Origin of the sequence: Levilactobacillus humaensis (genome assembly GCF_024345185.1) — a bacterium.
Lineage (GTDB): Bacteria > Bacillota > Bacilli > Lactobacillales > Lactobacillaceae > Levilactobacillus > Levilactobacillus humaensis.
In genome coordinates, this window is sequence record NZ_BROB01000020.1 from 1 (window position 1) to 45,956 (window position 45,956).

Here is a 45,956-nt window from a genome sequence, read left to right on the forward strand (position 1 = left end):
TGGCGTACACCATTAGAGGTCTTCTGGGAACAGATGAGGTTCTAATAAGTGTTCGGATAATTCTTGCAATCTCCCGTATACTGGATAGCGGTAACAAATTACTTAATTCCAGAGGAGATATACACATGCAATCACGTTTAACCAAGTCATTGTTTCTTGGTTTAGCTGTATTGAGTTTAGGTGCCGTTTCAGCAACGACCGCTCAAGCTGCTTCCAAGACCAAGGTAACGTCTACGTCTAACCTGAGCTACTCAGGTTCAAAGCGTAACGTTCAAGCAAATGGTAAGAATGCTTTATACACCAAGCCAGGTGTTGTAAAGGGTGCCAAGAAGGTTCTTTCTAAGACTTCTATGAAGAAGTTCGGGACTTCCAAGAAGTCCAAGCAATACTTCCGCGCCTACAAGATGGCTAAGACCAACAAGGGCACTTACTACTACAAGGTTGTTTCCATGGACGGTAAGTACCGTGGTTACGTTTACGGCGGTAAGAAGAAGGGGACTTTCGCCGGCGGTATCAAGAAGTCTTACACGACGAAGACCGCTGACATGCCTTCAACGACGACGATGTATTTCGCTAAGCCAGGTACTAAGAATGTTACTTGGTCAGCTCCTCGTTACACCCAATACGGTGCTTCTGCTAAGGTTAGCGACACGACACCATACGCTACCGATGAATTAACGGTAACTAAGGCTGTTAAGAAGTCTCGTGAAGGAACACTTTACTACTACGTTAAGGACGCTAAGAACCCTTCAGTAGACGGTTACATCTATTACAAGGCTTTGACGGCTACTAAGCCAAGCACTGTCTTCAATGACAAGACTGACGTTAAGGTTAACTTCAAGACGATCGATGGTACTGACGTTAAGTCAACGACCTTGACTGGCTTGAAGGACGCTAAGGGTGTTGTTTCTACCGCTACTGGTACCGACGTTTCTACTGATGCTAAGTCAAAGATTACGCCAGATTTAGCCAAAGCTACTTTGGCGGGTACTGGTTACACGTACACTGCTACCGATACGATGAATGCTAATGCCTTAGCTGGTAGCATCAAGACTGGTGACACGGTTACCTTATATGTGGTTAAGAACCAAAACGCTGACACTAAGATCAACTTCTACGCATACAATGGCCAAGTTGACGGTTCTAAGAAATTAACTGCCTTTGCTGATGGGGATACTGCCACAGCAATGACTGTTGTTTTCCCAGCATTAGCTAACCACTTCACTGGTACCGCAGATACTGCCTTCACTGCTAGTGATGTTGAAGCTTACTTAACTACTAACAACTTGAAGACACTCTACACGCCTTCATACACTGTTAACAACAAGCAAACTTACACTCGATACGACCTTTACAATTCAGCTGATGGCTTCTACAGCACCACTGATAATGCTAAGGCATTTTACAAGGCAACGACTGTAACTGGTGAAAAGTCACCTGCTGACAAAGCAGATACTACTACCACCACTGCTACTACAACCACTCCAGTAAAAGACACTAGCTACGTTGGCTAATACTAACTAAATCTAGTCTCAAATACCCTCACCGAATTTTTCGGTGAGGGTATTTTGTACATATTCTGTTTTGTCTCGGAAGAGATATGACTTTAGAAAGCGGGATAGAAAGTTGTCAATTTTAGTCGGAAATCCATCAAAATATGAGCCTAATTATTTATTAATATATAAATAATCGGGACGCTAACCACCCAAAAACGATTTTAATCCCCTTAAAATCGTGTCTAAGCCTCTACGCTCGAGACGCTGGTAAGTTCTCCTGATAATCGGCTAACTGCTGGGAGATCGCCTGATAGAGGTCAGGAGCCATCAAGAAGGGGGTGAGGTCGTCCGTGTGCAGGCGTTCCTTGAGCTCGGTAATGACTTTGGTTGGTGTTGGTATCCGCGCGGCCTCAATTTGCCAGTAGATGATGGGGGCGACGCCATAGCGTTGGCTGGCGGCGGGGATCGACGCGCCGTCGAATGCTTTACGCAAGACCCGCAGAATATCGGCATAGCTATTGCGGTCAGCCTTATCGGTCATGCTGACGATCCCGTAGCTTTGGGAGAATGCCGTGGTGTCGGGCCAGTCGATCTCTTCGCCCAGGTCTGTGTTCCGAAGTTCCTTGTTTTTACGTAGGCCTTCTTTGAAGAGCGTGGTGGTCAGGTCTGGGTCCACCTGGTATTCGTCGAGCAGGTCAAGGGTGAGGCCGTAAGTCAATAGAATTAGCGCGAGGCGATTCAGGCCGGGCCGGGGGAGTTTATCGTCCTCGAGGGCTTGCAGGTACCATTCGGGGATGTCGAGGTTACGGGCGACAAAGAACACGGGAACCCCATCTCCGGGAATCAGACGAATCAAGGTCAACACTTTTCCTAGTGAATTCACGATGTCTTGTGGTTCTTGCATGATAGCCAATCCCTCCAGTTTTGCCGAGTATACCAGGAGAATGCGAGAGTTGGGTGAAGATTAGGTGAGAAAACGGATTTAAATTGTATAAAATAGATTATAGTTCGTGTATAACCCGCATAATAATTACCGGTAGACATCGTTTAGACCGCTTTGTGTCAGTTATTACGCTGATGTTTCTTTTTTATACAAGCTGAGTATATTTCTTGCTATCATTCGTGTTTCATGCCATTATGTACGTGGGTAGGGACCAACCCTGGTAAAGCATTTAAGAAGCCAAAATGACCATTGGAGCATGCTATTGAAGAGTTCAACTCTTAGTCACATCAAGGGTCTTCGGCCCGAGATGAAAGAACAGATTCAAGAAACTGGCGTCCTGGATTTTACCAAGTTAAGACTTGAAGATGTGGTTGATGAGTACCCCGGCACCAATAGTGATTTTGATTGGCCCAACATTGTCTTTATCAAGAACATGAGTACCACGCGGCAACAGCGCCAAGCCATCGTCTGGGTTAATGACCATATCTTTAGAACGGATATGAATCCAACCAAGGTGATTAACAAGGGACGCGCGGCTGCCGGGCATATGAAGCTTGATATGGCCATTGCGGCGAAGAAATACCACTTGACGCAACCCTACCCAGTCGTTGTCGGCCGTTTCCTAATGGTCCCAACCGACAAACCTCAAAAGGGGGGTCATCATAGCTGGATCAATGGCCACTTCGTTGACGAGATTAATTCATTTGGCGTCAAAGGGAAGGTCAAGATCCAGTTAAAGAATGGAATGGAGATGATTGTTTGCGATACCAAAGACAGACTGTGGACGCATATCAACGAGGCCCGGGACCTGTTCAAGGCCCAGTCACGCAGACAAGACTTCGCCGACAACCAGCATCATAACGACAAGCAGTTCGACTATGTCATGACTTCCGAGGAAGTCATAGCGGATCGCCTGGAAGAACATGTTGGGTTAGCCAAGGGTCTTTTGTCTAAGGTTGGCCTGGTTTTTCCAGACGAAGAGGTTGAAGAACTGGTGCGTCAAGTTCTCGATGGGGATACCCGCAGATACAGGTACGAGGATGAGCGCGACGTGGCGGAATAACAGGGTTCAGCGACACTGACAATGCCGGTCATATTAGTTTGGTAATAAAGAAATTTGGCTAAGATGTGATTTGTTTATAATATAGTCAGTTATCTATGGTAGGATGTTTAGGGGCGGTAACTTTAAGGGATTATGCTTTTTACCCATGAATCGCCAACTACCTATGACTATGTTAAGGACTACCGGTGCGGCATATCACCGGGTCACGAGGAGGAAGAGCATCATGATGGAAGCCAACAAGTTGGCCGTGGACGTCGACCGGATTCACCAATTGAATTCGCTTCTGCGTCCCTTTATCAAGCGACCGAGCAGTGGAGATGCAATTACGTTTGAACAGTACCGGATTTTACATGAACTCGCGACGGAAAAGATCAGCACCAGCGAACTTTCCCGGCGGTTGAACGTCGGCCAATCAATGGTTTCAATTCAGATTAGCCGGTTGTTAAATGGTGGGTTCATTCAGGATGAAACGTTGCCAACCGATCGCCGCTACCATGTTTTTCAAATCACGGCCAGAGGTCGGAAGGTTGAAGAACACGTTAGTGATGTGCTGGTCGAAGAACTCCCAGAGCTCATGCGACAGATCGCTGGCGTTATTGACGCCGAATAAACCACTCAAAAAATACTCTGTTCCGCGCAGAGGGAGGTGCCGTTGCTGACACCTCTTTTATTTTGGTCTTGAATATGGTCGCCTGCGGCTGACAGGGATTCCGCCTGCTGTGGGGACGCTTCAGCCCCTTGGGCTTCTCGCTCGATTTGAAGCCCCGCAAGGGGTGTGGGTCTTCAAAGTCGCCCATGCTGTAAGACCGGGAAAAACCTAGCGCCCGGCCTAACGCAATCGTCACGGCCGGCTCCATCCCTGTCCTCCTCCGGCTAAGATTGCTCGCGACCAAGACAAAGTGTAGGTGTCATCAAGCCACAGAAATGTCGGACACGTTGCGTGGTGTTATTGAAACGAGTGAAGTGAGTTGCCAGGCTGTGCTCACTATCAGCCGTGAGGGGACCGGCTAGGGGGCTCAGCGGTGTCGTTGTTGTTAGTGGGGGTGAATTTCCACCACTTACAACAAGGCCGGCTTGCGAGACCGCCCTTTGGCTCGGAAACGTGCCCACTGCGTTCCAGCCCCCTAGCTGGTCCCCGGTAAGGCGGAATCGGTGCGCATCGTTGGCAGTTTCCGTTCTAAGCCAAAAAGAGCATACGAAAAAGGGAACGTGGCCGACGTCACATTCCCTTGTCTAACGTGCTATTCTGCTGCTTCTAAAGGTTCGTCTTCCTCAGGTTCATCCATTGGATTACCCTCAGCGTCGACCAATTGAAGTTCTGCTTGGCGAATCACAACGAGATCACCGAAGGAGTCGATTTTGTCGGTTTCTTTCTTTGACAGTTGGTCTGGTTCAACCTTAACTATCGCAGAGTGTTCATACATCTTGGTAATGGTGCCGTAGAATGAATCTGAGAAGAGCTCGGTCTTTTCACAAAAGACGCGATCGTTTTCATGTAATGCCACAGCAATCGTCCCCCTTAAAAGTAATTTATAAAAGGATAAGGGTTACGGGACTAAAAGTCAAGACCTTTTGAAGAAAAAGTTTCAAAAACTGAATTATTTAGAGCCTTATTTAGTATGCTAATGATTGAGCAAGAGCCTAGTGCCGCAGTTGATCGATGCGTTCTTGCGTGGCCAAAGCATTCAATAGTTCGGTTTGTTTGGCAACCTGGGCGGTGAAGTCCGTTAGGAAGGACAATTCGAGGTCACCTAAGGGCCGCTGTTGTTGGGCGGCATCTAGCAAGGCGTCGACCTGGCTGTGAAGGGCCTGATTGGTTGCCAGAAGGTCTCTGAAGGCGCTGGTGCCACTGAGGCCCGCGGTAGCTGGTGCCACGGTCCGAGTGACCTGCTGGGGCGTCGTAGTGGGTCGCGAGGCCTTAGGCTGGCTCGTCGCGACCTTGACGACGGGGCTGACCGTTGGGGCTGGCGTGGTGTCGGGTTCGCCATCGAAATAGTAGAAGACCTGACGCGGCTTGCGGGCGGCCTTCTTGAGCCGAGGATCGACGGAAGGGGCCGCGGAGACGGCACCCATGACCGCGGAGTTGGCGTAGCCGAGGGCAACTAGTTTTTGTCGTAGACTGACCGCTCTAATCCCGCGAATCCCGGGGAACTTTTCCTGGGAGACGACTTCCGTTTCTGCTGGATCTTGAAGCCAGCTGATAATCTGTTGGCGAATCTTTGCCGCCTGACTGTTTTTCGTGTTTGCCATTGTAGGGCCTCCATGCGTGTATTTATTATAAATAGTATAGTCTTAATTGGGCGAATCTGCTGGCGGGCCGAGAGCCGTCGCCGAGCGCTATTCATTATTGAAACATGTTTGCCCCACGCAGACAAGGGCCAGCTAAAATGAGAGGGCGATTGGGATTTCGCTCCTGACTGATCTTTTCAGGGTAAGTATGGTACAATCGAAGTACATAGAGGAATTATCTGGTGATGCCAAGCGTGTTCGACGTTTGGTAGGGCTGGCATCACTGTGTACCCGGAGGTCGATCGAAGATTGCTGCTGGGCCGTGGTTGCCACCAGTCGCGCCACGGAGCTCCCCCACCGATTGACCACGTGTTGATAGCGGGAGGGGGTACCTGAGCACGACCCTTCCTTTTTTATTTTCTGCCAAAATCGGATAATTTCCAATCAATTTAGGAGTGAACAATTTTGCACATTTTTAGAGATGAAAACGGGATTCGTCTGGTCGTTTCCCATCAGACCGGTCACTACGCTGCCCACTTTGCGACTTACGCCCCTGAACAGGAATTTATTAATTACACTTTGGAACGGGATAAGCACGGCCGTTATCATCTGAGCATTGATAAAACCAATTTAGTTGAGCTCGACTCACCAGTCTTCAAGAAGGAACTGGTTTTCGGTGACTTGGGTGACAGCTTAACGCCACTTCAAGGCGTTACGTTAATGTTAATCTAAGCGGAAGCGCTACGGCTTTGGTCGCAGCGCTTTTTTTCATTCTGCGGGTCTGGTGGCTCCGGTCTTCCGGGTAGCTCCTGAGAGGGCTGGAACGCCATGGGCGCGTCCGGAAGCCGAAGAGCGGTCTACCGGACCGGCCTTATTGTAGGCTAGCAAAGGACGCCAGCCTACAATAACGACATGGCTGAGCCCTCTCAGAAGCTACCCTCCAGGCCTGCGCCGTACAGACGATCAAGAAAACCGCGTAATTGTGGTTGTTAATTCGCGTGATATAAAGAATTTTATACCACGGCGTCAATTGGGGCCGTGGCGGTTCGGCCATTTTGGTCAGGAAGCCTTGAAACGTCTGGCTTGCTTAATGTAACTACGAGTATTACAGTATAACCATAAACTAAAAAGAAACGAGGGTCTTCATATGACAAATGTCTTAATCTTAGGTGCCAACGGTCGCATTGCCCAGTTGGCTACCGAACAATTATTAGCCAATGATCGGAATCACTTAACGCTGTTCCTGCGTAACGCCAGCCGTTTGGCCGACGCCGCTGGTAGTCGGGTTAAGGTGGTTGATGGGGACGCCGACAACGAAGCCGACCTGAAGGCTGCCATGGCCGACACCGACATCGTTTACGCCAACTTAGCCGGCGACAACATCGAAGACCAAGCCAAGACAGTTGTGGCGGCGATGGATGCCACCAATGTTAAGCGCTTGATCTGGATCTCCACGCTGGGGATTTACGATGAAGTGCCTGGCAAGTATGGTGAGTTCAACCACAAGATGCTAGATGGCGGTTACCTCGAAACGTACAGTGCCGCTGCCAAGGTTATCGAAGGATCCGACCTGGACTACACGATTATCCGGCCAGCTTGGTTGAGCAACCGCGATGAGATTGACTACGAAACCACTCAGAAGGGCGAACCTTTCAAGGGTACCGAAGTTTCACGGAAGAGTATTGCGGCTCTGGTTACCCAGCTGGTGGCCGATCCAACGCAAGCCATTCACGCTTCTCTTGGGGTGAACAAGCCCAACACCGATGGCGACAAGCCTGTTTGGTACTAAACTAGTTAATTTAGAAGCTCGTCTTTTGACGGGCTTTTTGAATTAGTTAAAAAATAATTTCTTCCTATAAACACCTGTTTACCGGCGTTCGTTCGGCTAGAGCGGAAAAGATCGGGTCAAAAAGAGTGCAAAAGGCGTCAATTCGCGGTATAACTATGGTGTGCGCTGAGTATGGCGCACAAGCCAGAGACTTGTTTTTTACTTAACTTGGAATCAATTTACTAAGCTATTCTGTGAAACTTTTCCTCCAAACAAGAACCCATGGATTTGCCTGGAATTGATTCATATGTTGTGTAACACCGTTGGCGGTCATGACCCGCTGGCGGTGCTTTTTTGTACTCGGGTCTGCGGGCCTTCCGGGAGGATGTTGTGCGGGCTGGAACGTGGTGGACACGGTTTTGAGCCAAAGAGCGGTCTCAAAATCCGGTCTTAGTCTAACCGGAGAAAATCCCTCCGCTAAGACTAAGTTCACCACTGAGCCCGCACAACACCCTCCCTCCAGGCTGAGAAGACTAGTTCTGAAGCATCAGCGGGTGCGGGTCAGACAATCTTGATGGTCTAATAGGATTTTCCAAGCAGATTCATAAAAATTTTGCCATCTAAATTAACGGATCCAACCGGGGAATTTTGACGCCCACCTAAATTAAGATTGGGTAGCCAATTTCATACCTGGAGCGGTCCACTGAAATTGTCTTGTCAACAAGCTTCTAACGCCGGTATGACGGCGTTTGCAGGTGAGCAATAAACTTGACTTTTTGGGGCTAAACTTGGTCAAAAATAAATTTGAAATTTATTGTTATTTTTGTTGTAAACGCTTACAACACGTGATACTATAAAGGTGCGGAAAGGAATTAAGAGTTGTGAGATTCAGTTTTTCAGATTCAAATCTAGTTGGTAACTGCTTCAAGAAACCGATTTCCGTTTTGACGCGAGACAGGTTTTACGATTCAGGATCCCGCACCATTGAAAAAAAGTTTTTGACAACTCCGATAACCCTTCTAAAGAACTCTAGTAGCTTCAGGTACCAGGTTACAGTTTCATCAACAACTTAATATCTGCTTTAAGCTTAGCGCTTGACGTAAGCGTGGATGTTTCCAAAGATTAGACGACAGTTCCAGAGTTTCACTAGAGCTCCTATGTTACGGTGACAGAGGTCATGCAAGGATTTCAACAAGAATCGATATAGCGTGTTCTGTTAGGGTAATGAAGGCATTAAGAAAATTGATTCAAGCTGAGACGATAGCCAGAAATTAAATAATATGAGAACGGCTGTGACAGCTCAGTTGGAAAAATATAGTTATGAGGCGATTAAGAATTAAATTGATTACGAAACGGGAATTTAGTAGTAATCACAACCTCCTTTCCGTGAGTTAGCGGACTTCAAGTCATCTCCATTTCAAACTTGAAGTTCGTTTTTTTATGCACTTTTTTGGCTTTCTAAAATTTTGTTTTTCCGACGCCACGGCCCGTGTGATCCCTTAATGACGTGGGTTGGTCATCGTAAGGGTCGCAACAGTCCGCTCTATCCGTTGGTTATAGGAGGACCTATTCTTTAGACGATCCATTACCGGTGTGAATTGATTGGGAATTGGTATAAATAAGATTCCCACGACAGCGGGTGAAGCTCGGATAGCGCGGGGGAGAATCGGCTAGTAGGCCGTTTCACTTCGCTGGCCGGTAGCGAGCGAGGGAAGGTCCCAGCCCACCATCTATCTGGGTAATTGCGGCGTCCCTAGACCAATTGGAACCGCTTACCAATTGTATCAGTTTTGTTCGGCTATTCTTCAGCCAATTCTTATTGTTCAGTTATCCACCACCTGACCGGTTTATCGGTCGAAATTAACCCGATCCCGGCAGTTAGGTAAATGAAATCGCCATTATAAATGTATAAATGTAACGTAAACCGTTTAACGAAAAAGAAAACGTTTTCGCCAATATCTGTGATCTGCCGCGATTCTTAGAGTCGCAAGGATCGTTAAGGGGCGTAATGTTCGGAAATGGGTTTCTCAGAAATTATGCAATCAGCCATTTACAGGCGGCGATGGAAACGGTATATTATTACTAGACCGAAATTTTGCCAACGTCGTTTTTGACGGGGTGGTTACGAAGGAGTGAGCAACGGTGGCTTTTCATCGCATCTTTGTTATTGATTTTGCCGGCTTAGGCTTAGGCGAAGCCCCCGACGCTAACCGCTTTCAATCCGTTGGCGCAGATACAATTGGACATGTGGCGGCTAGTTGGTCGGGTAAACTAAATCTTCCAACATTACAGCGCTTGGGCCTCGGAAACATTCGGGTTGACCATCCGCTACCGGGCGTCCCACCTATCGAACATCCCGACGGCTTCTTTGGCCGCCTGCACATGGCCGCCAGTGATAACGGGCGGGCCACGGGCTTACGGGAGATGTGGGACTACACCGGGGAGACCCGGACCCGCAGCGTGTTCGATACATTACCGGTGGCAGGTTATCCCGTAACTGTTGCCGGCCCTTTCCTTAGCTACCTGCAAACGCAGGATACCGTTGAACGGTTCCAGATCGGCAGTAATCAGGATGCCTTCCGCGTCCTCTACGACCAGCTCTACCGACCAGCCTCTGGGGTGGCCACGGTGATGCTTCCGGAATTTCGTTTCGCGGGTGAGGAAGGGAACGTTGGGGAGTTTGGGAAGGCGTTGATGAACGCGGACCACTACCTGGCGCAGGTCATGAATGACATGGGGGCTAACGACCTCCTCATCCTGACCGCCACGCACGCCGGAGACCCGACCATGCCAGGTAAGCCGACTCGCGAGTACCTGCCATTGATGGCCTATTCGCCATCTCGGCCCAGCGCCCATGCCTTGGGTATTCGCCGGACCTTAGCGGATGTTGGGGCCACGGTGCTTGAGAACTTCGGCCTGGCGCGTAACGCCGCCGGACATAGCTTTATGAATGAATTAACGCAATAATAAAACGCAGCACGTTAAACTAGCACCATGAAAGGAGGTGAGGGGCACAGCATCGCAGGAACATTTTCGACCAACCAAGGGTCGTGTAGATCGTCAGAAGAAGATTCATCAATTATTCAAGTCCCTTCGCAGGGACCTATTCACCAATTCTCTGACGAATACGATCCGGGCGTCGACACCGCGATGAACGTTTCAACAACTGTGGTACATAGAGATTCTTAGGGACCACTTAACGGTTTGTTTAAAACTGACGGGTCGTCGGTTAAAAAATTCGGAAAGAGGTATTTCGACCAATGATTTTTATTAACATGTTAGGGGTACTTGTTTACCTCGCCATTGCGTTCTTGTTCTCGAAGAACAAGAAAAAGATCAACTGGAAGTCAACTGTTATTGTTTTGGTATTGAACCTTGTCTTAGCTTGGTTCTTCACTAGTTTCCAAATCGGACAAGACATCGTTAAGGGTGCCGCCGATGGTTTCAACTGGTTAGTCCAAGTTGCCTACCAAGGGATTGTCTTCGCCTTACCTAACTGGGTAACGCCACAATTCGGTGGGACTGCTAAGTCCATGAACTTCATTACCAGTTCACTCTTACCAATCCTGTTGGTTGTTCCAATGTTCGATATCTTGACTTACATCGGGGTATTACCTTGGATCATCAAGTGGGTCGGCCGTGGCTTATCCTTCATCACTGGCCAACCTAAGTTCGAATCATTCTTCTCTGTTGAAATGATGTTCTTAGGGAACACTGAAGCCCTCGCCGTTTCTCAATTACAATTAAAGACGATGCGTAAGGAACGTAACTTAACCCTTGCCATGATGTCCATGTCATGTATCACGGCTTCCATCTTGGGTGCATATACCCAAATGGTTCCAGGTCAATTCGTTTTGACGGCCGTTCCAATTAACATCTTGAACGCCATCATCGTCACGAACATCTTGAACCCTGTCGAAGTAACACCTGAAGAAGACACGATCGCTAAGATCGGTGGCTCCAGCGTTGCTGCTGAAGAGGGAGAAGTTGAAGACGACGGCAAGAAGGAACCATTCTTCTCATTCTTGGGTGACTCTATCATGGGTGCCGGCCGTCTGATCTTAATCATCGCTGGTAACGTTATTGCCTTCGTTGCCTTAGCTGCTTTGATTGACAAGTTACTTGGCTTGATTAGCCCAGTATTATCCCTGGAACACATCTTAGGGGTAATCATGTTCCCATTTGCATGGTTAATGGGTCTGGACGTTCACGATGCCTTCGGTTTTGCGCAATACATGGGGACGAAGTTAGTGACTAACGAATTCGTTGTCATGGGTAAGATTGCTGGTACTATCAACACGAACGCCTTCTCACCTCACTACCGTGCCATCTTGACTGTCTTCTTGACTTCATTCGCTAACTTCTCAACTACTGGGATGATTATCGGTTGTTTCAAGGGGATTGTTGACCGCGAAAACAACGAACTTATCTCCAGAAACGTTGGTTACATGCTTCTTTCCGGGATTCTGGTTTCCTTACTTTCAGCCGGTATGGTTGGATTATTCGTTTGGTAAACCCGATTCAAATAGCTTAACGTTTTAAAATTGATAGCCCAGGGCCATTGGCTTCTGGGCTATCTGTGTCAGCGAATCTAGGTTATACTAGAAGGACAGCGACAAAACGGGACTTTCCCGGGATGTCTGTCCGGGTGCCGACCTTCCATGCGGGAGTGAAACCCAGCCGAGTGGGTGAAAGCATTCGGTTGCAATGCCCGATAAAAGTACGTACGTCGGGTAATGACGTATTGAAAGATAGGAAATTAATCTAATGGATAAGCAACAAGCGCAAGCCGACTTAGCGAACGAGATGACGTTACGCGAAGCCTTGCGAAACAAGGATGTCGTCCGTAACGAAATAATCGCGGGGATCACGGGCTTCTTCGCCATCTCCTACATCATTATCGTTAATCCGCTGATTCTTAAGGATGCCGGGATCCCTACGGATCTCAGTGTCTTCGCGACCATCTTCTCCTCGGTGATTGGGTGTCTGGTCATGGCCTTCTGGGCCAATGCACCAATCATTCTGACACCGGGGATGGGGGTCAATGCCTTCTTTACCTACACCATCGTGGTGAACATGGGTCTGAGTTGGCAAGAAGCCCTCGGGATCGCGGCCGTTGCGAGTTTCGTCTACATGCTAATCGCCTTTACGAAGGTGGCGACGATTCTTTCGACGGCGATACCCGAATCGTTGAAGAGCGGGATTACCGCGGGGATTGGTCTGTTCCTAGTCGAGATTGGCTTGGAAAAGGCGGGTCTCATCGTGGCGGGTAAGTCGTCTCTGATTGTGTTGGGAGATCTCACCAAGCCCACACCACTCCTGGCCTTGTTCGGGTTGGTGTTGAGTCTGGTCCTCTACATCCGTAAGGTGAAGGGGAACTTCTTCATCGCAATCATTGCGACCAGCCTGTTAGCCTTCTTCTTCGGCGTTAAGGACAGTGACACGCCCAAGGTTGACTTGGCGCGGTTGGGTCAGTATCACGAGATTTTATTTAAAAATGACTTCTCGCACTGGCTCAGCACGCCGTTCATCCTGGCGGCCTTCTCGATGACCATGATTCTGGTCTTCGAGTCGATGGGGCTCTTACAGGGCCTCCTACCCAACCAAAAGAAGTTCAAGAAGACCTTCGAGGGTAGCGCTGTTACCACCTTCTTCTCCGGCTTCCTGGGCACTAGCCCAACCGTTGCCGCCGCAGAAAGTGCCTCGGGTATCGAGAGTGGGGGTCGAACCGGCCTGATGGCCTTAGTGGCCGCGGTCATGTTTGGCCTCTCACTCATCTTTGTTCCGCTGTTGGCCTATGTGCCTTCCGCGGCGATTGCGCCAGTGATTGTGATTACCGGTGCGATCATGATGGCTGCCATCGGGAACATTAAGATGACAGACTTCTCCGAATGGTTCCCAGCCTTTCTAATTATTGTGCTGATTCCATTTACCAATAGTATTTCAACCGGATTAGCCTTCGGGTTTGTGTGTTATCCGGTGATGAAGCTGGCGTTGGGTCAAGGCAAGAGCCTGACCTGGCCAGTGTACCTCTTGGGTGGGTTATTCCTACTCGACCTGGTATTTAGTGCCCTGTTGTAATGACAGGGTTTTACTCAAGGGTTAAACGTAAGCGGTTTCGGCCGCTGTTAAAAACCAAATTTTCATTGGGAGGAAATAATGATGACTACAAAGATTATTATGGATACTGACCCAGGAATTGATGATGCTGCTGCCTTAACGATGGCGATCAACGACCCAAGCATTGACTTGAAGCTGATCACGACTGTTGCAGGTAACGTCACTGTCGACAAGACCACCATCAACGCTCAAAAGATTGTGCGTTTCTTCAATGCGAACATCCCAGTTGCTGCCGGTGCCGAACAACCACTCTTCAAGGACTTTGAAGATGCTGCTCGGATTCACGGTGAATCAGGGATGCCTGGTTACGACTTCCCAACCGACCTGCCTAAGCCATTAGACAAGACGGCCGTCGAAGCTCTCCATGATGAAATCATGGCTAGTGACGAACCAATTACCTTGGTTCCAACTGGCTCATACACCAACATTGCTTTACTCTTCTCTGAATACCCAGAAGTTAAGAGCCACATCGAACGGATCGTGGCCATGGGTGGTGCCTTAGGTAAGGGTAACATGACGAGTGCTGCTGAATTCAACGTCTTCACCGACCCAGATGCAGCCGCTATCGTTTACAAGTCTGGTATTCCAATCGTTATGGTTGGCCTGGACATTACCATGAAGGCCCTCTTAACTCACGACAGCATCGAAGAATTACCAAAGATTAGTGAAACTGGTAAGATGTTGCATGACATTATCATCAATGATGGTGATAACAACAGCAACGGGATTGCGATGCACGATGTGAACACGATCTTCTACCTGCTTCACCCAGAAGCAATTACTACTGAAGACATGTGGATCGACGTGGTTACCACTGGCGCTGCCATTGGTGAAACTGTCGGTGACATCCGGGGTGCTTACCATGATGGCAAGACCAATGCCAAGGTTTCCGTTGACATTGATGCCGCTGCCTTCAACAAGTGGTTCCTCGAAGAAGTTCGCGCTATTAAGAACTAGTCTTCGTTACTTACAGAATTCTGAAGAGTCCGGGAGAAATCCTGGGCTCTTTTTCTGTGGGATGAAGGCTCGAGACACAAACTTTACGGAAACAGGTAGGCATTCTAAAGAGAAATAACACTTGCGTCCTGTAATATTAAGTTGTGTTTAGATATGGTAGCCTAGAATTCTTCTTTGAGGAGAATGCCATATCTAAAACATAGGCGCATTAGCTAGGCGCTGAAAGGCCAATTCATTTGCGAATTGGCCTTTTTTGAATTTCTTCGAAAAAGTGACACGAGACGTCTAAACTGACATCGTGTGACAGTCCAAATTGAGATAATAGCCTCAGTAAGTAACCCCGAGTGAGGGGAAATTAATAAAAAAGGGTGGTTATTATTATGGCAACAACGAAGGAAATTTGCGAAAAATTAATGGCAGTTAAGACAGGCTTCACGGCTCCTAGTGAATCGCATCCCGGTGAACTAAGAGACCTGACGTTAGCTGATATTGGTTCTTTTTTGACCTATAAGAATCGGCCCGATATGGCGACGATTGAAGCACGCATGGCAGCCGACCATACCGAACTTAAGCCGCGAGCAGTCACCGACGCGTTGAAGCTAGACTATAACTTCCCATCAGAAGCCTTTGCGGCAGAACCGGTCTTTAACCGGAATTATCTCTTCTTAGCCTTGAACATTTCACGGCGAGAAAAGAACATCTTCGAAGGTAAAGAATGGTATAACTTCCACGAAATCGATCCCAAAGGGTCAGCGCTGACCCACGTCTTCAACCTGGCTATGATGACAAATCATGACGTCTTCCGTGGCTGTTACGTGACTGATATTCTGAAGAACACGATTGAAACGGAAGCCTCTAAGGTTGTGAAGGCCTTTAACAAGCCACGGGATACCGAACACGAGGAAGCCTACCGCAAGAGTGCCGAACTCTTCATTCAAGAATGCGCTATCGTTCAGCCAAAGCATTTGGTTGTCATGGGTGGTGATGTCGCTTCTGTAGTAACTCAAATGAAGAATGATGGTCTGTTCGATCAAGCGCCAGATGTCGCCGCATTGGTAGAAAACTTAACGAAGGTTGACCATTATGCCAGTCGATCAAATTCCACTGACTACTACATCAACTTGTTTGATGAGGAAAGTAACCTGAACCTGCAAGAAAGCTAAGACTCTGTTTTCGTTACACAAATTTTACGTAAACGAGTGTCATTTCCATACGAAATCGATACATTGACCGCGTATGATAAAAGGTAAATCAAGGGGAAGAGGATGATCGTATGTCCGCTACGGAATTCGATACCTTAATCTTACTGATTATCACGTGGTTACCGATGCTTTGGTTTTCCCGACCACCAAAGCGTCACAACTAGCTAGTACATTTACGGATTGAATTCTGTGTGAATTCAGTCCGTTTTTTTGATCACTGACTGTGTTTCCGATATCCCTCCAAATATAAGCAACTTTGTGATCGATACTCACAAAGTAGGTCTGATTTGCAGTCAAAGAAACCAGGCAGAGCAGGCGCGTTTGCTCACTATCTGCGGAAACTTTACAAGATGTTGACGTGGACCACACGGTTAATTTACATAAGATCGCTATGCTAGACCTAACTTAGTGATTATCGGCGTTTAACCGTCACCGGGTGACCGATCCCCGGCGGCCATCATCTGTTTGGGGGGCAACGGGGACATGAATAAATTTACCATTATCCATTTATCAGATTCACAACTCACGGCGCCGGGGGTCGATCCGCAGTACCACCAACGTTTACTGCCGCAGGAGAAGCTTCAGCGGGTCTTCGACGACGTCCTGGAACACCAGCTTCAGCCAGACCTCGTCGTCTTGAGTGGCGATCTCTTGCAGGGTGGCACGGCCGGGGATTATGCCCGGTTTCACAGCTATCTGCGTGAACAATCGCAACGCCTGGCGGCACCGATTGAAGTGATTTTAGGGGACCAGGACGACCGTGAGGCCTTTAACAACGGCTACTTATCCCAACCTGATCTGCCGTACTACGCCTACAAACAGGTCCACCAGAACATGGACTTCTATTTTTTGGATTCCAAATGGGAAGAGAACAAGGAGGCGGGGTGGCTCGACCGCGAACAGCTGGACTGGCTGAACAAGAATCTCCACTTAGCGCCGCGCCGCCGGGCCTTCATTTTTCTCCATCATCCGTTAGACGCGCCGGCACTGCGTCCCATGCGCTACGCTTTACTGCAAAATAATCGCGAGCTCCTGGCGATTCTCCACGGCCACAATATCGGGGGCATCTTTACCGGCCATTTACACTTTGCGGCCAGCTACTTAGTTGAAAGTACCATTCCGGTCACGGCCGTCGGGTCGGCTTCAACCTACATCAATTGCCAGGACCCACACTATCACGAGGTCCACGACGCGGTGACCTATAACGTCATCACGATTCAGCGCGGGCTAGCCAGCATCACCAGTCACCCGCTCTATCTGGGCCAACCCATCATCGACACGGTCACGGTGAACAACACGGGTTTTGCCAAACACCGGCCTCGTCTGACCAGTTCACGGCGTATCGTCAATGGGCCGTTTATCTGATATTGTCGGGAGTTCGTCGCCTGCGGTGACCAGGGGTTCCGTCCTGTGGGGCACGCCCGAAGCCTGAGGAGCGGTCTTCGGACTCGCTTCCAGCCCCACACAACCCGTGGGTCTTGAAGACGTCCCAGTTTCTAAGACCGGCAGTTCACCGGCCTAAGAAACTCGACACAGGATTCCACCCCTGGTCAACTCCGGCTGAGGATAGTGGTTGTCATGACAATGTGGCACATGTTCATGCGTTATGGGGATGAGTCGCCGTTCACCAGTCAGAATAGGTGGTGAATTGGCGTAGCGCATTTCGGAACTTTCACCACCGTCACTCCCAGAAAAATCAGGTGTGATCGACGCAACAATGGCTAAGGGAAAGCCTGGAGGGTGGTTCTGAGGAGGCTCAGCCGTGTCGTTATTGTTGGTTGGCGTTCTTTGCCAACTTACAATAAGGCCGCTCGGGGAGACCGCGCTTTGGCTTCCCGACGTGCCCATGGCGTTCCAGCCTCCTCAGAACCACCCGGAAGGCCCCGCCGGGGCAATCCTCAGGACCTTGACCCTAGAACCAAGACAATATAAAAACAAATTTTGGAGGGGTGATTCCCAGTGGCAAGGCGGGAATCACCCCTCCGTTAGTTTTCCTCAGGAATAGGCGTTTCATGTGAGCCCAGTTTTCGGTATAATAGGTATCGACGTGTGAGCGAAACGCCGCGGAAAACCCCGCCAGTTCGTGGGGTCACGAGTTGCGTTTCGCCAGTAAGTAAGGTAAAGTATAACCAAACGTGAAACAATCTTGTTTCACAGAAGTGAACTGGGAGATTAACGTATGAATCCAGAAGAGTTTCGTGCCGCGTTAGCAGCGCAAGGCATTGATTTAACCGCAACACAGGAACAGCAATTTGCGACCTACTATGAGTTCTTAGTTGCGACCAACGAACACGTAAATTTAACCACGATTACCGCGGAGCCAGACGTCTACCTGAAACATTTTTACGACTCACTGACCCCGGCTTTTTACGTGGACGCGATGCGCACGGAACCGTTAACGGTCTGTGATGTTGGGGCGGGTGCCGGTTTTCCGTCACTACCTTTGAAGATCATGTTCCCACAGCTCCAGGTGACGATCGTGGACTCGTTGAACAAGCGAATCACGTTCTTAAATGAACTCGCCGCTAAGCTTAACCTAACCGGTGTGGCCTTTCATCATGCCCGTGCCGAAGAATTCGGGGGTAAGCGTGCCGCCAATCGCGAAGGTTTCGACCTCGTGTTGGCCCGCGCCGTGGCTCGGATGTCCGTGCTTAGCGAATTGTGTTTACCACTCGCCAAGGTTGGGGGCCAATTCGTGGCCTTGAAGGCGGCCCAGACCGAGGATGAACTCGCTGTGAGCCAGACGGCCATTGTGACTCTCGGTGGCAAGCTGGCGGCCGATGAGGCCTTCTCACTGCCTGTGAGTGGTGACCAACGCCACATCGTGGTCATCGACAAGGTTCGGCACACACCAAAGCGTTATCCGCGTAAGGCGGGGACGCCCAATAAGGAACCGTTAGAAGATTAATGGGATGGGGGTAAGATAATTGCCATTTTCATTATTTGGAAATAATCGGGAGAAGGCGGTTCAGCCGACGCATCCCGTGAAACAAAACGTGGTAATGATCCCGGTTGCCCAAATCATTCCCAACCGGTTTCAACCGCGGCAACGGTTCGACGCCACCGCGATTACCGAGTTAGCCCAAACGATCGAGGAACATGGACTCTTACAGCCCATTGTGATTCGCCAATTTGAGGCTGACCATTACGAGATCATCGCCGGTGAACGGCGGTTCAGAGCGATTAACCAACTGAAATGGGAGACCGTGCCCGCCATCGTCGAAGAGATGAGTGACGACGAGACGGCGTCCATGGCGCTGATTGAAAACCTCCAACGCGAGGAACTTTCCGCCATTGAAGAGGCCCACGCCTACCAACAGTTGATGGCGCTCAATCACATGACGCAGTCGCAGTTGGCCGAGGGTATCGGTAAGAGTCAGGGGTTTGTGGCCAACAAGCTGCGACTCCTGAAGCTGGCCGAACCCGTGCGTGAGGCCATCTTGAATCGCCAGATCACCGAACGACACGGCCGAGCCTTACTGGCCTTGGACGATGCCGGACAGGTCGAGCTGTTGGCGCAGATCATTGCCGACAAGTTGACGGTCAAGGAGACCGAGGCCTTGATTACCAAACGCAAACAGCCCAAACGGCGGCGTAAGGTGACCAAGCACAGTGTCTCCAAGGACACCCGTGTGGCGGTCAACACGATTCGTCACTCGGTGAAGATGGTCAAGGACGCCGGCATGACGCTGACGACCAAGGAAGAAGAAACACCAGACGGTTACCGCATCATCATTGACATTCCAAAAGAAAGCTAGAGGTGAACGACATATGGGCTATATCATCGCATTAGCCAATCAAAAGGGTGGCGTAGGCAAGACCACCACCGGGGTTAACCTGGGCGCAGCGCTGGCTTCGGCCGGCCAACACGTCCTCCTGGTGGATACCGATGCCCAAGGGAATGCGACCAGTGGGGTCGGCATTCAAAAGGCAACCATTGAACGCGAAGTCTACGACGTCTTGGTAAATGAGACGCCGATTCAAGACGCCATTATCCATACGGAACATGAGGGACTGGATATCGTGCCCGCAACCATCCAGCTTTCCGGTGCGGAAATTGAATTAACGCCAATGATGGCACGGGAAACCCGGTTGAAGGCGGCCCTCGATGAGATTAAAGACGAGTATGACTACATCCTCATCGACTGTCCCCCTTCGTTAGGGCTTTTGACGATCAACGCCTTTACCGCGGCGAACTCCATTTTGATTCCGGTTCAAAGCGAGTACTACGCGTTGGAAGGACTGACCCAACTGTTAAATACGGTGAAGTTGGTGCAAAAGCACTTTAACCGCGACCTGAAGATCGAAGGGGTCTTATTAACTCTTTACGACGCCCGGACCAATCTCGGGAAACAGGTTAACGAAGAAGTTAAAAAGTATTTCCAAAACAAGGTTTACGCCACAATTATTCCGCGTAACGTCCAGTTAGCGGAGGCACCGAGTCATGGGATGCCAATCATTGATTATGCGCCAAAATCGAAAGGTGCCGAAGTATACACTGAACTCGCAAAGGAAGTGCTAGCAGCCCATGGCAAGTAAGAAAGAGAAAAGTTTAGGTCGCGGAATTGACGCATTATTTGCCGAAAATGGCGTCGACGCCGGCGAAGAAACGGTGGTTGATCTGACGTTGGCCGACATTCGACCTAACCCATACCAACCCCGCCAGAAGTTCGACAAGAAGGGCTTAGACGATCTGGCCGCCTCGATCGAAAAGACCGGGGTCTTCCAACCAATCATCGTTCGGCAACCGGACAAACGGGTCAACCGTTACGAGATTCTGGCCGGTGAACGGCGCTTCCGGGCGTCTAATTTGGCTGGGAAGACCACGATTCCGGGGATTATCCGTGACGTGACCGAGGAACAAATGATGGAGATCGCCGTGTTGGAAAACCTCCAACGCGAGGATTTAACCCCATTGGAAGAAGCCGAAGCCTACGATACGTTGATGACCAAGCTCACCTTGACGCAGGCCCAGGTTTCCGAACGTCTCGGTAAGAGTCGGCCATACATCGCCAACTACTTGCGGTTATTGGGACTGCCTAAGGCCGTGAAGGACATGTTACAGAAGAACGATCTGTCCATGGGACAAGCCCGGACGCTGTTATCCTTGAAGGATAAGACCAAGCTCGTGGCGTTAGCTAAGCGCGCCGTGAGTGAGGGGATGACCGTGCGGGCCTTGGAGGCCGAAGTTGGCAAGCTGAATGGTGCAGCTAAGAAGCTCGCCAAGAAACCCGCCAAGAAGAAGTCGCCATTCCTACGTTCTACGGAGAATCAACTCCAGGAACACTTTGGCACGCAGGTCACGATTAACGAGACGACCGGCAAGGACCAACAAGGGAAGATTGAGATTGACTACCTTTCCAATGATGATCTGAACCGCATCTTAGACCTGCTGAATATCCACCAAGACTAACTCATGGGAGGCATGACCATGTACGATTTAGGTGATTTGGTAGAAATGAAGAAGCCCCACCCATGCGGCACCAACCGCTGGGAGATTACCCGAATGGGCGCGGATATTAAGATCAAGTGCACCAATTGCGGTCACGTGGTGATGTTATCGCGGCGTGAATTTGAAAAGAAATTAAAAAAGGTATTGGTTCGCAAAGCCGACGCCGAGAATGGAAAGAGTGAATAATTGCTATGTCATTAACTGCAGGAATCGTTGGCCTGCCGAACGTCGGGAAGTCAACTTTATTTAACGCGATTACCAAGGCTGGGGCCGAAATGGCTAATTACCCCTTCGCTACGATCGATCCGAACGTGGGGATGGTGGAAGTCCCTGATAAGCGCTTGGACCGGATTCAAGAATTGATTCCAGCCAAGAAGGTCGTCCCAACGACGTTTGAATTTACCGACATCGCCGGGATCGTCAAGGGTGCCAGCAAGGGTGAAGGTCTGGGGAACAAGTTCCTGGAAAATATTCGCCAAGTGGACGCCATCGTTCACGTTGTCCGCGCCTTTGACGACGACAACATCACCCACGTTTCCGGGAAGATCGACCCGATCGATGATATCGAAACGATCAACTTGGAATTAGGTCTGTCTGACCTGGACGCCGTTAACAAGCGGTTAGCCAAGGTTGAACGTGCGGCTAAGGGGAGCGACAAGGAAGCCAAGGCTGAATTGGCCGTTCTACAAAAGATCCAACCGGTGCTCGAAGCCGGTGGCGCCGTGCGGACGATTGACTTTGATGAGGAAGAAACCAAGATTGTGAAGGGTCTCTTCCTGTTAACCTCGAAGCCCGTTCTCTACGTGGCTAACATTGCCGAAGACGACATGGCCGATCCCGAAGATTCCAAGTACTTCGGTGTGATCAAGGACTACGCCGCCAAGGAAGGCGCCGAAGCCATTGCCGTTGCTGCCGAAGCTGAAGAAGAAATCGCCCAATTGGACGATGACGAAAAGCAGGATTTCCTCGAAGCCGAGGGTGTGGAAGAACCCGGATTGAATCGCTTAATTCGGGCCTCATATCACCTCTTAGGCCTGGAAACGTTCTTTACAGCTGGTGGTAAGGAAACCCGTGCCTGGACGTACAGAAGCGGCACTAAGGCCCCTCAAGCAGCCGGAATCATTCACTCTGACTTTGAACGTGGCTTTATCCGCGCCGAAGTCATGGCATTTGATGATTTGGATAAGCTCGAAACCGAAGCTGCCGTCAAGGAAGCCGGTAAGCTGCGGGTCGAAGGGAAAGACTACGTGATGGAAGACGGCGACATCGTCGAATTCCGGTTCAACGTTTAGAAGGGAACAGAGATTAGATGAGTGATAACAAGCAAACTCCGCGTAATGCGGGCGTTCGTCAGAACCGTAACAATGTTGCGGTCAACGAACGGGCAGCGTTTGACAACCTCGGGTTGACCAAGCGTAACGCCGAATACATGTACCGCTTCAACAAGGCCTTGGAAAAGACCAAGTTGACCCCAGAACGCAAGTCCGAGGCCGTGCAAGCCATGGTTAACGAGTTGATCGAAGGCCAAAAGTCTGGGAAGACCGGTAAGAATACTTATGGGGATATCGACGCGCGGGTAAAGCTCGTGGTCGAGGGTCCACAGAAGCCAACCTCCTTCTTTGGAGGTCCCGACTACTGGCCAAACATGATCTACAACGCCTTGACGTTCTTCATGATCTTTAACCTGATGTTTGGGTTCATTTACTTCTTCTCACCAAAGATGATGACGACGAGTCAACCCGTTGGGATTACGGCCATTACGGTCAGTGCCCTGGTTGCCGGCTTCGCGTTGCCAGTGATGCCACGGGTCTTCGATCCGAAGATCAAGCACCGTTACAATGGCTGGATGCGGACCTTACTGGTTGTCCTGGTCTTCGTTGTGTGGATGGTGCTGTTCTTCTCAGCCCAACTCCTACCACCAGTGATCAACCCAGTTCTCCAACCAAAGCCAAGTATCGCTCTGGGTCTGATGTCAATTGCCATCATGCTCTGGATGCGTCGTCGTTACAACATTCGCGGCGGGTTACTGGGCTAAACTTAAGTTTGAATTTGAAATGCCGTCCTTTCGGGGATGGCATTTTTATTTTCATGCTGGATCTTGTGGGCGGCGCCTCCGGTCGGTTCTGGAGACGGTGGAACGTGGTGGGCCCGTCGGGAAGTCTCCCCGAACGGCCTTATCGTAAGCCGAGTGAGGACCCTCGACTAACGATAACGACACCACTGAGCGTCTCCAGAACCGACCTCCGGCCTATGCCTTGGATCCAGCATGGCAATGACTGGGAGTGACAGAATCAGCCTTAAATTTCATCAAATAATGAGCTAGCAAAATCATTACCAAGGGGCGCAAATTGCCCGTTTAGCAGCGTTACCCGCTGATTTTATTTTGGGATAAAGTGGCTAAAAAATGCCCTTGTTGCCGAATCCATTTGGCCCTATTATGCACTCGAGTAGCCAAGCAAATGACCACTCTGATAACTTCATTTCGTGGGGAGGATTTATTATGAGGAAAATCATGGGGTATGTCTTAGGATTGGTTGCGACTTTAGGTGCCGCAGGAGCGATTGCGACAACCGCGAATGCCGACGGTAGCAGTGCGGACGCAGATAGTGGCAGTGGTAGCGGTGCTGCCAGTGCGGCTAGCAACGTTGCTCCAGCAATGGGGTCGAGTGCTAGTGAATCCGGAGTGACGGACGCGGGGTCCAGTGATGCTGGATCAACCAGTGTTGTGATTCGGACTTGGATTCACCATCCACGTGTTGTGGTTCGTCGACGTGTGGCTAAGGAAAAGATCATGCGGGCCGACGCAAAGATGCGGGGTCACGATCACTACTATGATGGCGACCGCATTATCAGATTTAAAAAGGGCGAGAAGGGTTCTGAAGTGATTCTTCGCAACCGTGAAGGACGCGAGATTGAACATTTCAGAATTCGTCGCAGTGGCCGTTTTGAAATCAAACTCTCGAAGCGTGAAGCACGCGAACTCCGCAAGGGTGGCAAGTACTTCACCTTCACTGTCCACGAAAAGGGCTATCGTCCATACACTGTTCGTTACGTTCTTTACAAATAAGATCGTGACGCGGGGTATTTAGTCGAGTGGTCCGAGGGAGCCGTTAAGCTGAGCTAGACGCTTGGGTCAATCGTTGGCCGGGTGTGGTTTGGCGGTAACCTGAAGACACCCGTTGTGCCCGAGTCATCGGGCGCACGCCACAGGAGGGTGGCGACGGGGATTGAGACCGGAAAACTACCTCCTGTGTTTGGAGAGACCGTGGTGTCGGCTACGGTCTCTTCTTTTGATCTCTACGCCCTAAGTCCATGTAGTTTTGATGATGGTTAAGGGCGTTTAAGGCCGCGCCTCACGGGCGTCAGCTAGGGGGCTGGAACGTGGTGGGCACGACTTGAAGCCTTTCAAAGGGCGAAAGTCTACAAGTTCGGCCTTGTTGTAACCGGGGAAGGGCATCCCGCTAACAACAACGACACCACTGAGCCCCCTAGCTGACGCCCTCCGGCTGAGATTGGTCATCAAGTTTATTGCGTGCGACTGGCGACAAAAGATTGGGGATGACCGTTGCCGCCGTGGTGTGGCGCGAGCTGTTAAAAAGTTGTAGTGGTGGTTGCCGACTCCAATATTAATAACGTTGTAAATAACGTCATGGCCTCTGCCCTTCTGACGATGCGCACCTACCCGTCAATTGATCACTGCCGACAACCTTGATCCCGATAATTACTTGACGGGAAAAACGGGACTATTTGGAGTGTTGCCAGCCCCTCCTCGTTACTGGAGTGGCTAGTATTAGGCCTGGAGGGAGGTTCCGTACATGCTCAGTGGTGTCGTTCTCGTTGGCCGAGGTTTCTCACTCGGCTTACGAGAAGACCGGCTTTTGAGACGTTCTTTGGCTCAAAACCGTGTCCACTACGTTCCAGCGCCTAGGGAACCTCCCGGAAGGCGAGGCTTTCCGCCAAAATATCGTTTAACACTAGCATTATTTGATATTTCGCTGTGGCATCGCAACAGAGAAGAGATAGGGGAGAGGACTCATGATTAAGTGGTTCAGAGACAAACTTCACGAGCGTAATCTGCAGGTGCTGGGGCTGTTTACGGTGATTGGGGCCTTCATCATGACCTTCTGTTCCTACACTTCACCGGCCTTTTACTTCGACACGTCACCCGACAATAATGCCTTCTTCACGGTGGGGAAGGCCATGATGCACGGCATCGTGCCCTACAAGGACATTTTCGAACAGAAGGGCCCCTACGTTTACCTGTTGCATGGGTTGGCGTATCTGGTCTCGTCACGGAGCTTCTTGTTGATCTTTATTGTCGAAATTATCACGCTGGTGGCCGCGATGTTTCTGGTCTACCGGTTGGCAATTTTATTGGGAACGCCGGCGCTGCCAGCCCTATTGACGGGGATTCTGGTACCGAGTTTATTGCTGTACCACCCCTACTATGATTACGGGGATACGGTGGAATTCTTTACATTGCCACTGCTCATCTCATTGGTTTACTTTATGGTCAAGCTCGACCGGAACCAGCTCAATGGGAGCCGGGGTGGCTATGCCGCACAGGGAGCCATTGTTGGGGTCGTACTGCTATCGAAGTACACGCTACTGGGGGCGTGGATCGTCTTCTACCTCCTGTTAATGGGGCGGCTCGTGGTCACCAAGCGGTGGCGTGAACTGGGCAAGCTAGTGGCATGGAGTGCGATTGGGTTTCTTGCCACCACGTTGCCTTGGCTGGTCTACTTTCTGGCGACTGGGTCACTGGGCGCGTTCATCAACGTTTACGTGCTATTCAATACCCACGTCTACCTGACCTCATCGGTGGCCTTCTTTGCCAATCTGGTTCAGTCCACGACACTGGTTTCGCAATTCTATCTGAGTAACGTGATCTTCTTTGGTTTGGGAATTATCGGGACACTGGTCGTCATGTTTCAACCGGCCATCTTCCACGATCCGTTCATGCGAGGGACTTACCTGTTAACCAATTTAGGTGCCGATCTGTTTGCCCTCTATGGCTACCAGGCCAACGCCGTTTATCAGTATTATCAATTGATTTATTTTGCGTTCTTCATTCTGCCGTTCGTTTACCTGTGCCAGTGGGCGTTCAAACGGGTGCCACTGCCGACGGGGGATGCGCCATTTCCGATTCTGGCGACGTTGGTCTTTAGCCTTCTACTGGTGCTGGGGGTCAATAACAACGTGACGAACTCCAAGGTGTTCCCAAATAACTCGGCGATTACCGAAGCCGAAACCACGCGACCGCAACAGCCCGCGCAGGTGGTCTTCGGTCGCCTGATGCGCACGGAGACACCGGCCAATACCAAGCTGACATTGTTGAATTACGGATCGATCGACATGGGTTTCTACACGGCATCCGGGGCGGTGCCAAACACCTACTACTTCCAGAATTACAACATCCCACAGAGTGCGGCACCCCAGATTTTGGCGTCGCAACAGGCGGTCATTAAAGATCAGGACGTCGAGTGGGTGGTTCTAAACACGCCAGCGGGCAGAAACGTTAAGCAGTGGTCCGGGGTGGCCGGACGGATCAGCAGTGGTGATCTGAATCCCGGCACGGCCAAGATGTCCAAGATGCTCCTCAAACGATACCGGCCCGTGGCCCAGCACTCCCAGATCTTTGAAGGGGTGAACGAAACCTATTGGCTGTTCAAACGCCGGTAGGCATTTAACAAGGGACGCAAAGAGAACTATGATAGTTCAATGAGAGTCCTTGACCTGAGTGGCCTAGACTGGTAAATTTAGAAACAATATCTCCCAGGATTCCTAACCGAGCCTGAGACTAAATTAAAGAGGAGCGATATCAACTATGTCTAATTGGGACACGAAGTTTGCTAAAGAAGGAATCACGTTTGATGATGTTTTGTTAATACCCGCAGAAAGTCATGTATTGCCGAATGAAGTCGATCTAAGTGTCCAATTAGCGCCAAATCTAAAGTTGAACGTTCCGTTTCTAAGTGCCTCGATGGATACGGTCACCGAGACCAAGATGGCCACGGCCATGGCTCAAAATGGGGGCCTCGGGGTCATCCACAAGAACATGAGTGCTACGGACCAAGCCAAGATGGTAGCTGACGTGAAAGCCATCGAAAATGATGCCACTAAGCATCCTAATGCTGCCGTCGACGCCAACAATCACTTGTTGGTTGCCGCAGCCGTTGGGGTAACGTCTGATACCTTTGACCGCGCCACGGCGCTGTTGAATGCCGGTGCCGATGCCATCATCATTGACACGGCGCACGGCCACTCAGCCGGTGTGTTGCGCAAGGTTGCGGAAATCCGTAAGCAATTGCCAGACGCCACGTTGATTGCCGGAAACGTGGCCACGGGTGAAGGTACCCGGGCCTTGTTCGAAGCCGGTGTTGATGTGGTTAAAGTCGGTATCGGTCCTGGTTCCATCTGTACGACGCGGGTCGTTGCCGGTGTGGGGGTTCCTCAAATTACTGCCATTTACGATGCCGCTTCGGTTGCCCGTGAATTCGGCAAGCCAATCATTGCCGACGGTGGGATGAAGTACTCTGGCGATATCGTCAAGGCCCTCGCCGCTGGTGGGAATGCCGTCATGTTTGGGTCCATGTTCTCCGGAACTGACGAAGCCCCTGGCGACGTCATCGAAGACAATGGTAAGAAGTACAAGACCTACCGCGGGATGGGTAGTCTGGCTTCAATGTCCCATGGTTCCGCCGACCGCTACTTCCAAGGCGGCGTCAACGAAGCTAACAAATTGGTTCCCGAAGGTATCGAAGCCCGAGTTGAATACAAAGGGAGCGTCAACGATATCATCTTCCAAATGGTCGGTGGCCTCCGTTCTGGGATGGGCTACACCGGTAGTGCTAATATCCAGGGCTTGATTGACAACGCGCAGTTCGTTCGGATTTCCAACGCCGGGTTGATCGAATCTCACCCACACGATGTTCAAATTACCAAGGCAGCACCTAACTACAAATAACTTGTTTTACTGGAACTGGCTTTTGAAGCTGGTTCCTTTTTCTTTTAGATGGAGATTGGGCCGCCGCAGGTGGCCAAGGGTTCCGTCCTGTGGGGCACGGGTGAAGCCTGAAAGGCGGTCTTCACCCTCGCTTTAAGCCTCACCAAAAGCGTGAGTCTTAAAGTCGTCCCAGGCTGTAAGGCCGGAAGCCCACCGACCAAACAGCCTCGACACGGGACTACACCCTTGGCCACCTGGGGCTAGAACTAGTCTTTGAAGGCTAAGCTGGTCTGGAGATCGGAATTCATAAATCTATTTTTGTGAGTTGATTAGGCAATTTCGTTATATTGTTGGGGAATTGGTATTTCCGGGGATGGGGTAATATCAAGGATACTTGGACAGGGCAACTTAAGACTTTGAAGCCAGACCACCAGAGTTCCCATAACGATCCGTGTCGAGCAACCTTCCGGCTGACAGGGCTCAGGTGTGTCGTTAGTCTTGGTCGGGTGGCCTTCCCGGCTTAGACTAAGGCCGAGCTTGTAGACTTTCGATTTTTGAAAGGCTTCAAGTCATGCCCACCCCGTTCCAGTCCCTGTCAGCTGGGAGGCTGCGGGGTCATCGACTAACGTTGCCAATTTGAAGAGCTAGAGGTCCCCTTTGGGCTTTGAAAGGCTTCAAGTCGTGCCCACCCCGTTCCAGTCCCTGTCAGCCGGGAGGTTGCGGGGTCATCGTCAAACGTTGCCGATTTGAAGAGCTAGAGGCACCCTTTTGGCTTTGGGAGATTCTAAGCGTCCCTGCGGGCCACTAGCTTGAAAAGACTTATCGAGGGCTTAAACAACAGGTTGGCGGCGGGCCAGTAAATAGTGTAAGATTAAGGAATGGTTAAGTGCCTTACGCCCGACTAAAGGTTCGGGTTTTGACGTCGCCTCGCAGGAGAAATTTGCTAGAATAGAGATAAAGCACCCCTGGGGGGAAGACCGCTAGTGACCTAACCTAGCTGTTAAAGGAGAATAAACCGGATATGAAAATTTTAGTTGTCGATGATGATAAAGAAATTGCACAATTACTCGAAATTTACATTAAAAATGAAGGCTACGAACCTCTGACCGCATACAACGGGAAGGAAGCGTTGACCAAGCTCCACACGACGCCAGACATCGCCTTGATGATTCTGGATATCATGATGCCCGAAATGAGTGGGATTGAAGTCGTTAAGGAAGTTCGGAAGGACTCGCAGATTCCAATTCTGATCCTTTCGGCTAAGACCGGCGACATGGACAAGATTCAAGGGTTAATCACTGGGGCGGATGATTACGTCACCAAGCCATTTAACCCCTTAGAAGTCATGGCCCGAGTGAAATCACTGTTGCGGCGGAGCCAAGACCAAGTGACCGATGACGCACCAGATATCTTGGATATCGGGACGTTGACGATTAACAAGGATTCTCACGAAGTCAAGACGATTGCCGGTAAGACAATTTCACTGACTGCGCTTGAATTTGGGATCTTGTACCTGTTGGCCAGTCACCCGAACCGGGTCTTCTCAGCCGATGAAATTTTCGAACGCGTTTGGCGTCAAGAGAGTATCGTGTCGGCCAAAACCGTCATGGTGCACGTGAGCCACTTGCGCGATAAGATTGAGGATGCCACCAACGGTGAGAAGGTCATTCAAACCGTTTGGGGTGTTGGCTACAAGATCGAGTCACACTAACAAGAAGATCGAGGATGACCATGTTACAGTTTAAAAATTACCGTTTATCGGGACACGGGGAGGCTAGACCATGAAGCTAACCACCCGGGAGAAGAGTGCGCTCTTCATGGAAGGTGTCGTCACCGTGATTCTCCTGTTGATGCTGAACCTGGCGCTGCTGGTGCTGATCATCCAGGCCATCGAGAGTAATCCAGGTCTGCGAGACGGGATCTTCATTATTAAACGTTCCGTGATGTTTGGCCCCAACAACTTTCAGTTATGGAGTTGGGAAAACCTATTCATCGGGTTGATGTTGATTGCGGACGCGCTGGTTGTTTGGTGGCGCCTGATTCGGCGTTATCGGCAAATGCAGTTGCGCCACATCATTGGCGAGCTCCATTACATTGCCAACGGTCACTTTGACCACCGGATTCCCTTTCGCGTGAGCGGCGACGTTCAACGCGTCGTGGATTCCGTGAACGCCTTGGTGGATTCCGTGATCAGCTCGATGAATGAGGAACGGGCGATTGAGAAGTCCAAAGATGAACTGATTACCAACGTGAGCCACGATATCCGGACGCCGTTAACGTCGATTATCGGCTATCTGGGGCTCATCGAGGACCAGCAGTATCACAGTGAGGAAGACCTACTCAAGTACACGCACACGGCGTTTTTGAAGTCTAAACAGATGAAATCTCTGGTGGATGACCTCTTTGAGTACACCAAGGTCAGGCAGACCGATACGCCGCTCAGTATTACCAAGATTGATTTAGCCGCCATGTTGGAACAACTGGCCGCCAGTTTCGAGCTGGAAGGGCAGAAGAAGGCCATGACGGTGGGGGCGTCGAGCACACCGGCTAGCCTGATGATGGAGGCCGACCCCGAGAAATTGGTACGGGTCTTCAATAACCTGGTGTCCAATGCCCTGAAATATGGGAATGGCGGTAGCGAGATTAATTTGATTGCCAAACAAGTCTCGCCCGACGAATTAGAAGTCCGCGTCACCAACGACGGACCGAAAATTCCTAAGGAATCTCTGGCACTCATCTTCGAGCGGTTCTACCGCGTCGAGGAGTCGCGTTCCAAGGAGACCGGCGGAACGGGGTTGGGTCTGGCCATTGCCCAGAGTATTGTGGCGCTTCACGGGGGCTACATTTACGTGGAGTCGGATGACCAGCTAACTAGCTTCGTGATTCACTTACCCGTTAAGCATGACCACCCGTTGGCCATTCCAGAACGGTTGCGCACAGCAGAAAAGACAAAATAGCATCAGCGTCGGCAATGCCGACACTACATAAGATAAGAGGAGTTTTAAATCTCATGAAGAAACAGTTACGGCAAGTTTTGATTGGACTGGTGACAGCGGTGACGCTGGTTACCGGTGGGTTAAGTGGTTTGGGTGCCAGTGCACCGGTTGTGGCGCAAGCGGCAACCAGTGCGACCAGCACGGTGAATCTGCAGGCAAAGGCCGGGATTGCGGTCGACGCCAAGACGGGTCAGATTTTATATGACAAGAACAGTGACAAGGCGTTACCAGTGGCCTCAATGACCAAGCTGTTGTCGATTTACCTGGTGCTCCAGGCGGTCCACAGTGGCAAGTTAAAGTGGGACCAAAAGATCACCGTCAGCAAGGACGTCGCCAAGGTGGCCAAGGATACCAACTTATCCAACGTGCCTCTGCGGGCCGGTCACAGCTACACGGTCAAGTCGTTGTACCAAGCTTCCTTAATTTACTCGGCTAACGGGGCCGTTGAAGCCCTCGGGAGTGCCGTTGCCGGTTCACCACACGCCTTTGTTACCCAGATGAAGGCGCAGGCCAAGAAGCTCGGCATGACCAACGTCAAGATTTACAATGCCTGTGGGTTAACCAACAAGCAGGTCGGCAACCTGGGCTACTCAAACGTGGCGGGGACTGCCGAAAACGAATGGTCCGCTGCCGACCAGGCTAAGTTGGCCGTGGCCTTACTGAACAAGTACCCCGAAGTTCTCCAAACGACTAAGATTGAAAAAATGTGGTTTGAGAAGGGCACTCAAGATGCTACGAAGATGGACAACTGGAACTGGATGTTGAAGGGGCTCACCGCGTCTTACAGCAAGCTTCACGTTGATGGGTTGAAGACGGGGACGTCCGATGCCGGCGGGGCCAACTTTACCGGGACTTCCGATAATGAGGGTAACCGGATCGTGACGGTGGTGCTCCACGCCTCCCACAAGTCCGAAACCGACCCTGCGCGTTTCCAACAGACGCAGAAGATGATGTCTTACGTTTACAATAACTTCAAGACGGTCAGTTACCAGGCCGGCGACCAGATCAAGGGTGCCAAGAGCATCAAGACCAACGACGCTAAGGAAAAGTCAGCCAAGACGGTCTTGGGTCAAAACGTTAAGCTCTGGATCCGCAACGACCAGGTTGCCAGCAACGTTTCCGCTAAGCCACAGTTAAAGGCTAAGTTGGAAAAAAATAAGGCGCTGGAAGCCCCAGTCAAGAAGAATGCCACGATTGGGACCGCTAATGTTTCCATGAAGGGCGACCAATTAGGCTTCTTGGGTAACACCAAGACGACCAAGGTGCCACTGAAGGTGACCCAAGCCGTTGAAAAGGCCAATATCTTTGTCCGCATGTGGCGGTCAATTGTTTCACTGTTTTAACCCCAGCTAATCCTGAGATAAGTTTTATCGCCGATCCCTACGGGGATGGGCGATTTTTTCGGGTTAGGGATCGCCGAATATTGCGGCAAATTGAATGAAAAAAGGCTTTCATTAGGGCCAAATCAGGCGTAAGCTTTCAGTAAACGAAGGTGGATAGATCCCGATATTACAGACTTTTTAAGGTTAAAGTCTGATGAGTCGGTTCTGTGAAACATTTTCTTTAGTCGACCGAATTAACCCTGAAAGTCAGTGGTGACAAGGGATGACACCGATCTAAGGGATTGTCGATGGCCTGTTGCTTTTTTGACAAGTCAAGTATTATTGTGCGACTATGTTCTATAATAATTAGCCATTATTTTGAGGAATTTTAAAGGAAAAGGGAGTTGAAACTCGTGAAGATGATTAAAGGCGAATGGGATTACATTCGGCACAACCGGTTAATTCTGATTTCCGTGTTGGCCATTATGTTCATTCCGTTCCTCTACTGTATCTTCTTTCTAAAGTCAGTGTGGGACCCGTACGGTGAAACCGGCGAGCTACCTGTTGCGGTTGTTAACCAAGACAAGCCTGTCACCTACCAAGGACAGAAGTTAAATGTTGGGGATCAGACGGTAACGAATTTAAAGAAGAACAAGCAATTGGGTTGGAAGTTCGTGTCGGCGAAGACCGCCGCAGACGGGTTGAAGCACCACAAGTACTACACGGTGATCACCCTGCCCAAGAACTTCTCGTCTAACGCCGCTACGGCGTTAGATAAGCACCCCAAGAAGATGACCTTCACGTACAAGACCAACGGTTCCGCTAACTACATCGCGCAAGTTATGAGTGAAGTTGGTTCGGATAAGCTGGACAGTCAGATCCGTGCCAAGGTCACTAAGGCTTACGCACAGGCGACGTTCAAGCAGATCTATACCGTGGGTCAAGGGATGAAGAAGGCCGCTAAGGGTTCCGCCCAATTGAAGGACGGGACGGTTACGTTGACCGATGGGTTAAACACTTACACCACCGGGGTTAAGACGTTGAACAATGGTCTGCAACAAATGAAGACTTCCGTGACGCCATTGGCTACCGGGATTCAACAGTTAAGCACGGGTTCTGCGACGTTAGCTTCTGGACTCAGCCAATATACGGCTGGGGTCTCGAAGTTAAACAGCAACATGCCAACCTTACAGGCTGGGGCTTCTAAGCTGAACAGTGGGACTTATAGCTACGTTGACGGTGTCTACAAGCTCAACAGTGGTTTAGGTCAAATGAGCAGCAAGGTTGGACCTTTGGCCAGTGGGGTTACGCAGTTGAAGACTGGGAGTAACTCGCTGACTAAGGGACTGAAGAAGCTGGATGCTAACTCTAGTCAATTGACTAGTGGATCTTCTCAGATCGCTGATGGATTGACTCAAATGCAGACGCTCTTGAATCAATTAGGGCCTAGTTTGACGACACTTTCAACGATGACGAAGGATCCGACAAAGCTAGCTGCCTTAAGCAGTCTTCTGAACGATTTAAGTGCGTCAGGTCTAGTTGGTATGACTTCTGAACAGTCGAAAGCCTTGCTTGCTTCGCTAGAAGAGGTTCAAGACTTTGACATTGCAGGTACTCAAACACAATTGAAGACTGCACAAGATGGTATTGCCCTACAAATTGCAGCAGTTAAGCAAGCTCAACCAGCTACCACGGGTACTACAGGTTCAACTACGGATAACAGTACTGAGGTACAAAATGCCAAGGATGCTGCCGATGCTGCCGATGCGGCTGCAGATTCATTAAAGACTGTTATTGGTTCAAGTGGAGCAACGAGTGGTGATATTTCGAAGGCGGCAAATGATGTCAAAACTGCAACGGCGAAGTCCGATACAGCAGCATCACTTGTAAAAGCAAGTAAGGCGACATCTTCAGACGATTCTGATTATGTCTCTAAAGTAAATGCTTTGATTGATAGCGTTGTAACGTTAAATACTACTTTGACAAGCGTTTCAACAAAATTAGGAGAACTGGCAACGGTACAGGCGCTCTTACCAAAAGTAACGCCATTACTGGCGGATGCGTCAGCATTCTCTGCCCAGGATATTCAAGACTTAGGCAGTGCATTAACGACACTCCAAGCAAAGGCCGGATTGATTTCTCAATTAGGTACGGCTTCAGACAGCTTGGGTCAATTGGTCACTGGTGCTAAGCAGTTATCAACTGGTTTAGACACTTACACGGCGGGTGTCAACTCAGCCTTGGGTGGTTCTAAGCAGTTAACGACTGGTTTAAACACGCTTAACTCCAACATTCCAGCCTTAACTTCCGGTGTTTCCCAATTATTAGACGGGAGCAACACGTTAGCTAAGAAGGGTTCTGAACTCACAAGTGGGACGGCATCACTCAACTCTGGTATTGGCCAAGTTGCTAGTGGGGTTTCTCAATTGAACGGTAACTCTGCACAACTAAACAGTGGGGCTAGCCAACTCAGCAGTGGATTATCAACCTTAAACGGTAAGATTCCTACGTTGACTAGTGGGGTTAACCAACTGGCTGATGGGTCTGCTAAGCTGGATGCCAACAGTAACAAGTTGATGCAAGGAACCAAGAAGCTCAACAAGGGTACCGGTACTTTGGCTAAGTCTCTGAAGTCAGGGGCCGACCAAATTAACGCACAACCATTGACCAGCAAGACGGCCGATATGTTTGCGGCACCAACTCATTTGAAGCACGAAAGCTACAGTTACGTGCCTAACTATGGGCATGCCTTAGCACCTTACGTGCTTTCCGTGGCGTTATATGTTGGGGCCTTGGTCTTCAACTTTGCCTTCCCAATTCGGAAGGTCTCCATGGCTGGCGGTTCCGCTTCAGGTTGGTACCTGAGCAAGCTGTCAATTGGTGCGGTTGAAGGGTTAGCAATGGGGGTCATCGAACCATCACTGATGATGCTCGCTGGCTTATCCGTTGATCACCCAATGCAGATGATTCTGATTTCCGTCTTGTTCGCGGAGGCGTCGATGTTCATTGTTATGTTCCTGTCGATGCTCCTGGACAACCCTGGACGGTTCATCGCCATGGTGCTCCTGATGCTACAACTCGGGGGTTCCGGTGGGACGTTCCCAATGGAAGTCACGAACCACTTCTACAACGTTGTGCACCCATTCTTGCCAATGACTTACTCTATCCTAGGTTTCCGTGAGGCCATTACCTCAGGGATGTCTGGTATGGTTGGCTTGGCAACTTGGGTCCTCCTGTTGTTCACAGTAGGGGCGATTGCCTTACTCTGGCCAACGATGTGGTGGCTTCAAAAGAAGCACTTAATGGGCGTTTCCCAATTGGACGATAACCAAAAACTCCAAGAGGTCGAAGACCCAAATACAAATAGTCATTCTTAATAACGACTCGCTGAGAAGCGACGTGAGACCGCTGGTTTCGCGTCGCTTTTTGCGTATAATAAAGGGGTATGAGAAAAGGGGACTTTAGAATGAGTATCCAATTTCGGCAGGCTAAACGCGCCGACTTATCATTGATTGTGGCCATTTATAATGAAGCGGTGGCGACCAAGCAGAGTACGGCGGATGTGCAGCCGGTAACAGTGGCACAACGTGAGGATTGGTTCACGAGCTTTAATCCACTGCGTTTTCCACTGTGGATGATTGAAAACGAGGGCCGGGTGGCTGGATTCGTCGGCTTAGAGCCCTATAGCGACCGCGCTGGCTACCGCCACGTGGCCGAGGCGGCTCTCTACCTGGCCAGTGACCAACAGGGCCAGCACATCGGCTCACAGGCCGTTGATTGGATTGCCCAGCAAGCACCTAAGCTGGGACTGACGACGGTGATTGCTCGGATTTTCGGACACAACCAAGCTAGCCGAAAGCTCTTTGAAAAGGCCGGTTACGAGCAGTGGGGCCACTTGCCTGAAATTGCCGAAATGCCAGGATTTACCGCTGACCTGGAAGTTTACGGTCGTCATTTCACGACGACAGATTAAAAAGTAATGAAAGTTATGAAAACTTCCTGGGTAACTTCACAAACGTTTCATAGATCCTAGCTAGATTAGGGATAACCCTTGATAAATATCAGAGATGTTATATGAAAATGGGCTGAAACATGTTAAAATATCATCGTGTGGTTTTACGCGTAAGTGGTAAATCCATTAACGTGCTTCATATCTCAGAGTATTCGACGGAGGCAGACATTCTTGAATAAACGACGGCCAAACCCCAAGCAGGTGCCGGACCCCACAGAACCCATGTGGCGGTCGACTTTGCGGGTAGCCATGCCCCTTAACTTGAGTTACATACCTATCGGGCTGGCTTGTGGGATTTTGCTACACGCGGCAGGGTTCAATACATTCCTTACTGGATTAGTTTCACTGCTGGTCTTTTCTGGTGGGGGTCAATTTTTAATTGCCACGATGTTGACTATTAATTCCCCATTACTTTCAATTGTTTTGATGCTGTTTTTCTTGGAACTTCGGTATGCACTCCTAAGTTCAAGTCTATCGCCTTACTTAAAAGGCCAATCCAACCGCTTTCTCTTTATTTTTGCGGTTTCGTTAAACGATGAAAATTATGCGATTAATTACTTAAAGTTTGCCACGGATAAGAAATGGACGGTGCGAGAGGCCCTGGCGGTCGAACACTATTCGTTGCTGTTCTGGGCAACCAGTAACGTTATCGGGAGTCTAATCGGTAGCGCGTTGAAGATTGATTTGAGTGTTGTACATTTCGCGTTGACGTCCTTGTTCCTCTACATGATTGTGATGCAACTTAAGAGTCACTTGACGGTTTTAATCTGCCTCGTCTCGGCGGTATTGGCTGCCTTCTTCATGATTGTGACCAAGAGTACACTAGGATTAGTGATTGCGACAATCGTGGCTTCATTGATTGGTTTCGGGTTAGAAGAACTTCTGCAAAAGAAGATGCCGAACAGCCATTGGTTGCGACGGATGCATAGCCCAGGCTCCAAGAAGTCAGCTGTGGAACATTCAGACGCTAATTAGGATGCAGGGAGAACTTTATGAATGCAGTTAATAACTGGAACAGTACGCAACATTTTTGGCTAATTATTTTGGGATTTGTTGTCGCCTTCGTCCCACGTTTCGTGCCGCTGATGTTATTCACCAAGCGGGCCATTCCTGAATGGTTTAACGAATGGATGAAGTTTGTGCCGGTGTCATTGTTTACGGCTCTAGTGGTTAAAGATATTTTCATTGATATCTCTAGCTACGGGTTGGTTCTAACCAACTATCCCTTAATGATTGCGGCAGTGATTGTGATCTACATTGCCTATCGAACACGGTCAATGGCGGTTTCCGTCATTGTCGGGCTGGCAGGGGTATTCCTCCTGTCGATGTTCCTTTGACATTAATTTAACGAATAAATCAGATGAGGTCTGGCAGTCATGCTGGGTCTCTTTTTTGATCCAGTTTACAAGAATATCAGTTTAAAATATGATTATCATTGTTATTAGTTTTGAATTGAAACTACTTGAGCTGGCTCAACTATAACACGTTCTGTCAGGCAGGGATACCAGAGATGAAAATCAGGAACAATGGTTAAGAAGCTCGTCAGTTTGGCCGGCAGAAGTGTTGCCATCAAAGTTGAAGTGCAGTAGGATTTGACTGCAGTAGAGGAGGTTCTCATGACACAACCAATTTCAATCAAATTTGAAGATGAGACAGACCAGTTACTCACAGCCTATACGCAGGCTCACGGAATAAGTAAGTCAGCTTATATTAAACAAGTAGTTTCGACTAACTTAGAGGATTGGAGCGCGATCCAAATCGCCGACGAAGCCTATCAATCCTGGAAGGCTGATAACTTTCAAACTAAGTCTTGGCTGGAAACGTTGGCGATATTGGAACGAGACGATAAATAAAAATTCGGATCAAAAAAGCACCACCAACCCGGTGATCAATCCAGGTTGGTGGTGCTTTTAAGTTGGTCGAATGATCCGCGGTCATTAGGCCAGTTGATTAGTCCGTTACTTTTGATTTATCGTGGGTCTCATCGTACATGTAGTCCCGCGTCATTGGTAACATCCGGGCTGAAGGGCCCTTTGAGATCAAATACTGAATCACGTCAATATTACCAGACTTGAATGATGCTGCGCAAGCCTGAAGATAAAGATCCCACATCCGAACAAAGCGTTCGTCAAACATCTTGACCACTTCGTCACGGTGTTCGTTGAAGTTCTTGTCCCAAATCTCCACCGTCTTTTGGTAGTGACGACGGAGAGGTTCCATATCATCGATCTGCAAACCACTCTCGATGATGTGGGTGGTGTTTTCAATCAAGCCAGGCACGTAGCCACCTGGGAAGATCCACTTGTTCAACCAACCATTGTTGGCCCCACCCTGTTGCCGGGTGATTCCGTGGATTAAGGCGACACCGTCGTTCATCAGGTACTTTTGAACACATTCAAAGTATTGGCCCAAGTTTTCCTGACCAACGTGTTCGAACATCCCAACAGAGGTGATGTAGTCCCACTTTTCGTTGCCTAATTCTCGGTAGTCTTCCAACCGAACTTCGGCAACGTCTTCGAGGCCATCTTCTTTAATGCGGGCATTCACGTAGTCGTATTGTTCTTGGCTCAACGTAATCCCGGTGACGTGCAGGCCGTATTCCTTGGCTGCCGTCAACATCAGGGTACCCCAACCACAACCAATATCGAGAAGGGTTTTACCCGGTTGGGGGTTCAGCTTCTTGATGATGTGATGAACTTTGTTAACCTGTGCGGTGTACAAATCATCATCGGGTGATTCGAAGTAGGCACAGGAGTAAGTCATGGTGTCATCCAGCCATAACTTGTAAAAGTTATTCCCAATATCGTAATGGTCTTGCACGTCGGACTTACTTTCTTTGACCGTGTGCTTTTGTTTTGGCAGGAAGTGGATAAACTTCTTGTTGTGGAAGAAGGAATCCGTGTTTTCGTAGGCCGCAGTAATCAGGTCTTCGATGCTGCCGTCGACTTCAATCTTACCGTCCATGATCGCTTCTCCCAACGCAATGGAGGCGTTGCTGGAGATTTCCTTAATCGGAATGGCTTCGTGGAAGGTAATGGTGATGTCGGGAGTGCCAGTCCCATAGACATCACTGGATCCGTCCCAATAGTTGACACGGACGGGGATGTTAAAGGTGTGGCTTAGAAACGTCTTGTAGAATGTTTTTTCAAGCATGACAGGGGTCCTTTCCGGTTTTTCTACCATATAGTAGTGGAAAAACAAAATTACCTCATCATTATACGCCTTTCACCCTGTTAGACGTAAGGAAAGGATTCGGATGAAAACGGTTAACCTGGATTTTGGTCACGAGGACTCGGTAAAATTGACCGATTTACCCGCTAAGCATGGTATAATGAGTCTACAATTAACCAGCGGAGGTCTTTCATTTTGAAAAAATGGGTATGGGTCGTAGCGACAGTCGTTGTGGCACTGCTGATTGGTGGTTACGCTTATTCAAATCATCATGCGACAGCTAAAGAGTACCAGGCAGCGATGGCCAATGGCCGGACTGCTATTCAAAGTAAGCATTACACGCAAGCAGAGAGCTATTTCCAGAACGCGCTCAAGCGGCGTTTGAATGACGAGTCAGCTCAGACGTATCTGACACAGACACAGCGTTTCGTTTCCGGGGAAAATGCATTGGATGCGCGGCACTTTACGACGGCGCGTAAGCATTACGAAGCCGTTAAGGATACCAATAAAGGCTCATCCGTCCTCGTGACGCGGGCCACGGCGAAGGTCAAGCAAGTTAAAGGAATCTTGGCCAACGTTAAGGAATTCAAGAAGATTTTAACCAAGGCCACGGGTGAGAATCAGGCCCTGAACTATGGTCAGTCCAATACAACCTTGGACGAATTATTTAACAACGCGAAGTTCCGGCAGAAGTATTACCAAAACCTGTATGACCAAGCTTTGACATTACGGAAGTCCAACAATGCGGGTCAAGCGGCCAACACAAGTTCCTCGACGAGTGCCACGTCTAATGACAGTAGCACTGCTAGCAGCTCTAGCGCGTCTCTGACGTCGTCTGAACAGGCGGCCGCAAGTAATTACTCCGGAAGTAACGAATACACCGTTACACAGAAGGAGAAAGAGGTTAACGGTAAGGTGATTACCGCTGCCCAGATTGCCAACGCTAGAAAGACGATCAGCGCGGCTGGTGGCCACTCGGATGCCATGAGTGACCAAGACGTGCGGGTTGCCATTCAACAGGCCAGCAAGCAAAAGATTTCGTTGGCACAATACACCCAACAAAACTTAAAGTAAACGATGTGAGAACCCAGACGATAGTGTCTGGGTTCTTTTTTTCTCGCGCATAGGGGGGCCTCCGGGAACCATCTAGGAGGCTGGAACGCGGTGGGCACGACTTGAAGCCCCTAGACCGGTCTTCAAGCTCGGCCTTTCCGTAACTCGAGAAGGTCACTCGACTAACGGAAACGACACGGCTGAGCCTCCTAGCTGGCTCCCTGCGGCTCACACTGTCCTAACCATTAATATTCACGCTACAAATGAGCGAACTTGTTCTACTACTCGTCAAACTTAGAAAGGAACGTCCATGTTAGCCGGAGGTCGGTTCTGGAAATGCTCAGTGGTGTCGTTGTCCTTAGCGGAGTGGGTTGCTCCGGTTAGGACAAGGCCGTTCGGGAAGACCGCTCTTTGGCTTCCCGACGTGCCCACTACGTTCCAGCGTTTCCAGAACTGACCGGGAGGCGAGAATAAAGGCCTAACTAGCAGAAAAAAGTGTTGTTTGCGAGTCAAGTCGGTCGATTTGGTAGGAAAACTTACCATATCTATCCGAACAGTCTTAAAACTTGACATGATGGTAAAGTTAGCAAACAAATAAGTTAGTAAGTTAATTACTTCGCCTGCGGTATATCTAGGTAAATTAACTGTCCTAATCGCCGCCATAAAGGCATTTTATTCGATTTTGTGAACTTGAACCCACAAATAATTCACAAGTCATTATTTACACTAAATTGGTAAGGGTGTCTTACTATATAGATAGAATCAGAAATCTACAAGGGGGGTAGAGCAACGCTGCCCCTGAAAATAGCTGGGTGAGCACCGATCTTGGGGGATAGGGCGACCTGAACTGATTTGATTCCCAAATCACCACAAGGCTATTGGGGGAGCGGCGTTGCCAGAAAATTATGATTATCAACAAACACATCATGCGTACGACTAATGAAAAACAAGTTTTACAGCAGATTGTCAACGCTGGTCCGATTTCGCGTAGTCAAATTTCCCGTAACCTGAGTTTAAACAAAGTGACGGTCTCTGATATTTACAGTCAGTTACTGCATGAAGGGTTGATCCGTGAGGTTGGTCACGGTGTCAGCACGCGTAACGGCGGTCGGAAACCTGTCATGGCATTGCTAAACGTGGGGTATGGTTATGTCATCAGTATTAACATTTTGCGGTCTCGGTTCTCAATGATCACCAGTCGTTTGGACGGTCGTTCTGAGAATTACGCAAGCGTCTCGACGCGTGGCGTTGATTTAACCACGGTGCTCGATATGATCGACGAGAAGATCGCGGCAACTGTTGCCGATAGCGACACGCGGTTGTTAGGAATTTCATTCGGGTTGGACGGCACCATTTACGACAACCAGATTCTGGATTCCACTTTGAAAGGTTTCAAGAACTTTGATTTGGCGAAGTACTTTAGCGACAAATTCCAAGTTCCCGTTGTCCTAGAAGACCTGGCTAATCAGTCGGCAATCTTCGAGCGGGACTTTTCCGGCGAGGGTGTTTACCGCAACCTGATCTCCGTAACGATTAGAGACCAAGTCAGTGCCGGAATCATTACCGAAGGCCACCTGTATCGTGGTCACAACGGTGAAGCCGGAAACATTGGGACTTGTCCGTTGGCCGATCGTTACCAGGAAGGGAATTCCGAAACCGTCAACCACTATGTGGCAGAGGGTACAGTGCTTCAACGCATCATGGCGTACCAGAAGATTGACCGGGTCGATGTTAACCGGATTCGTCGGGATTACCTGGGTCACCGGCCAGAATTGTTGGCCATTCTCGACGAGTTTGCTTATTACCTGGCCAAGGTTTTAGGGAACCTGTCCAACACGTTTGCGCCGGATGCCATCATTGTCAACGCCCCAATCTTGGAGCTGTTGCCAGAAATGATGGATACCGTGCGGAACTACGTGGACCAATTGGCTATCGTCCGCAAGGCGCCACTCCTGTTGACCAAGAACTCACGGGAAGCTTCCTTGAAGGGTGGGGCTTCGGCAATTATCCACCGGGCCTTGGCACTCGATGATTTACAATTGACCTTCACTAACGAACGGTCAACCGTTCTCGAGGGTGTTGAATCCTAGACGAAATGAATTGAATAAACTTTGGAAAGCGTGGATGCGGCCACGCTTTTTATTTTGCGTTCAGGTTTTGTCGGGGTCAGCGCCTCCCGGAAACCAGCCAGGAGGCTGGAACGCGGTGGGCACGACTTGGAGCCCCCAGATCGGTCTCCAAGCTCGGCCTTTCCGTAACTCGAGAAGGCCGCTCGACTAACGGAAACGACACGGCTGAGCCTTCTGGCTGGTTTCTTCCGGCTAATACTGCCTTATCCCGTCAAAATACGATGGTTCACCTTCATGATTTGATGGGGCCGCTATGTCAGCCGGAGGTCGGTTCTGGAAATGCTCAGTGGTGTCGTTGTCCTTAGCGGAGTGGGTTACTCCGGTTAGGACAAGGCCGTTCGGGGAGACCGCACTTTGGCTTCCCGACGTGCCCACTACGTTCCAGCGTTTCCAGAACCGACCGGGAGGCGAGGGCGCTGTCCCAGCTAGTGGAAAGTGTTAGGGATTTTCGGTCAATGCGGTATAATAAAAAGAAGATGAAATGGGAGGAATGACGTTTGAGTATTTGGCAACGATTTATCGACAATGTGCGGCTACGACGTTTCGTTATCTTGGCGCTGCTAATCTTTGTGTTGTGGCTGATTCGAAGCGAAATGAACATGATTTTATTAACGTTCATTTTCACTTTCCTGGTACTTCAGCTGGTCAAAGCCGTGCGGCGGTATGTGAAGGTGCCACCGGCATTGATTGTGACGGTGACTTACGTGGCGGTACTGGGTGCCCTGTATTGGGCGATCACAGCCTACCTGCCAAAAATCGTGACGTCGTCGGTTCACGGGATTGAGGGACTCATTAATTTCTATGAGAATCCCGCTAACGAAAATAATGAAATCATCCGCTGGATCTCCGGCTATATCAGCAGTTCGAATATCGTGTCGCAGGTTCAGAGTAGTGCCAAGCTCGTGCTGACCTACCTGTCAACGATTGGGTCGTTCGGATTCACCATATTTATGTCGATGATTCTGAGTTTCTTCTTCACGATCGAGTCGAAACAGATGGCGGCCTTTTCCAAACGGTTCCTCACGAGTACGTATGGCTGGTTCTTCCAGGATATTAACTTCTTTGCCAAGAAGTTCGTCAATACTTTCGGGGTGGTGTTGGAGGCGCAGTTCTTCATTGCTCTCTGTAACACCGTGATTACCACGATTATCCTGGCCATTATGCAGATGCCGCAGTTGGCCACGCTGGCCATTATGATTTTTATCCTGAGTTTGATTCCAGTGGCTGGGGTAATTGTTTCGGTCATTCCGCTTACGATTCTAGGGTACACGGTGGGTGGTTTCCGCTACGTCGTCTATATCCTCGTGATGATCGTCGTGGTCCACGCGTTAGAAGCCTACGTGTTGAATCCCAAGTTTATGTCCAGTCGAACAGAATTGCCAATCTTCTATACCTTCGTGGTGTTGTTGGCCGGGGAAGCCTTGTTCGGTGTTTGGGGCCTGATCGTTGGGGTGCCAATCTTCACATTCTTCCTGGATATTCTGGGTGTTCGGCCGGTGCACGGCTTGCATCAGGCGCCCCAGCTAGAAAAGTTGCGTGAGATTCGCCGCAATTATAATCAGGGCGAGGACGACGATAGTGATAGTGATCAGAAATAGCGGAAAGTCAGTTTGGCCGTTTGGGCTGAATTGGCTTTTTTAATTAACAGGCCGATTAACTGAGGTCGTAAATGGCTAATCGATTAGTAGAAAACGATTACATTGTCAGACCGGGAGAATTAGGCTGAAATTTAGGGTGAGATGGTGTAAAATGACAAGGTATTCTACAACAGAAAGAGGTTATCAGTGATGGCAAAATTAGTATTGATTCGCCACGGACAAAGTGAATGGAACTTAGCTAACAAGTTCACCGGCTGGGTTGACGTTGACTTAAGTGAAAAGGGTGTTGAAGAAGCCAAGGCCGCTGGTCAAAAGATCAAGGAATCTGGCATGAAGTTTGACTACGCCTACACGTCAGTTCTGAAGCGTGCGATCAAGACGTTACACTACGTTTTGGAAGAATCCGACCAACTTTGGATTCCAGAAACCAAGACTTGGCGTTTGAACGAACGTCACTACGGTGCGTTACAAGGCCTGAACAAGAAGGAAACCGCTGAAAAATACGGTGACGACCAAGTGCACATCTGGCGTCGTTCCTACGATGTTTTGCCTCCACTTTTGGACGCAGACGCTGAAGGTTCAGCTGTTAAGGACCCACGTTACGCTAACTTGGACCCTAACATCGTACCCGGTGGTGAAAACTTGAAGGTTACCCTGGAGCGTGTAATGCCTTTCTGGGAAGACCAGATCGCACCTAAGTTACTCGACGGCAAGAACGTTATCATTGCTGCCCACGGTAACTCATTACGTGCCTTAAGCAAGTACATCGAACGGATCTCCGACGATGACATCATGAACCTCGAAATGGCAACCGGTGAACCAGTTGTCTACGACTTTGATGAAAAGTTAAACATGATCAGCAAGACGAAGATGGGCAAGTAGTCCTTCCGACTCGAAGCCGCCTCGGTATTTAGGGGCGGCTTTTTCGTGGCCTGAAACTGGCTACCAGCATTGATAATTAGCAACTCACTTTAAGAGAGAAAAGAGATTGAATTTGGCAGACAAAGAAGTTACACAAGTTGAAATGATGAAGATTATTGGTTTATTCCGCAAAGAGGGTTTCACTGGTGAGTACGAGACTTTTCAACGGGTCAGCGGTACCGACCGGGAATTCTTCGTGGTCATGAGTAATGAGCAGGGGATCAAGGCGTTGTTTAAGGCTAGCTTGATGTTGAACGCCGTGGAATTCCAGTATGTGCTGGATGACAAGCATACGTTTGTGACAGAAGAAGCCGACGCCAGCTAAGATTGACAATACCTCCAACGGTTGTTTTCAACCCATTCAAAGGGTTGTTACCAAATAACTGAATAAGGTCACAAAAAGACATCACGACATGCAATTTGTACTAGTCCCTGTCAAGTTGACAGTTGAAATAATATAATTTTTAGTATTGCTTAAGCGGCTTCATCGCGGTATTCACCCGCGGTGGAGCCGTTTCTTTGTGCTGTTCGATCAATATAGTTGAAGTAGTAAATGCCGGCTTCAATCAGTTTCACTA

General features: G+C 49.6%; 38 protein-coding genes. 34 read left to right on the forward strand and 4 right to left on the reverse strand.

Annotation, left to right across the window (positions count from 1 at the left end):
• Nucleotides 1–125: 125 nt before the first annotated feature.
• Nucleotides 126–1,514, forward strand: coding sequence for a hypothetical protein (locus tag OCU14_RS07615; protein ID WP_261810503.1), 1,389 nt, complete (start codon nt 126–128; stop codon nt 1,512–1,514).
• A 232-nt stretch (nt 1,515–1,746) separates the two neighbouring features.
• Here the strand turns inward: OCU14_RS07615 and OCU14_RS07620 are convergent, their stop codons facing one another.
• Nucleotides 1,747–2,400, reverse strand: a complete 654-nt coding sequence (locus OCU14_RS07620; RefSeq protein WP_261810504.1) for a hypothetical protein — start codon at nt 2,398–2,400, stop codon at nt 1,747–1,749.
• 301 nt (nt 2,401–2,701) lie between these two features.
• Between OCU14_RS07620 and OCU14_RS07625 the strand changes: the two genes are divergently transcribed.
• Nucleotides 2,702–3,502 carry a hypothetical protein gene (locus OCU14_RS07625; RefSeq protein ID WP_261810505.1) on the forward strand — a complete coding sequence of 267 codons (801 nt, stop codon included), beginning with the start codon at nt 2,702–2,704 and terminating at the stop codon, nt 3,500–3,502.
• A 223-nt stretch (nt 3,503–3,725) separates the two neighbouring features.
• Nucleotides 3,726–4,112 carry a MarR family winged helix-turn-helix transcriptional regulator gene (locus tag OCU14_RS07630; RefSeq protein WP_057877394.1) on the forward strand — a complete coding sequence of 129 codons (387 nt, stop codon included), beginning with the start codon at nt 3,726–3,728 and terminating at the stop codon, nt 4,110–4,112.
• Nucleotides 4,113–4,743: 631 nt separating this feature from the next.
• Here OCU14_RS07630 and OCU14_RS07635 read toward each other — a convergent pair.
• Both OCU14_RS07635 and OCU14_RS07640 read right to left on the reverse strand, forming a co-directional pair.
• Nucleotides 4,744–5,007 (reverse strand): hypothetical protein, encoded by a 264-nt coding sequence (locus tag OCU14_RS07635; RefSeq protein ID WP_261810506.1) that lies wholly within the window; start codon nt 5,005–5,007, stop codon nt 4,744–4,746.
• A gap of 136 nt (nt 5,008–5,143) precedes the next feature.
• Nucleotides 5,144–5,752, reverse strand: coding sequence for a hypothetical protein (locus OCU14_RS07640; protein WP_261810507.1), 609 nt, complete (start codon nt 5,750–5,752; stop codon nt 5,144–5,146).
• A gap of 444 nt (nt 5,753–6,196) precedes the next feature.
• Here OCU14_RS07640 and OCU14_RS07645 point away from each other — a divergent pair, with 444 nt between their 5' ends.
• From OCU14_RS07645 to OCU14_RS07770, 26 genes are all read left to right on the forward strand, one after another.
• A complete protein-coding gene (locus OCU14_RS07645) occupies nt 6,197–6,463 on the forward strand; it encodes a hypothetical protein (RefSeq protein ID WP_057877397.1) in 267 nt (88 codons plus the stop codon).
• A 415-nt stretch (nt 6,464–6,878) separates the two neighbouring features.
• On the forward strand, nt 6,879–7,520 hold the full coding sequence (locus OCU14_RS07650) for an SDR family oxidoreductase (protein WP_261810508.1): 642 nt from the start codon (nt 6,879–6,881) through the stop codon (nt 7,518–7,520).
• Nucleotides 7,521–9,641: 2,121 nt separating this feature from the next.
• Nucleotides 9,642–10,466, forward strand: coding sequence for an alkaline phosphatase family protein (locus OCU14_RS07655; protein ID WP_261810509.1), 825 nt, complete (start codon nt 9,642–9,644; stop codon nt 10,464–10,466).
• Nucleotides 10,467–10,759: 293 nt separating this feature from the next.
• Nucleotides 10,760–12,013 (forward strand): NupC/NupG family nucleoside CNT transporter, encoded by a 1,254-nt coding sequence (locus OCU14_RS07660; protein ID WP_261810510.1) that lies wholly within the window; start codon nt 10,760–10,762, stop codon nt 12,011–12,013.
• A 253-nt stretch (nt 12,014–12,266) separates the two neighbouring features.
• On the forward strand, nt 12,267–13,580 hold the full coding sequence (locus tag OCU14_RS07665) for an NCS2 family permease (protein WP_261810511.1): 1,314 nt from the start codon (nt 12,267–12,269) through the stop codon (nt 13,578–13,580).
• A gap of 81 nt (nt 13,581–13,661) precedes the next feature.
• Complete coding sequence (rihC, locus tag OCU14_RS07670) at nt 13,662–14,576, forward strand: ribonucleoside hydrolase RihC (RefSeq protein WP_057877402.1); 915 nt, start codon at nt 13,662–13,664, stop codon at nt 14,574–14,576.
• A gap of 380 nt (nt 14,577–14,956) precedes the next feature.
• Nucleotides 14,957–15,739 carry a hypothetical protein gene (locus OCU14_RS07675; protein WP_261810512.1) on the forward strand — a complete coding sequence of 261 codons (783 nt, stop codon included), beginning with the start codon at nt 14,957–14,959 and terminating at the stop codon, nt 15,737–15,739.
• A 522-nt stretch (nt 15,740–16,261) separates the two neighbouring features.
• Nucleotides 16,262–17,143 carry a metallophosphoesterase family protein gene (locus tag OCU14_RS07680; RefSeq protein ID WP_261810513.1) on the forward strand — a complete coding sequence of 294 codons (882 nt, stop codon included), beginning with the start codon at nt 16,262–16,264 and terminating at the stop codon, nt 17,141–17,143.
• An 814-nt stretch (nt 17,144–17,957) separates the two neighbouring features.
• Nucleotides 17,958–18,686, forward strand: coding sequence for a 16S rRNA (guanine(527)-N(7))-methyltransferase RsmG (gene rsmG, locus OCU14_RS07685; RefSeq protein ID WP_261810514.1), 729 nt, complete (start codon nt 17,958–17,960; stop codon nt 18,684–18,686).
• A 19-nt stretch (nt 18,687–18,705) separates the two neighbouring features.
• Nucleotides 18,706–19,536, forward strand: coding sequence for a nucleoid occlusion protein (gene noc / locus OCU14_RS07690; protein WP_373875082.1), 831 nt, complete (start codon nt 18,706–18,708; stop codon nt 19,534–19,536).
• Between the two features lie 13 nt (nt 19,537–19,549).
• Nucleotides 19,550–20,317 carry a ParA family protein gene (locus OCU14_RS07695; protein WP_261810515.1) on the forward strand — a complete coding sequence of 256 codons (768 nt, stop codon included), beginning with the start codon at nt 19,550–19,552 and terminating at the stop codon, nt 20,315–20,317.
• Nucleotides 20,307–21,191, forward strand: a complete 885-nt coding sequence (locus tag OCU14_RS07700) for a ParB/RepB/Spo0J family partition protein (RefSeq protein WP_261810516.1) — start codon at nt 20,307–20,309, stop codon at nt 21,189–21,191. The genes OCU14_RS07695 and OCU14_RS07700 overlap by 11 nt, the downstream gene beginning before the upstream one ends.
• An 18-nt stretch (nt 21,192–21,209) precedes the next feature.
• Nucleotides 21,210–21,416, forward strand: a complete 207-nt coding sequence (locus OCU14_RS07705) for a DUF951 domain-containing protein (protein WP_057877410.1) — start codon at nt 21,210–21,212, stop codon at nt 21,414–21,416.
• 5 nt (nt 21,417–21,421) lie between these two features.
• Nucleotides 21,422–22,522, forward strand: a complete 1,101-nt coding sequence (gene ychF / locus OCU14_RS07710; RefSeq protein ID WP_261810517.1) for a redox-regulated ATPase YchF — start codon at nt 21,422–21,424, stop codon at nt 22,520–22,522.
• Nucleotides 22,523–22,539: 17 nt separating this feature from the next.
• Nucleotides 22,540–23,265, forward strand: coding sequence for a DUF1129 family protein (locus tag OCU14_RS07715; RefSeq protein WP_261810518.1), 726 nt, complete (start codon nt 22,540–22,542; stop codon nt 23,263–23,265).
• 465 nt (nt 23,266–23,730) lie between these two features.
• Nucleotides 23,731–24,297 (forward strand): hypothetical protein, encoded by a 567-nt coding sequence (locus OCU14_RS07720; RefSeq protein WP_261810519.1) that lies wholly within the window; start codon nt 23,731–23,733, stop codon nt 24,295–24,297.
• A gap of 968 nt (nt 24,298–25,265) precedes the next feature.
• Nucleotides 25,266–26,912, forward strand: coding sequence for a glycosyltransferase family protein (locus OCU14_RS07725; protein ID WP_261810520.1), 1,647 nt, complete (start codon nt 25,266–25,268; stop codon nt 26,910–26,912).
• Between the two features lie 145 nt (nt 26,913–27,057).
• Complete coding sequence (gene guaB, locus OCU14_RS07730) at nt 27,058–28,197, forward strand: IMP dehydrogenase (RefSeq protein WP_261810521.1); 1,140 nt, start codon at nt 27,058–27,060, stop codon at nt 28,195–28,197.
• 1,000 nt (nt 28,198–29,197) lie between these two features.
• Nucleotides 29,198–29,887, forward strand: a complete 690-nt coding sequence (croR, locus tag OCU14_RS07735; protein ID WP_125547110.1) for a response regulator transcription factor CroR — start codon at nt 29,198–29,200, stop codon at nt 29,885–29,887.
• Between the two features lie 70 nt (nt 29,888–29,957).
• Nucleotides 29,958–31,133: a sensor histidine kinase gene (locus tag OCU14_RS07740; RefSeq protein ID WP_261810522.1), complete on the forward strand. Its 1,176-nt coding sequence runs from the start codon at nt 29,958–29,960 to the stop codon at nt 31,131–31,133.
• 53 nt (nt 31,134–31,186) lie between these two features.
• A complete protein-coding gene (locus OCU14_RS07745; RefSeq protein WP_261810523.1) occupies nt 31,187–32,515 on the forward strand; it encodes a D-alanyl-D-alanine carboxypeptidase family protein in 1,329 nt (442 codons plus the stop codon).
• 398 nt (nt 32,516–32,913) lie between these two features.
• Entirely contained in the window at nt 32,914–35,871 is a 2,958-nt protein-coding gene (locus OCU14_RS07750; RefSeq protein ID WP_261810533.1) for a YhgE/Pip domain-containing protein, read from the forward strand.
• Between the two features lie 89 nt (nt 35,872–35,960).
• Nucleotides 35,961–36,467 (forward strand): GNAT family N-acetyltransferase, encoded by a 507-nt coding sequence (locus OCU14_RS07755; protein WP_261810524.1) that lies wholly within the window; start codon nt 35,961–35,963, stop codon nt 36,465–36,467.
• Nucleotides 36,468–36,728: 261 nt separating this feature from the next.
• The gene (locus OCU14_RS07760; RefSeq protein ID WP_261810534.1) at nt 36,729–37,481 is read left to right on the forward strand and encodes an AzlC family ABC transporter permease; all 753 of its coding nucleotides are present in this window, start codon (nt 36,729–36,731) and stop codon (nt 37,479–37,481) included.
• Between the two features lie 17 nt (nt 37,482–37,498).
• A complete protein-coding gene (locus OCU14_RS07765; RefSeq protein ID WP_261810525.1) occupies nt 37,499–37,843 on the forward strand; it encodes an AzlD domain-containing protein in 345 nt (114 codons plus the stop codon).
• A 279-nt stretch (nt 37,844–38,122) separates the two neighbouring features.
• Nucleotides 38,123–38,359, forward strand: coding sequence for a DUF6290 family protein (locus tag OCU14_RS07770; RefSeq protein WP_261810526.1), 237 nt, complete (start codon nt 38,123–38,125; stop codon nt 38,357–38,359).
• Between the two features lie 97 nt (nt 38,360–38,456).
• Here OCU14_RS07770 and OCU14_RS07775 read toward each other — a convergent pair whose 3' ends face one another.
• The gene (locus tag OCU14_RS07775; protein WP_261810527.1) at nt 38,457–39,659 is read right to left on the reverse strand and encodes an SAM-dependent methyltransferase; all 1,203 of its coding nucleotides are present in this window, start codon (nt 39,657–39,659) and stop codon (nt 38,457–38,459) included.
• 213 nt (nt 39,660–39,872) lie between these two features.
• Here OCU14_RS07775 and OCU14_RS07780 point away from each other — a divergent pair, with 213 nt between their 5' ends.
• The 5 genes from OCU14_RS07780 to OCU14_RS07800 all read left to right on the forward strand — a co-directional run bounded on the left by OCU14_RS07780 (nt 39,873) and on the right by OCU14_RS07800 (nt 45,703).
• Complete coding sequence (locus tag OCU14_RS07780) at nt 39,873–40,751, forward strand: hypothetical protein (RefSeq protein ID WP_261810528.1); 879 nt, start codon at nt 39,873–39,875, stop codon at nt 40,749–40,751.
• An 884-nt stretch (nt 40,752–41,635) separates the two neighbouring features.
• A complete protein-coding gene (locus tag OCU14_RS07785) occupies nt 41,636–42,820 on the forward strand; it encodes an ROK family protein (protein WP_261810529.1) in 1,185 nt (394 codons plus the stop codon).
• A gap of 536 nt (nt 42,821–43,356) precedes the next feature.
• The gene (locus tag OCU14_RS07790; protein ID WP_261810530.1) at nt 43,357–44,457 is read left to right on the forward strand and encodes an AI-2E family transporter; all 1,101 of its coding nucleotides are present in this window, start codon (nt 43,357–43,359) and stop codon (nt 44,455–44,457) included.
• Between the two features lie 189 nt (nt 44,458–44,646).
• Nucleotides 44,647–45,339: a 2,3-diphosphoglycerate-dependent phosphoglycerate mutase gene (locus OCU14_RS07795; RefSeq protein ID WP_057877430.1), complete on the forward strand. Its 693-nt coding sequence runs from the start codon at nt 44,647–44,649 to the stop codon at nt 45,337–45,339.
• A 112-nt stretch (nt 45,340–45,451) separates the two neighbouring features.
• On the forward strand, nt 45,452–45,703 hold the full coding sequence (locus OCU14_RS07800) for a hypothetical protein (RefSeq protein ID WP_261810531.1): 252 nt from the start codon (nt 45,452–45,454) through the stop codon (nt 45,701–45,703).
• The last annotated feature ends 253 nt before the right edge of the window (nt 45,704–45,956 follow it).

Excerpts from the sequence above, each read along its gene's own strand:
- OCU14_RS07615 (WP_261810503.1), top strand. The coding sequence starts at position 126 with ATGCAATCACGTTTAACCAAGTCATTGTTTCTTGGTTTAGCTGTATTG.
- OCU14_RS07620 (WP_261810504.1), bottom strand. The coding sequence starts at position 2,400 with ATGCAAGAACCACAAGACATCGTGAATTCACTAGGAAAAGTGTTGACC.
- OCU14_RS07630 (WP_057877394.1), top strand. The coding sequence starts at position 3,726 with ATGATGGAAGCCAACAAGTTGGCCGTGGACGTCGACCGGATTCACCAA.
- OCU14_RS07640 (WP_261810507.1), bottom strand. The coding sequence starts at position 5,752 with ATGGCAAACACGAAAAACAGTCAGGCGGCAAAGATTCGCCAACAGATT.
- OCU14_RS07650 (WP_261810508.1), top strand. The coding sequence starts at position 6,879 with ATGACAAATGTCTTAATCTTAGGTGCCAACGGTCGCATTGCCCAGTTG.
- OCU14_RS07660 (WP_261810510.1), top strand. The coding sequence starts at position 10,760 with ATGATTTTTATTAACATGTTAGGGGTACTTGTTTACCTCGCCATTGCG.
- OCU14_RS07665 (WP_261810511.1), top strand. The coding sequence starts at position 12,267 with ATGGATAAGCAACAAGCGCAAGCCGACTTAGCGAACGAGATGACGTTA.
- rihC (WP_057877402.1), top strand. The coding sequence starts at position 13,662 with ATGACTACAAAGATTATTATGGATACTGACCCAGGAATTGATGATGCT.
- OCU14_RS07675 (WP_261810512.1), top strand. The coding sequence starts at position 14,957 with ATGGCAACAACGAAGGAAATTTGCGAAAAATTAATGGCAGTTAAGACA.
- OCU14_RS07680 (WP_261810513.1), top strand. The coding sequence starts at position 16,262 with ATGAATAAATTTACCATTATCCATTTATCAGATTCACAACTCACGGCG.
- rsmG (WP_261810514.1), top strand. The coding sequence starts at position 17,958 with ATGAATCCAGAAGAGTTTCGTGCCGCGTTAGCAGCGCAAGGCATTGAT.
- OCU14_RS07695 (WP_261810515.1), top strand. The coding sequence starts at position 19,550 with ATGGGCTATATCATCGCATTAGCCAATCAAAAGGGTGGCGTAGGCAAG.
- OCU14_RS07700 (WP_261810516.1), top strand. The coding sequence starts at position 20,307 with ATGGCAAGTAAGAAAGAGAAAAGTTTAGGTCGCGGAATTGACGCATTA.
- OCU14_RS07705 (WP_057877410.1), top strand. The coding sequence starts at position 21,210 with ATGTACGATTTAGGTGATTTGGTAGAAATGAAGAAGCCCCACCCATGC.
- ychF (WP_261810517.1), top strand. The coding sequence starts at position 21,422 with ATGTCATTAACTGCAGGAATCGTTGGCCTGCCGAACGTCGGGAAGTCA.
- OCU14_RS07715 (WP_261810518.1), top strand. The coding sequence starts at position 22,540 with ATGAGTGATAACAAGCAAACTCCGCGTAATGCGGGCGTTCGTCAGAAC.
- OCU14_RS07720 (WP_261810519.1), top strand. The coding sequence starts at position 23,731 with ATGAGGAAAATCATGGGGTATGTCTTAGGATTGGTTGCGACTTTAGGT.
- OCU14_RS07725 (WP_261810520.1), top strand. The coding sequence starts at position 25,266 with ATGATTAAGTGGTTCAGAGACAAACTTCACGAGCGTAATCTGCAGGTG.
- guaB (WP_261810521.1), top strand. The coding sequence starts at position 27,058 with ATGTCTAATTGGGACACGAAGTTTGCTAAAGAAGGAATCACGTTTGAT.
- croR (WP_125547110.1), top strand. The coding sequence starts at position 29,198 with ATGAAAATTTTAGTTGTCGATGATGATAAAGAAATTGCACAATTACTC.
- OCU14_RS07740 (WP_261810522.1), top strand. The coding sequence starts at position 29,958 with ATGAAGCTAACCACCCGGGAGAAGAGTGCGCTCTTCATGGAAGGTGTC.
- OCU14_RS07745 (WP_261810523.1), top strand. The coding sequence starts at position 31,187 with ATGAAGAAACAGTTACGGCAAGTTTTGATTGGACTGGTGACAGCGGTG.
- OCU14_RS07750 (WP_261810533.1), top strand. The coding sequence starts at position 32,914 with ATGATTAAAGGCGAATGGGATTACATTCGGCACAACCGGTTAATTCTG.
- OCU14_RS07755 (WP_261810524.1), top strand. The coding sequence starts at position 35,961 with ATGAGTATCCAATTTCGGCAGGCTAAACGCGCCGACTTATCATTGATT.
- OCU14_RS07760 (WP_261810534.1), top strand. The coding sequence starts at position 36,729 with ATGTGGCGGTCGACTTTGCGGGTAGCCATGCCCCTTAACTTGAGTTAC.
- OCU14_RS07765 (WP_261810525.1), top strand. The coding sequence starts at position 37,499 with ATGAATGCAGTTAATAACTGGAACAGTACGCAACATTTTTGGCTAATT.
- OCU14_RS07770 (WP_261810526.1), top strand. The coding sequence starts at position 38,123 with ATGACACAACCAATTTCAATCAAATTTGAAGATGAGACAGACCAGTTA.
- OCU14_RS07775 (WP_261810527.1), bottom strand. The coding sequence starts at position 39,659 with ATGCTTGAAAAAACATTCTACAAGACGTTTCTAAGCCACACCTTTAAC.
- OCU14_RS07785 (WP_261810529.1), top strand. The coding sequence starts at position 41,636 with ATGATTATCAACAAACACATCATGCGTACGACTAATGAAAAACAAGTT.
- OCU14_RS07795 (WP_057877430.1), top strand. The coding sequence starts at position 44,647 with ATGGCAAAATTAGTATTGATTCGCCACGGACAAAGTGAATGGAACTTA.